Annotated in this window: 55 protein-coding genes (2 of these 55 cut by a window edge); 30 read left to right on the forward strand and 25 right to left on the reverse strand. The window is 38.6% G+C overall.

The window, feature by feature from the left end; genetic code table 11:
- The 3 genes from xni to B0169_RS05655 all read left to right on the forward strand — a co-directional run.
- A protein-coding gene (gene xni, locus B0169_RS05645; RefSeq protein ID WP_077284996.1) for a flap endonuclease Xni crosses the window boundary here: on the forward strand, window positions 1–2 show a 2-nt sliver of it. 820 nt of this gene lie to the left of the window's left edge; a 2-nt sliver of its 822-nt coding sequence is all that appears in the window; its start codon lies off the left edge, out of view; the stop codon is cut by the window's left edge — 2 of its three bases fall inside, at window positions 1–2.
- A 122-nt stretch (window positions 3–124) separates the two neighbouring features.
- The gene (locus B0169_RS05650) at window positions 125–502 is read left to right on the forward strand and encodes a DUF3192 domain-containing protein (protein ID WP_077284997.1); all 378 of its coding nucleotides are present in this window, start codon (window positions 125–127) and stop codon (window positions 500–502) included.
- A 283-nt stretch (window positions 503–785) separates the two neighbouring features.
- The gene (locus B0169_RS05655) at window positions 786–1,793 is read left to right on the forward strand and encodes an isocitrate dehydrogenase (RefSeq protein WP_077284998.1); all 1,008 of its coding nucleotides are present in this window, start codon (window positions 786–788) and stop codon (window positions 1,791–1,793) included.
- 118 nt (window positions 1,794–1,911) lie between these two features.
- On the opposite strand, the gene rlmM is transcribed toward B0169_RS05655, so the two are convergent.
- From rlmM to B0169_RS05675, 4 genes are read right to left on the reverse strand one after another with little or no spacing between them, the layout of a single operon-like run.
- A complete protein-coding gene (rlmM, locus tag B0169_RS05660) occupies window positions 1,912–3,024 on the reverse strand; it encodes a 23S rRNA (cytidine(2498)-2'-O)-methyltransferase RlmM (RefSeq protein WP_077284999.1) in 1,113 nt (370 codons plus the stop codon).
- 5 nt (window positions 3,025–3,029) lie between these two features.
- Entirely contained in the window at window positions 3,030–3,431 is a 402-nt protein-coding gene (locus B0169_RS05665) for a DUF423 domain-containing protein (protein WP_077285000.1), read from the reverse strand.
- The gene (locus B0169_RS05670) at window positions 3,409–4,074 is read right to left on the reverse strand and encodes an alpha/beta family hydrolase (RefSeq protein WP_077285001.1); all 666 of its coding nucleotides are present in this window, start codon (window positions 4,072–4,074) and stop codon (window positions 3,409–3,411) included. The genes B0169_RS05665 and B0169_RS05670 overlap by 23 nt, the downstream gene beginning before the upstream one ends.
- A complete protein-coding gene (locus tag B0169_RS05675) occupies window positions 4,071–4,988 on the reverse strand; it encodes a transcriptional regulator GcvA (RefSeq protein WP_077285002.1) in 918 nt (305 codons plus the stop codon). Before B0169_RS05675 ends, B0169_RS05670 begins: the two co-directional genes overlap by 4 nt.
- 282 nt (window positions 4,989–5,270) lie before the next feature.
- On the opposite strand from B0169_RS05675, the gene B0169_RS05680 reads away from it, so the two are divergent.
- Window positions 5,271–5,537 carry a hypothetical protein gene (locus B0169_RS05680; RefSeq protein WP_077285003.1) on the forward strand — a complete coding sequence of 89 codons (267 nt, stop codon included), beginning with the start codon at window positions 5,271–5,273 and terminating at the stop codon, window positions 5,535–5,537.
- 111 nt (window positions 5,538–5,648) lie between these two features.
- On the opposite strand, the gene tmpT is transcribed toward B0169_RS05680, so the two are convergent.
- The 3 genes from tmpT to B0169_RS05695 form a co-directional block, all read right to left on the reverse strand.
- Window positions 5,649–6,302, reverse strand: coding sequence for a thiopurine S-methyltransferase (tmpT, locus tag B0169_RS05685; RefSeq protein WP_077285004.1), 654 nt, complete (start codon window positions 6,300–6,302; stop codon window positions 5,649–5,651).
- A gap of 31 nt (window positions 6,303–6,333) precedes the next feature.
- Window positions 6,334–7,383, reverse strand: a complete 1,050-nt coding sequence (sohB, locus tag B0169_RS05690; RefSeq protein ID WP_077285005.1) for a protease SohB — start codon at window positions 7,381–7,383, stop codon at window positions 6,334–6,336.
- Window positions 7,384–7,683: 300 nt separating this feature from the next.
- On the reverse strand, window positions 7,684–10,089 hold the full coding sequence (locus B0169_RS05695) for a VolA/Pla-1 family phospholipase (protein WP_077285006.1): 2,406 nt from the start codon (window positions 10,087–10,089) through the stop codon (window positions 7,684–7,686).
- Window positions 10,090–10,368: 279 nt separating this feature from the next.
- On the opposite strand from B0169_RS05695, the gene B0169_RS05700 reads away from it, so the two are divergent.
- Window positions 10,369–11,109: a YciK family oxidoreductase gene (locus B0169_RS05700; RefSeq protein WP_077285007.1), complete on the forward strand. Its 741-nt coding sequence runs from the start codon at window positions 10,369–10,371 to the stop codon at window positions 11,107–11,109.
- A gap of 94 nt (window positions 11,110–11,203) precedes the next feature.
- Here B0169_RS05700 and fadD read toward each other — a convergent pair whose 3' ends face one another.
- The 7 genes from fadD to B0169_RS05735 form a co-directional block, all read right to left on the reverse strand.
- Window positions 11,204–12,859, reverse strand: a complete 1,656-nt coding sequence (gene fadD / locus B0169_RS05705; protein ID WP_077285008.1) for a long-chain-fatty-acid--CoA ligase FadD — start codon at window positions 12,857–12,859, stop codon at window positions 11,204–11,206.
- Window positions 12,860–13,016: 157 nt separating this feature from the next.
- Window positions 13,017–13,880: an alpha/beta fold hydrolase gene (locus tag B0169_RS05710; protein WP_077285009.1), complete on the reverse strand. Its 864-nt coding sequence runs from the start codon at window positions 13,878–13,880 to the stop codon at window positions 13,017–13,019.
- Window positions 13,881–13,914: 34 nt separating this feature from the next.
- Window positions 13,915–14,562 (reverse strand): M50 family metallopeptidase, encoded by a 648-nt coding sequence (locus tag B0169_RS05715; protein ID WP_077285236.1) that lies wholly within the window; start codon window positions 14,560–14,562, stop codon window positions 13,915–13,917.
- 49 nt (window positions 14,563–14,611) lie between these two features.
- Window positions 14,612–15,010 (reverse strand): hypothetical protein, encoded by a 399-nt coding sequence (locus B0169_RS05720; RefSeq protein ID WP_077285010.1) that lies wholly within the window; start codon window positions 15,008–15,010, stop codon window positions 14,612–14,614.
- A gap of 83 nt (window positions 15,011–15,093) precedes the next feature.
- Entirely contained in the window at window positions 15,094–15,783 is a 690-nt protein-coding gene (gene tsaB, locus B0169_RS05725) for a tRNA (adenosine(37)-N6)-threonylcarbamoyltransferase complex dimerization subunit type 1 TsaB (protein ID WP_077285011.1), read from the reverse strand.
- 128 nt (window positions 15,784–15,911) lie between these two features.
- Entirely contained in the window at window positions 15,912–17,855 is a 1,944-nt protein-coding gene (locus B0169_RS05730) for an ATP-dependent DNA helicase (RefSeq protein ID WP_077285012.1), read from the reverse strand.
- 198 nt (window positions 17,856–18,053) lie between these two features.
- Entirely contained in the window at window positions 18,054–18,395 is a 342-nt protein-coding gene (locus B0169_RS05735; RefSeq protein ID WP_077285013.1) for a hypothetical protein, read from the reverse strand.
- 634 nt (window positions 18,396–19,029) lie between these two features.
- Here B0169_RS05735 and hisG point away from each other — a divergent pair.
- The 11 genes from hisG to B0169_RS05790 all read left to right on the forward strand — a co-directional run bounded on the left by hisG (window position 19,030) and on the right by B0169_RS05790 (window position 30,112).
- Window positions 19,030–19,929: an ATP phosphoribosyltransferase gene (gene hisG, locus B0169_RS05740; protein ID WP_077285014.1), complete on the forward strand. Its 900-nt coding sequence runs from the start codon at window positions 19,030–19,032 to the stop codon at window positions 19,927–19,929.
- Between the two features lie 88 nt (window positions 19,930–20,017).
- On the forward strand, window positions 20,018–21,361 hold the full coding sequence (hisD, locus tag B0169_RS05745; protein WP_077285015.1) for a histidinol dehydrogenase: 1,344 nt from the start codon (window positions 20,018–20,020) through the stop codon (window positions 21,359–21,361).
- Complete coding sequence (gene hisC, locus B0169_RS05750; protein ID WP_235838485.1) at window positions 21,362–22,492, forward strand: histidinol-phosphate transaminase; 1,131 nt, start codon at window positions 21,362–21,364, stop codon at window positions 22,490–22,492.
- Between the two features lie 22 nt (window positions 22,493–22,514).
- Window positions 22,515–23,585, forward strand: a complete 1,071-nt coding sequence (gene hisB, locus B0169_RS05755; protein WP_077285016.1) for a bifunctional histidinol-phosphatase/imidazoleglycerol-phosphate dehydratase HisB — start codon at window positions 22,515–22,517, stop codon at window positions 23,583–23,585.
- 1 nt (window position 23,586) lies between these two features.
- Complete coding sequence (gene hisH / locus B0169_RS05760) at window positions 23,587–24,207, forward strand: imidazole glycerol phosphate synthase subunit HisH (RefSeq protein ID WP_077285017.1); 621 nt, start codon at window positions 23,587–23,589, stop codon at window positions 24,205–24,207.
- Window positions 24,208–24,210: 3 nt separating this feature from the next.
- The gene (gene hisA / locus B0169_RS05765; protein WP_077285018.1) at window positions 24,211–24,948 is read left to right on the forward strand and encodes a 1-(5-phosphoribosyl)-5-[(5-phosphoribosylamino)methylideneamino]imidazole-4-carboxamide isomerase; all 738 of its coding nucleotides are present in this window, start codon (window positions 24,211–24,213) and stop codon (window positions 24,946–24,948) included.
- Between the two features lie 100 nt (window positions 24,949–25,048).
- Window positions 25,049–25,837, forward strand: coding sequence for an imidazole glycerol phosphate synthase subunit HisF (hisF, locus tag B0169_RS05770; RefSeq protein ID WP_077285019.1), 789 nt, complete (start codon window positions 25,049–25,051; stop codon window positions 25,835–25,837).
- A complete protein-coding gene (gene hisIE, locus B0169_RS05775; protein WP_077285020.1) occupies window positions 25,831–26,454 on the forward strand; it encodes a bifunctional phosphoribosyl-AMP cyclohydrolase/phosphoribosyl-ATP diphosphatase HisIE in 624 nt (207 codons plus the stop codon). Before hisF ends, hisIE begins: the two co-directional genes overlap by 7 nt.
- 272 nt (window positions 26,455–26,726) lie before the next feature.
- Complete coding sequence (locus B0169_RS05780) at window positions 26,727–27,038, forward strand: DUF6559 family protein (RefSeq protein WP_077285021.1); 312 nt, start codon at window positions 26,727–26,729, stop codon at window positions 27,036–27,038.
- A gap of 153 nt (window positions 27,039–27,191) precedes the next feature.
- Window positions 27,192–29,498, forward strand: a complete 2,307-nt coding sequence (locus tag B0169_RS05785; RefSeq protein ID WP_202971808.1) for a bifunctional diguanylate cyclase/phosphodiesterase — start codon at window positions 27,192–27,194, stop codon at window positions 29,496–29,498.
- A 164-nt stretch (window positions 29,499–29,662) separates the two neighbouring features.
- Complete coding sequence (locus tag B0169_RS05790; protein ID WP_077285239.1) at window positions 29,663–30,112, forward strand: GNAT family N-acetyltransferase; 450 nt, start codon at window positions 29,663–29,665, stop codon at window positions 30,110–30,112.
- A 90-nt stretch (window positions 30,113–30,202) separates the two neighbouring features.
- On the opposite strand, the gene B0169_RS05795 is transcribed toward B0169_RS05790, so the two are convergent.
- Window positions 30,203–30,598, reverse strand: coding sequence for an MAPEG family protein (locus tag B0169_RS05795; protein ID WP_077285022.1), 396 nt, complete (start codon window positions 30,596–30,598; stop codon window positions 30,203–30,205).
- A gap of 388 nt (window positions 30,599–30,986) precedes the next feature.
- Here B0169_RS05795 and nrdG point away from each other — a divergent pair, with 388 nt between their 5' ends.
- Together nrdG and nrdD are read left to right on the forward strand one after the other, a co-directional pair.
- Window positions 30,987–31,484: an anaerobic ribonucleoside-triphosphate reductase activating protein gene (gene nrdG / locus B0169_RS05800; protein ID WP_077285240.1), complete on the forward strand. Its 498-nt coding sequence runs from the start codon at window positions 30,987–30,989 to the stop codon at window positions 31,482–31,484.
- Window positions 31,471–33,252 carry an anaerobic ribonucleoside-triphosphate reductase gene (nrdD, locus tag B0169_RS05805; protein ID WP_235838486.1) on the forward strand — a complete coding sequence of 594 codons (1,782 nt, stop codon included), beginning with the start codon at window positions 31,471–31,473 and terminating at the stop codon, window positions 33,250–33,252. The genes nrdG and nrdD overlap by 14 nt, the downstream gene beginning before the upstream one ends.
- Before the next feature lie 80 nt (window positions 33,253–33,332).
- On the opposite strand, the gene adk is transcribed toward nrdD, so the two are convergent.
- Together adk and htpG are read right to left on the reverse strand one after the other, a co-directional pair.
- On the reverse strand, window positions 33,333–33,977 hold the full coding sequence (gene adk / locus B0169_RS05810) for an adenylate kinase (protein ID WP_077285024.1): 645 nt from the start codon (window positions 33,975–33,977) through the stop codon (window positions 33,333–33,335).
- Between the two features lie 162 nt (window positions 33,978–34,139).
- Window positions 34,140–36,101 carry a molecular chaperone HtpG gene (gene htpG / locus B0169_RS05815; protein ID WP_077285025.1) on the reverse strand — a complete coding sequence of 654 codons (1,962 nt, stop codon included), beginning with the start codon at window positions 36,099–36,101 and terminating at the stop codon, window positions 34,140–34,142.
- Window positions 36,102–36,531: 430 nt separating this feature from the next.
- Here htpG and B0169_RS05820 point away from each other — a divergent pair, with 430 nt between their 5' ends.
- Window positions 36,532–37,722 (forward strand): YbfB/YjiJ family MFS transporter, encoded by a 1,191-nt coding sequence (locus B0169_RS05820; RefSeq protein ID WP_077285026.1) that lies wholly within the window; start codon window positions 36,532–36,534, stop codon window positions 37,720–37,722.
- A 177-nt stretch (window positions 37,723–37,899) separates the two neighbouring features.
- Here B0169_RS05820 and B0169_RS05825 read toward each other — a convergent pair whose 3' ends face one another.
- From B0169_RS05825 to recR, 4 genes are all read right to left on the reverse strand, one after another.
- Complete coding sequence (locus tag B0169_RS05825) at window positions 37,900–38,199, reverse strand: DUF1330 domain-containing protein (protein WP_077285027.1); 300 nt, start codon at window positions 38,197–38,199, stop codon at window positions 37,900–37,902.
- A gap of 131 nt (window positions 38,200–38,330) precedes the next feature.
- Window positions 38,331–39,059: an SIMPL domain-containing protein gene (locus B0169_RS05830; protein ID WP_077285028.1), complete on the reverse strand. Its 729-nt coding sequence runs from the start codon at window positions 39,057–39,059 to the stop codon at window positions 38,331–38,333.
- Window positions 39,060–39,130: 71 nt separating this feature from the next.
- A complete protein-coding gene (locus B0169_RS05835) occupies window positions 39,131–40,237 on the reverse strand; it encodes an MBL fold metallo-hydrolase (protein ID WP_077285029.1) in 1,107 nt (368 codons plus the stop codon).
- 42 nt (window positions 40,238–40,279) lie between these two features.
- Window positions 40,280–40,885 carry a recombination mediator RecR gene (recR, locus tag B0169_RS05840; RefSeq protein WP_077285030.1) on the reverse strand — a complete coding sequence of 202 codons (606 nt, stop codon included), beginning with the start codon at window positions 40,883–40,885 and terminating at the stop codon, window positions 40,280–40,282.
- A gap of 271 nt (window positions 40,886–41,156) precedes the next feature.
- Between recR and B0169_RS05845 the strand changes: the two genes are divergently transcribed.
- From B0169_RS05845 to B0169_RS05860, 4 genes are read left to right on the forward strand one after another with little or no spacing between them, the layout of a single operon-like run.
- Window positions 41,157–42,458 carry an MFS transporter gene (locus B0169_RS05845; RefSeq protein ID WP_077285031.1) on the forward strand — a complete coding sequence of 434 codons (1,302 nt, stop codon included), beginning with the start codon at window positions 41,157–41,159 and terminating at the stop codon, window positions 42,456–42,458.
- 2 nt (window positions 42,459–42,460) lie between these two features.
- Complete coding sequence (def, locus tag B0169_RS05850; RefSeq protein ID WP_077285032.1) at window positions 42,461–43,012, forward strand: peptide deformylase; 552 nt, start codon at window positions 42,461–42,463, stop codon at window positions 43,010–43,012.
- The gene (locus B0169_RS05855; protein ID WP_412842114.1) at window positions 42,994–43,245 is read left to right on the forward strand and encodes a DUF3565 domain-containing protein; all 252 of its coding nucleotides are present in this window, start codon (window positions 42,994–42,996) and stop codon (window positions 43,243–43,245) included. Before def ends, B0169_RS05855 begins: the two co-directional genes overlap by 19 nt.
- Window positions 43,246–43,263: 18 nt before the next feature.
- Window positions 43,264–43,632 (forward strand): PH domain-containing protein, encoded by a 369-nt coding sequence (locus B0169_RS05860; protein WP_077285034.1) that lies wholly within the window; start codon window positions 43,264–43,266, stop codon window positions 43,630–43,632.
- Between the two features lie 61 nt (window positions 43,633–43,693).
- On the opposite strand, the gene B0169_RS05865 is transcribed toward B0169_RS05860, so the two are convergent.
- A complete protein-coding gene (locus B0169_RS05865) occupies window positions 43,694–44,398 on the reverse strand; it encodes a glutathione S-transferase (protein WP_077285035.1) in 705 nt (234 codons plus the stop codon).
- 119 nt (window positions 44,399–44,517) lie between these two features.
- Here B0169_RS05865 and B0169_RS05870 point away from each other — a divergent pair, with 119 nt between their 5' ends.
- Window positions 44,518–46,803 carry a peptidase U32 family protein gene (locus B0169_RS05870; RefSeq protein WP_077285036.1) on the forward strand — a complete coding sequence of 762 codons (2,286 nt, stop codon included), beginning with the start codon at window positions 44,518–44,520 and terminating at the stop codon, window positions 46,801–46,803.
- A 225-nt stretch (window positions 46,804–47,028) separates the two neighbouring features.
- Here the strand turns inward: B0169_RS05870 and B0169_RS05875 are convergent, their stop codons facing one another.
- The gene (locus tag B0169_RS05875; protein ID WP_077285037.1) at window positions 47,029–47,493 is read right to left on the reverse strand and encodes a hypothetical protein; all 465 of its coding nucleotides are present in this window, start codon (window positions 47,491–47,493) and stop codon (window positions 47,029–47,031) included.
- 562 nt (window positions 47,494–48,055) lie between these two features.
- On the opposite strand from B0169_RS05875, the gene B0169_RS05880 reads away from it, so the two are divergent.
- The 5 genes from B0169_RS05880 (at window position 48,056) to B0169_RS05900 (ending at window position 54,701) form a co-directional block, all read left to right on the forward strand.
- Window positions 48,056–48,955 (forward strand): ABC transporter substrate-binding protein, encoded by a 900-nt coding sequence (locus B0169_RS05880; RefSeq protein ID WP_077285038.1) that lies wholly within the window; start codon window positions 48,056–48,058, stop codon window positions 48,953–48,955.
- A 435-nt stretch (window positions 48,956–49,390) separates the two neighbouring features.
- Window positions 49,391–50,482, forward strand: coding sequence for a hypothetical protein (locus B0169_RS05885; protein ID WP_077285039.1), 1,092 nt, complete (start codon window positions 49,391–49,393; stop codon window positions 50,480–50,482).
- Between the two features lie 72 nt (window positions 50,483–50,554).
- The gene (gene lgt / locus B0169_RS05890) at window positions 50,555–51,346 is read left to right on the forward strand and encodes a prolipoprotein diacylglyceryl transferase (protein ID WP_077285040.1); all 792 of its coding nucleotides are present in this window, start codon (window positions 50,555–50,557) and stop codon (window positions 51,344–51,346) included.
- Window positions 51,347–51,432: 86 nt separating this feature from the next.
- Complete coding sequence (locus tag B0169_RS05895) at window positions 51,433–52,218, forward strand: ribonuclease H family protein (protein ID WP_077285041.1); 786 nt, start codon at window positions 51,433–51,435, stop codon at window positions 52,216–52,218.
- A 95-nt stretch (window positions 52,219–52,313) separates the two neighbouring features.
- Window positions 52,314–54,701 (forward strand): Ig-like domain-containing protein, encoded by a 2,388-nt coding sequence (locus B0169_RS05900; RefSeq protein ID WP_077285042.1) that lies wholly within the window; start codon window positions 52,314–52,316, stop codon window positions 54,699–54,701.
- Between the two features lie 142 nt (window positions 54,702–54,843).
- On the opposite strand, the gene B0169_RS05905 is transcribed toward B0169_RS05900, so the two are convergent.
- Both B0169_RS05905 and B0169_RS05910 read right to left on the reverse strand, forming a co-directional pair.
- Window positions 54,844–55,173 (reverse strand): hypothetical protein, encoded by a 330-nt coding sequence (locus B0169_RS05905; RefSeq protein ID WP_077285043.1) that lies wholly within the window; start codon window positions 55,171–55,173, stop codon window positions 54,844–54,846.
- Window positions 55,174–55,508: 335 nt separating this feature from the next.
- On the reverse strand, window positions 55,509–56,507 hold the full coding sequence (locus B0169_RS05910; protein ID WP_158077056.1) for a DUF2971 domain-containing protein: 999 nt from the start codon (window positions 56,505–56,507) through the stop codon (window positions 55,509–55,511).
- A gap of 758 nt (window positions 56,508–57,265) precedes the next feature.
- Here B0169_RS05910 and yegD point away from each other — a divergent pair.
- On the forward strand, window positions 57,266–57,671 hold the 5' portion of the coding sequence (yegD, locus tag B0169_RS05920; protein ID WP_235838488.1) for a molecular chaperone. Its footprint extends 1,001 nt past the window's final position; 406 of the gene's 1,407 nt are visible here — the first part of the coding sequence; its start codon is at window positions 57,266–57,268; its stop codon lies beyond the right edge, outside the window.

Here is a 57,671-nt window from a genome sequence, read left to right on the forward strand (position 1 = left end):
AACAATCTGGTAACATCACAACCTTATGACATATTTGCGCCATATCAACCAATACAGTTTGATATGTTCGCTTTGTATAATATCAATTAAAATCACCGGTTAAAGAAAGGCTCAAGGAATAAACGTGAATAAAAAAGTCATCATCAGAATACTAATCGCCTTGGCCGCATACGGTGTATTTGTCGCTTTAGTTGTCAATTTTTACGATGACAGTCCAGCCAAAATGCAATGGGAAGATCGTGAAGCTTACAACCGTCAATTCATTGCTAAGCTACAGCTAAAGAACTTTAATTTTAACAGTGCGATTGAACAACTCGGCAGTCCTGATATTACTGAAGCCAAAATAGTTAATGAAACCAGCTATCAAGTCAGCTTTTACCGCACTCAGCATGTAAAGTCTGACGGTATAACAACGCAAGATGAATGTACCGCGCTACTCTTTACCAATGGCATACTTACTGCTATTGGTCAAACAGCCTATCAACAATTCACTGCATTATAAAACAGCTGACAAATCAAGACGATTATCGCTAATACTGTGCCTTATTTAACCCTTTATAGTACCGTAGAAACGTTATTGCGCTCAAAGATTAACCATAAGACTAAAGTTTAACGTTAAAATTTACTAACAGCTCCGATTAGTTGCTATAATTGCGACCATTAACTGAGTTGAATCAATAATATCAGTGTTAGATCAAGTGTAACTATCGCTCATTGCTGTATATTCAACCAATAATCTCGATCCCGCTATTTAAGAAAAGCAATACTCAAAAGGTAATTAAACAATGGCTAAACAAACCATAACAGTGATCCCCGGTGACGGCATAGGGCCAGACATTATAGACGCAACAATCAAAGTGCTAGATAAAGCCGGATGTGATTTTGATTATGAATACGCTGATGCAGGCTTAACCGCATTAGAAAACCATGGTGACTTAGTACCAGAGTCAACATTAGCATTAATTCAAAAGAATAAAATCACCTTGAAAGGGCCATTAACTACACCTGTAGGCGAAGGTTTTACCTCAATTAATGTGACTTTGCGTAAACAATTTCAATTATATGCCAATGTTCGTCCTGTATTGTCATTTAAAGGGACTAAAGCGCGTTATGAGAATATAGATATCATCACCATTCGTGAGAACACTGAAGGTATGTATTCTGGCCTAGGTCAAACTCTGTCAGCAGATGGTACACATGCTGAAGCCATGAGCTTAGTAACTCGTGAAGGCGCTGAGCGCATTGTAACCTTTGCATACGAAACAGCGATTAAAGAAGGCCGTAAAAAAGTAACAGCCGTTCATAAAGCTAATATTCTTAAGTCAACATCAGGACTATTTCTAAAGGTAGCACGTGAAGTAGCTGCCCGTTATCCACAAATTGAATCAACGGAAATGATCGTAGACAACTGTTGCATGCAATTAGTAATGAACCCTGAGCAATTCGATGTCATTGTTACCACAAACCTTTTTGGTGATATATTGTCAGATTTATGTGCTGGTTTAGTTGGCGGCTTAGGTATGGCTCCTGGCGCAAACATCGGTAATGGTTGCGCAATATTTGAAGCTGTTCATGGCAGTGCGCCTGATATTGCCGGTAAGAATTTAGCGAATCCAACGTCAGTTATTTTAGCAGCTATTCAAATGCTAGAATATTTAGGCATGGCTGATAAAGCTGATAACATTCGTCGTGCGATTACTGATGTTATCGAATCTGGCGATCGTACTACCCGTGATCTCGGTGGTACGCACGGTACAACAGACTTCACACAAGCGGTGTTAGAGCGTTTATAATAGCCTTTAAATGAAAAAACCAAGCGATTACGCTTGGTTTTTTTATATCTGAATTCTCAATGCAGTGAAACTGCAAGCATAAATAATGCACTAACCTATGTGCTACACTTAACGCGTTTTAGTAGGTTATTGAGTTTGAGCCCGCATAGATATCTAACGGAGCAGGCGAAAGTAATCTAGCATGCACAGTGATTTCTTCACGGTCATAGTATAAGTGCTTAGCATATAGCTCATACTTAACATTATGCTTGGAAAAAGCATCTTTAATACTTTGTAAATCATCACTGACTTGTTGATAGCGACCTTTCATGGGGAGCTTTAAATTAAACATTGCTTCTTTACACTGGCCTTTTAATAGCCAGTCACTCATTAATTTTGCTACTCGCTGCGGTTTTTCAATCATGTCACACACTAACCAATAAACATTCTGTTTTTGTGGCACATATTTAAAGCCATCCATCGTGCGATGCTTAACTTGGCCTGTATCCATCAAAGACTCAGCCATGGGGCCATTATCGATTGAAGTTACCATCATGCCACGACGCACTAATTGATATGTCCACCCACCTGGAGCTGCACCTAAATCAACGGCATTCATGCCCGATGTTAAACGTGAATCCCATTCATCTTTTGGAATGAAATACAAAAAAGCCTCATCTAATTTCAATGTTGAACGACTAGGTGCAGCATTAGGGAATTTTAAACGCGGAATACCCATCACATGAGGTGAGGTATTACGCGCTAATGAAAAGCCAAAAATCACTTCTTTCCCTGATAAGAACAAAGCATGTAAAACAGCACCGTCTTTATTGCCCTTTTCAGTTAATACTTTTTCTTTGCGTAATGCTTGGCGTAAAGGGACAGCAAGCTTTCGACAAAACTTCGATAACTCTTTACCATCATTTGTATCAGGCGTTTCCATGCGTAAGTCAGCATATTGCCACTCAGTACCTAGAGCTTCACAAATTGTTTCAACACGGTTGTAATCGGGTAGATCTATTTTATCAGTAACCGTAACAAACCATTGACGAGCAAAAATAAGGCGATTTAATGGCACTTTTTCCATTAGCATCTCGCCTTCTTCTGGCTTGTTTAAATGAAAATAAACCACGCCTTGGTTCTTACTCAGCTGAAGATAGCCATACACTTCATTCCATGAAGCTTTTTCTTGAATTTCTGCGCCACATTCTTTTTCAAATCCGGGGCGACAATATAAAACTATTGCAGTCATTTCGATTATTTACCTAACTTATGATCAAACATTTTAGTACCTGAAAATCCGACCAATAGCCATGCAAGTGCAAATGACAGGCCGCCAAATGGCGCCAGCTTTCCAATACTCAACACGTCGAATAGCGTTTTAATATATAAACTGCCACTAAAGCATAGGATGCCAAGCATAAATAAAACACCGCCGGCTAAAATCATTGGTTTCGCGTGAAGTTTATATAAGATAACGGTTAGCATTAACATCAAAGTGTGAAAAAATTGATAGGTTAATGCTGTCATTAGTCGTTCTTGTGACGCTAATGGTAGTGATTGACCACCATGAGCTAACCAAGCGCCGAATAATACAGAAAAACAACCACTGATACCAACAAATATCACCAGTAGTTTAGCAACAGTTGTGTATTTCATCGACAAAGTTCCTTATTTTATCAATCGCCAAACTTTGATGCTGGCGTAAGTTATAACCAGATTTAACTCTTGGCTTTAAATCATGATCACCGTCAGCAAAATAATGCAGCTGACAATGTGCTGATATTTGATAGTTGTTAATTTCTAACTCACTCCCCAGAGCATCCCTTTGTCCTTGTAAAATAAGTACAGGCAACTTTGCTTCTTGCAGAGGCTCTAAGCGTAGTTTTTCTGGTTTTTTAATTGGATGAAATGGATACCCTAAACAAATAACGCCAGATACATTCAGCATTTTCATTAAGCATTCATCGGTTGCTAGCGTTGCCGCCACTCGTCCGCCCATAGACTTACCAGCAATAAATATAGGTAATTGGGTATCAAGAGCGGCTAAAACTGAGCGATAACATGCAACTAAAACAGGCATTCTATCTGGCGGGCGCCTTTTCCCATCAAGTTTCCGTTTATCCATATAAGGAAAATTAAAGCGTAAAACGCTTAATTGCTTGCTATTCATCATGTCAACGAGCGTCTCAAGGTAAGCGCTTGACATGTCAGCCCCCGCACCATGCGCAAAAACAATCAGTGCCTTCGCATTCTCAGCCTCATTTAGCACACTACTAAGCGGAATTTCTTTTAGGGTCATACTATTTTCTCTTCGTCGATAATAACTTGTTCATCAGCAACCGTTTGTAATACCCACTCCCTAAATGCCGTTATTTTACCAATTTCAAGCTGCTGCTCACGACAAACAATATAATAAGAGTTTTTACTGACCAGTACCTCTTTAAAAGGACAAACTAATCGGCCACTATCAATATCTGGTTTAGCGAGTACGCTATGCGCAAGCGCTACCCCTTGTCCATGAATAGCCGCTTGCAAGACCATAGCAGAATGACTAAATATAGGCCCATGATTGACATTCCCTCCTCTGACATCAACATGCTTAAACCAACGTTTCCAGTCCCTGCGCGAGGTATCATGCAACAAAGTATGTTGTGCTAAATCAGCAATTTCATTAAGTGGTTTTTTGCCAGACAATAACAGTGGCGAACAAACTGGAATTAAATACTCGGTATGCAATTGTTCAGCATGAATGCCGCGCCAACGACCTCGACCATAATATATGGCTAGATCAACATCTTCAGTAAGTGAGTTTTCTGGCTGATCAACCGCTTTAATTCGTACATCAATATCAGGATGCAGTAAGTTAAAGGTATTCAACCTAGGTACTAGCCATTGTATGGCAAAACTGGGCTGCATACTGACAGTAATTGCCCCTTTCTCACCGCGGGCGAGTAACCTCTCTGTGGCATCATGCAAGGCATTAAAAATATCTTTAATGTCGAGATAGTAAGACTGCCCTTCTTCTGTTAATAATAACGCACGGTTTTTACGCATAAATAATTTTATGCCTAAATTATCTTCCAACGCTTTTATTTGATGACTGATTGCCGCTTGAGTGACGAATAATTCTTCTGCTGCTCGGGTAAAACTTAGTTGCCTTGCCGAAGCTTCAAATGCCCTGAGTGCGTTTAGTGGTGGGAGTCTATTGGCCAATTTACACCTGTACCTTTAGTTATGTAAATATATATTAATGCATAAATCATCACATTTTCTACATAACCATGTCGGATTAGTTATTCTAATGAATAACATTATAATTTGTCATTTTAAAAGTTACCAGCATTACCGTAATATGCTCGCCATAGATGAAGGACTTCATCTTTATCCCGAGATATTCGGGCAGAATCAAACAGGCTCCCAACCCTTGTTTGTATGTAAAAAGAAAGAGTCCCAAAACATCTATAAGGACTATTGACGTTTTATTACAGGTGACTTATGAACAACATTTTAAAAATATCAGCTATTGCTATTCTCGCTTTTGTTACACACAACAGCCATGCAACAGAACTAGTAAAAGCACATGCAATCAATACAGATGAACTCGTTGAAGTGGCTAAGTTAAACATAGCTCAATCAATTAAGTTTAACACGATAGCGTTTAACCCTATCGAAAAAACAGCGCAAGCTCAAGTAGCAATGAATCGTGGCCAAAATAAAAAAGGTCGTGAAAACAGCAATAAAGCGCTATCGCTTGCTGAATAGGTAATACTCAAGTTTTAATTTCTCTAGAATTAATACTGACAAAAAAGGTGCTATTTAGCACCTTTTTTGTTGTCTGATAAGCCAATAACGCTACCAATAAAGCTTCTGACACTAATCGTGCTTTTTGATAATATAGAGCTTCTCACGTAAGTAGTCGACCTCAAACCTACGCTGAGCAAAACGTTTATCATCAAGTTCGTGGCTAGCAAGGCAATCAACACTAAAACCAGGGAACAAACGTTTAACATCAACGCTATTAAGTGAGAATGGTGGCCCCGGTAATTGCTCGCTAGGAAACTCTACGGTAACTAAAAATAATCGGGTGTTTGAGGAGAAAAAACTTTGTAAATGATTGGCATATTGCGCTTGCATTGCCGAAGGCAGCGCTATTAATGCAGCACGATCATAAATCCAATCAACTTTACCTATGGTATCTGCACAAAGCTTAAAGAAATCCCCTTGCCATAGTGTCAACTGTTCAGCGGTGTATTGTACAAACTCACCTAAGCTTTGCAGTTGACATTCGATACCGTGCTCAATAAAAAAATTCCGACAAGCGATATCGCTTAATTCACTCCCAGTAACTCGCATATACTGCGCTAAATAAGCCATATCTTGCGTTTTACCGCATAATGGCACAAATACATGCTGATCAGAAGCTAAGATCAAGTTAGTGAAATATTGAGATAATAGCGGATGCACTTTATGTTGGTGGAAACCAAGCATATTGCGCTGCCAACAGTTATGCCAAAAGCTACTTTCCATTTAGTTCACTCAAACCTTGTCTTACTTCTCATTAACCTGGGAAGATACGATTATTTTGCCAAACCTTACTTATTATTGCGTCAAACGACAAGGACGCTGCTTTTGAAAACTTCTCAGCCAAACCTTTTTTAGTTGCATATTTAATTTGCACTAATTTATGAGATTTTGCACGAGCTTGCAGATAATCATCACTGGTTTGTAATTCATCTACAAGACCTAAATCTTTTGCTTGCGTCCCAAACCAATGCTCTCCCGTAGCCACCTTTGCAATATCAAGACTTGGTCGGTGCTCACTGACAAAGTTTTTGAATAAAATATGGGTCTCCTCCAGCTCTTCAACAAACTTTTCACGACCTTTATCGGTGTTTTCGCCAAACATAGTCACCGTTCGCTTGAATTCACCAGCAGTGAACTGCTCAAAATCAACATCATTTTTCTTTAATAGTTTATTAAAATTTGGTACTTGGGCAATAACACCAATCGAGCCAATAATGGCAAACGGTGCTGATACTATTTTATTCGCCACACAGGCCATCATGTAGCCACCACTCGCGGCAACTTTATCAACAGAAGCGGTTAATGGAATATTATGTTGGCGAATGCGATCAAGTTGCGACGAGGCTAAACCGTAACCATGTACCATACCGCCACCACTTTCTAAACGCACAAACACTTCATCAGTTGGTTTTGCTACCGTTAAGATAGCACTGATTTCTTCACGTAAAGAGCTAACTTCTTTGGCATCAATACTGCCATTAAAATCAACAACAAATAGACGTGGTAACGACTCTGGCTTTTCTTCACCCGTCTTATTCGCTTTTTTATCAAGTTTAGCTTGCTCTTTAGCTGCTTTTTTATCTTGTTTTTCTTTTTCTTTAAACTCTTCTTTTGAAAGTAAGTGATGAGTAATATCTTCTTCAACTTCATTATATTGCTCAGATAAATCAGTTATTTCTAACTCACCCTTTTTCCCGCCTTGTTTCATCGCTGATGACGCGATAGCAATAATAATGGCAATTACTGCAATGACAAAGGTAATGGTTTTAGCTAAAAACAAGCCATATTCGTACAAAAATTCCAATGTGTCTCTCCTAACTGACAAACTAACTCACGTTAGCTTTACTGTTGCGCTTTAATTTCTAAAATTATGATATCTAACAATATGGGGGATATAGTTTATAAAAAAAGGGCCAATAGCCAATTATGTAAAAAAGTTACTCAGTAGTATTAATAATTGGGGATATTGCTGCAATATATAGAGGTTTAATACCAATAATGTCTTTTATCCATAGCTAGCGTCAAATAATACAAAGCTAAATCCTGTTGATTAGATATAAAAAAGCCCTCATATGAGGGCTTTATAAAACAAAAATTAATTTAACTATTGTTTAACAACTTCAGGGTCAGTAATTTTAATTAATTGTCCCATCGAAGCAAAGAATGTTGCCACCTGTGTTTGCATTTCTTGTGTCGCACGGGCACTCAAGACAGCGTCCGGAGATGCAGCATTAGGTCGTGGGTCAAGAATAGAACTGTGATGACCATTAACAAACCTAACCACACCAGAACCATTTGTATCTTCACTTACGCCTTGTAATCCAAGGAAAGCAATAGCAGGCTCTGTTCCACCCATAGGTGTAAATGGCGCGGTGTTAGTAACGGTTTGATCTGAAAGATTATCAACACCATTACCAACAACTTCAATAAGATGTGTCGGTGTTTGTGTCGCTGCCAGTGCTTGTACATAAGCAATAGGGTCACCAGAATCAGTTACCGTTTGAGCTGCAAATGTAAATTGTGCAAAGCCAGCATCTAAAGTTGCTTTATCTGTTGCATCTAACGCATCATAAAATGCAAAATAAAAGGCACTCAACTCGTCTTGGCTATAGTCATCAGGGAGCGCTTCTTCAGCAGCCGCTTTAAACGCAGGTGATAGTTGTAAGGTTAAGTTTGACTTAGCTAAACCTTCAAACGCAGGTGAATCTAACCCAAAGTTAGCGAGCATTAAACCAGGCATAGCAAGTGACGTACTGCTAATTTTAAACAGAGGATCAACTTGAGGATCTAATGGCGTGTTAGCTAAACCAACAGTATTCATGCCATAAATGCCGCCCAGTGAATGCCCAAGTAAGTGGACTTTACTGGTATCAATGTTAACACTGTTATCCGCACTGCCTAAAAAGTTCATGCCAAGGCGTAAACCCAATAAATCAGCAGTACTTTGGCGTGTATTATCGCGCATGGTCAGCATACTGCCTAGATTAACATAATGTAATGTTGAAACTGTGCTGGTGTTTATCTCGTCACCAGGGTTAGTTGGGTCAAGATCAAAGCCGCGGCTACCATGCAATGGTTGATCAATAGCGATGGTAGCAATACCATACAATGACAATAAACCCGTAATTGGTAACATTTGCTCTTTTGTTGAAGTAATGCCGTGCACTAATATCGCAACAGGCCAACCATTTGCTGGTTCTTCAAGGGCAGGTAAACTCATGCTTGCACGCACCTGGTTAGCTACAGCTATATCAGGTGTGGTCATTTGTACATCAATCGGTAACATTGCGCTAGTAGCGGGAATAGGATTAAATTTAGTTAAATTACGCTCAGTATCAATTGCCATTACTGAACTTAAATCACGTAAACCAAACTCCATACAAAAGCCATCATTTGCATCTAATGGTCCGGCAGGTATCGCTGAGGGATTAGCCGCCGCTAAACCAGCAAGCGTAGCACCTGAATCACAACGAGCACGCCACCAATCGTTCACTGGTGCTAAGGCGTTTTCAGCTGACGGTACACCAGAATAATAAGGTAAAGTAATTGAACCTCGGATATAGTTTGCTGCTGAGTATAGTGGTACTAAGGATGCTGGAATTGCATCACCCAAAACAGTCGCTACAGAAAGGCCTGTATCAGCCACACCAACGGCAGGAATACCTTGTTGAGCATTAGCCACCATTTGCGGCAACGTAACTTTAGCCATTACCGCTTTAACGGTGCTTAATACCCGTGTTGTCGATTGTGTCGTCATTGCAGCACTATATATAATGCTATCCTTTTCAACACCAGCAGCAACCACAGCAGACTCATAACTATTAATTGCGCCTTGTAAAACTAACTGAGACTCACTACCCAAAGGTAAGGTATTGATATCTTGTCGAGCCAACTCATAAGTTGTAGAACCCGCAACAGCTTTACCATTATTATCACGAAGATTGTTTGTCATCACCATGACATAAGTAGTTTCAGCTTTTAGGGGCTGAATTGGCACGAACATAACATTATCACCCGACTTTTGGGTTACAAAGTGTTCACCAAACACTAGTTCACCGACAACTTTACAAGCTAAACCACGAGTAACAGTTGCACAATCAGCATCGGCGGCATTGCCACCCATAATAGTTTCAAACACACGAACCGAGCCTGGCTCTGATGCACTACTCGCATCTAATGATGTACCAGCAGGAAACTCTATGGCAAGCGGGAAAGGTTGAGATATAGACCATCCATCAAGTGCGCTAATCGCAACAAAAGGGTCTGAGCCGTCGGTTGCGTCCTCAACAGGGATTTCTAATGTACCATCTACGGTACCAGAGAAAATCAAATCGTTCGGAATAGAAAGTCCGGCAGCGCCAGCAGCTGGATCAAATTTAACACGAGCTGATGCTGTTACGGCAGTGCCATTTTCAACAACTTCATTTTCAACATCTTTGATTGTTTCATCGCCACAAGCACTTAAACCTAAAGAGCTGGCTATTGCGAGACTGAGTACTAGCTTATTCATTTTATCTCCCCACGGACTAATCTTTATGTATATACCTAATTACGTTTTTAAGAATATATTTATTATTTTCGTTCTTATTGTTGATTTTCATACCTATCCTAGTAATACCATCAACTTGTTAGACCAGTCAAACTTAACTCAAGAATAGATCAAGTGCTAGTGATTTTTTGATTTATTCGTAGTTTTTCCTCCGCAAATAGCGTTTACTGACGAAAACACTCGTCAATATAGTGAACAAAGTAGTAGAATTATTAACAAATTTTTTTAGTAACTAATCCTATGTTTGACTACTCAATTACTCCACAAACTCTAGCCAATAAAACCATTTTAATCACCGGGGCAGGTGCTGGCATTGGTCGCCAAGCAGCACTAACCTATGCTGAATTAGGCGCTACGGTTATTTTATTAGGGAAAACTGTCGCGAAACTTGAAGCCGTTTATGATGAAATATTGGCAAAAGGCTACCCAGAGCCCGCAATTGTACCCCTTGATCTAAAAGGCTCAACAAAACAAAACTATATAGACTTAGCCGCAACAATAGCGAATCAGTTTGGACAATTAGATGGTGCATTACTTAATGCATCAATGTTAGGTGAACTAACCCCTTTTAATCAAATTCATGAGCAAATTTGGCAAGATGTTATGCAAGTCAATGTTAATGCGCAGTTTTTACTAGCACAAGCATTAATACCTGTTCTTTTAAAAGCTGACAATGCATCACTGGTATTTACTTCATCAGGTGTTGGTAATAAAGGTAAAGCTTATTGGGGAGCTTACAGTGTCTCTAAATTTGCAACTGAAGGCATGATGCAGGTTATTGCCGATGAGTATGAAAACAGTACGTTAAGAACTAACGCTATTAACCCCGGCGCTACCAACACGAATATGCGCTCAAGTGCGTACCCTGCAGAGAATAAAGAAACTATCGCTTCGCCTATTGATATTATGCCACTTTATGTATATCTCATGGCGGATGATAGTAAAGCCGTTAATGGTCAAAGACTAAACGCACAAGGTTAATAGCATAAAACTGAGTTTCACATGCTTTAAACAGATAAAAAAGGCCAACATGATGTTGGCCTTTTTATTAATCTTTTATTTGCTAAACAATGCGCTAGCGTAATTCACGTCGTAGTATTTTACCAACATTTGTTTTTGGCAAATCGTCACGGAATTCAACAATTTTTGGCACTTTATAATTGGTTAAGTTTTCACGACAATATTTTATTAACGCTTCTTCCGTCAAATTAGGGTCAGTGCGAACAACAAATATTTTTACGACTTCACCAGAAACTTCATGTGGTATGCCTATGGCTGCAGCTTCAAGCACACCATCATGACTAACAACAACCTCTTCTATTTCATTGGGAAAAACATTGAAGCCTGAAACAATGATCATGTCTTTTTTACGATCAACAATTTTAAAGAAGCCATTTTCATCCATACAAGCAACATCACCTGTCGCTAACCAGCCATCTTTTAATACTTCATCTGTTGCTTCTTGACGTTTATAATAACCTTTCATGACCTGCGGACCTTTAACCCACATCTCACCTGCCTCGCCCATTACAGCGTCGCTACCATCTTCTTTAACGATACGAATATCTGTAGATGAGGCTGGTAAACCAATACTGCCACTATAATGCTGTTGATTATAGGGACACAAAGTTACTAACGGCGCACATTCAGTTAAGCCATACCCTTCAAGTAAACGTGATTTCGTAACACTCTCCCATTTTTCAGCGACCGGGCGTTGAACCGCCATACCGCCGCCAAGCGATAGTTTTAAATTAGAGAAATCAAGGTCACTAAAACCTGGTGTATTTAATAAACCATTAAAAAGCGTATTCACCCCAGTAATAGCGGTAAAGTCATATTTATTTAACTCTTTAACAAAACCAGGCATATCACGCGGATTAGTGATTAATAAGTTGGTGCCACCTAGCGTAATAAACGTCAAGCAATTAGCGGTTAAAGCAAAGATATGATAAAGCGGTAAAGCAGTAACAACTAACTCTTTGCCTTCTTCAAGCTGAGGTTTAATTGCTGCTTTAGCTTGCTCTAAATTTGCCACCATATTTCTGTGCGTTAACATCGCACCTTTTGAAACACCTGTTGTACCACCAGTATATTGTAAAAAGGCTAAATCTTCGCCACACAGTTCAACAGGGCTAAAGCTTAACTTATGACCTTTAGATAACGCTTTATTAAAGTGTTCAACATTACTTAAATTAAACGCTGGTACCATTTTCTTAACGTATTTAACCACACTGTTAACCACTGCACCTTTAATGGTACCTAAACGGTCACCAAGTGAGGTAAGAATAACTTTTTCAACAGGTGTTTTATCAATAACTTTCTCTAAAATACTGGCAAAATTTTGAATAATCAAAATCGCTTTAGTATTTGAGTCTCTTAATTGATGTTCTAATTCGCGTGGTGTATATAACGGATTCACATTAACAACAGTTAAACCTGCTAACAAAGCGCCAAAGAGTGCAATAGGATACTGCAAACAATTAGGCACCATGATGGCAAATTTATCACCTTTAACTAAACCGAGATCTTGTTGTAAATATGCAGCAAAGTCAGTGGCTTGTTGAGCAAGTTCACGATAGCTTAATTCCGCGCCCATATTGATAAATGCTGAACGATCAGCATACATCTTGGTATATTTATGAAACATATCAACAATTGAAGCGTACTTATCAGGATCAATTTCATATGGAACGCCGGGAGGATAACTCTTCTCAAGCCAAATTTTTTCCACTGTGCCTTTCCTCTTTTAATTCTTATGCTTAATTTTAATGATACGTTTTAACAAATTTTCACTGGTCGATCCAGTAAATTTAAACACTTGTTTAAATTTAACAGATAATTGCTCTGCTTATTATAGATGAAGTGACTAACGTTTTATCTATCTCTGCTTATTTTTTATGCTTAATAAGCTCAGTAATCAATTTCGCTGCCTGCTCGGGCTGCTCCATGTGAACATGGTGGCCCCCCAGTAATTTATGTTGCTGAAAGTTTTGATACAATGGTCCAAAGCATGCTAAACCGGTTGTAACCATTTCCATGCCTTTATCGCCATAAATAAGCTGTACTGGTGCTGTAACATCAGCAACAAGCTGCTTAGCTTGTGCCAAGGTAAATCGGTAAGGGGATGTTGCACGTAAGCGACTATCTGAACGCCAAATAAAGCCTTTTTCTGTCTGCTCAATCCCACGTTTTACAATCAGAGCAGCATGTTCTGTTTTTAAATCTGACACCGATACCCTTGCGGCAACAGCTGACTCGATAGTCATATGTGTACTTTTAGGTTTTACATGGCGAGTTAAGCGACTCAAAAGCCCTTTGCGCAATTGCACCGTGGTTTCCGCTGTATCTGAGGTTAAAATACCAATAGCATCAATCAAGGTTAATGATCTAACATGTTCAGGGAATGCCGCAGCAAAAGCTGACGCCACCATAGCCCCCATAGAGTGAGCAATAATATCAATCGCCTGCCATTGCTGAGCACGAAACAAAGCAATAAGATCATAAACCCAATCTAAGAAATGATAATGAGCATCAGGGCCACGATGGCTTGATAGCCCGTGACCGGGCCAATCGATAGCAACAACATGGTAGTCATTTAAATAAGGCATCAAAGGCTGAAAGCTAGCCGCATTATCTAGCCAGCCATGTAAGCATAAAAGCAGCGGTTGCTGTTCATTACCATTACTGATCCCACAAATCTGTTGACCATTAACAGTATATGTAACGGGTTTCATTACGTTAGCTCTAAACATATAAATCCTTTATTAAGTCAGGAGTTGTTACTCCTTAATGTCTGCTAGTAAACGATATCCTACTGAGCCGATAAGTTGCAAATAGCCCTGCAGTAAACCACAGTAACACCCATATTACTTCTGGAATATAGGTAATATCAGCCAAAGCTGCACCATCGCCCCGTGCTTGGCCATCAAGTAAATATAAAGGACTCATTAAGCTATTCGCTAATACTAATAACCCGGTCATTTTCAATAACGTTTGAAGATGTTTTTGAGAAGAGTATTTCAACTGCGCCAAGACTAAAGCAAGTAAAACCAGTACAATGAATAAGGTTAATAAGTCCCGTACCCACAAAACAATGCTACCCGCGAGTAAAATAACTAATAGCAGAGAAAAAAACTGTGCTACCTTGCGGTGAATGGATGCTAAAGAAAAGAATAAACAGCCCCATAGGATAGCTCCTCCATAGCCCATTAAACTGATAAGGAAGGATGATCCACCACGCGTAGTGCACAAACCAGCACCATTTGGAAATAATTGGATTCGTACAATATTACCACCGGTTACTAATGCTGTTAAACCATGGCTAATTTCGTGAAAATAACTCTCTAACCATTTGAAAGGGATAGATATAAAAGGTAGTTGCAAAATAATAAATGCTGCAAGAAACATCAACCAAAATTGATACTTTTGAGCCATACTCAAAGATTTTTTTGTAGAAACTGTACTGGATTTTTGCTCGAAGGAATTAGGCAAATAAATCAACACCAAAAACTTGTTCAATGTTATCGCGCGCTGCAAGAGTATCAACCGATTGATAAGCGGCTACAGCGAGTTTATTTTGATTTGATGGTGCATCATATCCACTGCTGTAGCTGTTTTGCTGATTACTTTGTTGTGCGTTGTTATTACTATCACCATAAGCCGATGGTTGTTCACGTTCGATTAAAGCAATAGCTTGCTCATCAATATCAAAACGTTGACGTGTGTCGGCATCAAGCTGTGACTTTTGACTTTTACTTTCTTCAGCGCTCTGCGTTTCACGCGCAGCTACTCTTGCACGCTGCTCTTGGGCTTGTACAGAAGAGTTATTCCCTAAAGCAATAGGTGCCTGGGAAACAAAATTGGCTGAGTTATTAACTTGCATAAATACTAATTTAACAAATTTCTAGTCAAGGTGAAAACTATTTTTTATTTTGATGGCGGTAAATTGATAACAATCAATAAATCTTACTCGCGACCCGGCAGCTTTTTCCATGACACAGTATCGCGCACATATTTCGGTTGAGCATGCTCTGCTGCAACGCTGTGTTCACTAAAATCAACTTGCCCTATCGTCAACATCGCGACGGCTGAAGGGAATAAGATATCAGGAGCTGCTTCATTTGACTTTAACTCACTCAATACCGAATATGCTTCCCAGCCAGTTCCTACACCATAAGCTGGCAGCGATAAATGACTATAATATTGCGCAACTAACTCAGGGTTTAACACCGCCTCTTCAGTCATGGCTTGCATGATACCCTGCTGATTAACTTCGAAATAACAGGTATAAACTTCTGACATACGAGCATCAATAGCGGCAATAACTTTATCTTGGCCTTTTTCATCATAAGCTTGTTGAGCCATAGCTTGCAACGTTGACACACCACGCGCATTTAACTGCGCTGAAAATGCTAAACCTTGTGTTACACCTATACCAATGCGCACTCCAGTAAAACTACCTGGCCCTTGACCAAAGATAATGCCATCTAACTCAGTTAATGTGCAGTTAGCTTGCTTTAATACGCTATCAACCATAGGTAACAAACGTAAACTATGGGACTGTGGACACAGTTCGTATTCACTAAACTGTTGATCTAAATATTTAATTGCTACTGAACAAGCTTCAGTTGAGGCATCAATGGCCAAAAAATTCACGTCAAAAACCTTTTTAAAATTAGAGTGCTGTTAATCGCACAAGTTTATCATTATTTTATCAATGGCATGAGTAATCTTTAGCCCTAAGCTGAGTTTACTGCTGAACTAACTTGCCATTGGCTGATATTTTATGACAGTTGTGATAAAAAATCAGCGGCTTGATTAATATTCCGGCTTCGCTTCATATCAGGCAAACTTTTCAAGAAAACTTGCCCGTACGGGCGGTTGACCAATCTATCATCACATATCACTAATATGCCATTATCATTTACATCTCGAATTAAGCGCCCTACCCCTTGCTTGAGCGAGATAACGGCTTGCGGTAATTGGATCTGCATAAATGGGTCTTTGCCTTGGCGTTTTACGTCTTCACTACGCGCTTGCAGCAAAGGATCATCGGGTGAAGCAAACGGTAGTTTATCAATGATAACGCAGGTTAATTTATCACCGCGCACATCAACACCTTCCCAAAAGCTTGCTGTTGCTAGTAATACGGCTCGGCTTTGCTCTACAAACTCTTCTAATAATTTTCGTTTGCCCATTTGGCCTTGCACTAATAAAGGGTTATCAATACTATCAGCTAATAATTCTGCCACTTGATGCATCACCCGATAACTCGTAAAAAGCATAAAGCAAGCACCTTTACTAGCCTCTATCAATGGTATAGCAAGTTCGCTCAATGCTTTAGCGCGGTTTTTGTCATTTGCTGCGGGCAGATAACGCGGAATAATTAACTGTGATTGTTTAGCATAGTCAAATGGGCTATCAAGCAATAAACTGGCTGAGTGTTCAATACCTAAATGACGAGAGAAGTGCTTAAATTCACCGTCCACAGCCAATGTTGCTGAAGTAAAAACCCAACCTGCACCTGAGTCTTTAACATAATTGCCAAACTTTTCTGCAACCGACAAAGGCGTTTTATGCAACACTACATGTCGCGATGTGGTTTCATACCAAAAACTCATGCCCATAGCATCAACATCGGCCATAACATCGTATTGTGCTAGTAAATTTACAGCCCTATCAAAACAATTATCAATGGCTTCATTGCGCGAAACACACAGTTTTATCACTTGATAAAGAAAGTCTAAATCCGTTTTTAACAACTTAAAAGCATGAGAAAATCGTTGTTGCTTGTGCTTTTCACGCCAATTTCCTCGTTCAGGGTCGTAGTTAAATAATAAGCGAAACTCTTGGCTCGTTTTTAATAGTTTCTCTGCCGCTTTACCTAACTGCTTTACGTCCGTGAGTTCACTGCGATATACCTGCAAAACATCACTACAAAGATCCAACAACTGACGAGTAGAGAAAGCCTCTCCAAAATATTCACTAGCAATATCAGCAATTTGATGTGCTTCATCAAATATCATCACATCAGCTTTGGGAATTAACTCACCAAAGCCAGTATCTTTTAACGCCATATCTGCAAAAAACAAATGATGATTAACCACCACTAAATCTGCATCAATAGCTTTCTCTCGTGCTTTTATTAAATAACAGTCATCAATATTAGGGCAATCTTTAGCTAAGCAATTATCAACCGTACTGGTAACAAAAGGAAAAACCGCTGAACCTTCAGTTACATTAACTACTTCGCCAATATCACCCGTGTGAGTACCATTTGCCCAAGTACGCACTTTAACAAAGTCGGCTAATGTCTGTGCATCAAGTTGACCCCGTGATTGCTGATACTGCTCTAAGCGATATAAACACAGGTAATTTGCACGGCCTTTTAATAAGGCTATTTGTGCATTGCTCGCTAGCGCTTGACGAATTAAGGGTAAATCTTTGTGGAATAGTTGCTCTTGCAGATTCTTTGTTCCGGTTGAAACGATAATTTTTTTCTGACCTTGGTCATTTTCAGCATTGGCTTTATTCGCCAACAGAGCAGGAATTAAATAGGCAAAGGTTTTGCCGGTCCCGGTACCTGCCTCAACAACAAGCGAAGTTTTTTTCTTGATAGCATTAGCCACTGCAAGTGCCATATCAAGTTGAGCCTGGCGTGGAGAAAAGCCCTTAATCGCTTTCGCTAAAGCACCTTGATGTGAAAATGCATGTTCTACAGCACTCATTGAGATATAACATTGATAAATTTGCGCGTATTATATAACGATATGAGCGCAAGATGCGAGTTTCACAATACGACTCATTTCAGCAAAAGTTAACCGCATAAAAGCCTTATAAATACCAAAACAAAATTTTGCAGTATTCACCTGCCTGAAAATAAAAACACAATAAACATAGCCTCAAACACAAATAACTAAGAGCATTTAGACAAAAAGATCTAAGTGAGGTTTACCATCTTTTTCTTCTAGCGTTGAGCTTTCACTGTCTTCAAAGACATCAATATGTTGACCTGTGTTATCTTCAGGTACCTTAGTGGCTTCAGGTAAATTATGGTCCTTATTTGTCTCTTTGTCGCTCTCTTCTTCTTTGTTGAGCCCTTTTTTACTGATAGGTTTATTAAAATATAGTGCAGGATCTTCAAGTCCTTCGATGTCATCAGATACATCATTTGTTGGCGAAGTTTTTTCTGGTGCTTTAACTTTTAAATCCGCAGGCTTGATCGGCACAGGTGCAACGCGTGTCAATGCGGTAGTAAAAATATCCATTGTAGCCTCCCTCTTAATCAGGTTATCAATAATACGGTGAGCCAAAATCCAATAACTTATAAATACAGTTACAACATAGTTATCGACATTAGCCGCACAAACTTTAAATAGTTAACCTGAACTCTGGATAAGCAGCACTCATTATCCAGAGTTCAGGTTAGTTAATATTACCTCTGCTTAGATCAAAACAATACTAGCTTAGTTCAAAATATAATATCGAGTTAAAATTAAACACTTGCTCTAGCTGAAAAATACACGTAATGTAAAAGCCAAATTAAAGTAACTACTTTAAAAAATCGCTAGCTTGGCTCAGCAACTAAAGTAGTCGTATAATAACTTACACCAAATACTAAGAGTAAATAACACATGACTTTAAACCTGATTGCTATTCATCTTCATCACCATCATACGAATTAGCTGCTCAGGTTTATTCGCTGAGGGGCTATGAACCTTTCAGCGGTGTAAGATAAATAAAAACTAATGTCTAAACCCCCGAAAGAGTTCATCTCTCTCGGGGGTTTTCGCATTTTTATGACCTTGAAATTGTATATACATGATATTTTTTCAGCAATTTTAGCCACATAAAAGCGCGATTTTACAGTACAAAATATTTAAAATTTAATAGGAAAAGACCATGACAACAGAACCACGCTTAAGAATTGCAATGCAAAAATCAGGTCGTTTAAGCGACGACACACAAGCACTATTGAAACGCTGTGGACTTAAACTCAACGTTTCAGATCGCCGCCTATTGGCACATGTAACAAATATGCCGATTGATATTATGCGCGTACGAAGTAGCGATATCCCAGGGCTTGTGATGGATGGTGTTTGTGACTTAGGTATTGTTGGCGACAATACCTTAGAAGAAACAGCATTAGAGCGTGCTTTAATGGGGCAGAAATCACAATACATTCGTACTTCAGGCTTAAATTTCGGTGGCTGTCGATTATCAATTGCCATGCCAGAAGGTTTTGATTATCAGGGTATTGAAAGCCTAAATGGACTAAGATTTGCCACAACCTACCCGCAATTATTAAATCGTTATGCCAAAGAAAACGGAATTAACGTTGAATTTTGCTTATTAAAAGGCTCTGTAGAAGTAGCCCCTCGCGTTGGATTATCTGATGGTATTTGTGACTTAGTTTCAACCGGTGCAACACTTGAAGCAAACGGCTTAGTTGAAGTAGAAGAAATTTTCCGTTCAAAAGCATCATTAATTCAAACAGCTAGTACCTTAGCTCCTGAAAAACAAAGCATTCTTGATACACTATTACCTCGTATTCAAGGTGTGATGAAAGCAAAAGAAAGCAAATATATCATGCTGCACGCACCAAAAGATAAAATAGCGCAAGTAAGCGCTCTAATGCCAGGTAAAGAAACGCCAACTATCTTACCTTTAGCAGGACGTGATGATCTGGTTGCAGTGCATGTTGTTGCCACTGAGACTTTCTTCTGGGAAACCATGGAGCAACTTAACGCTTTAGGTTGTAACTCTATTTTAGTGATGCCAATAGAAAAAATGATGGGATAAATAATCGTTCCTAGCCAATAAGTGTTTTACATTTATTGGCTAAACAACGCACTTCCTTTCTAGCGTAAATTATGAAAAGTTGAATATGATGAAAAACGAAATAATCAATTGGCAAAACTTGTCAGATACCGAGCGTAAACTTGCCTTATCTCGCCCTGCTATCGCAGAAAGTGGCTTGTTGTCACAACAAGTAGAAAACATTTTAAGTAATGTCAGAAAAAATGGCGATAAAGCTTTATACGATTTAACTGAAAAGTTTGATGGCGTAAAGCTGACGACCTTACGTGTGAGTCCAGCACAAGTTAATGCTGCAAAAAATAGATTAACCGCTGCTCGATTAAACGCCATCGAAAGTGCTTATGCCAATATCAAGCGTTTTCACCAAGCACAAATCAGTGCAGATATTCGGGTAGAAACAACGCCTGGTGTTATTTGTACATTAAAAACAGAAGCTATCGCGAGTGTTGGTTTATATATTCCAGCAGGCAGTGCCCCGCTACCTTCAACCGTATTAATGTTAGGCGTGCCGGCACAATTGGCACAGTGCCCACGCAAAGTTTTAGTTTGTCCTCCAGATAAAAATGGCCAACTAGCAGACGAAATATTAGTTGCTGCATCGCTATGTCAAATAGATGAAATATACAGTGTTGGTGGCGCACAAGCCTGTGCCGCTTTAGCATTTGGCACTGAAACTATAGCTGCGGTTAATAAAATATTCGGTCCTGGCAACAAGTATGTTACCGAAGCTAAAAAACAGCTATCACAACAAGTAAATGGCTTTGCTATTGATATGCCAGCCGGGCCATCAGAAGTTTTGGTCATTGCCGATGCCCAAGCAAATGCCAGTTTTGTTGCCGCTGATTTATTATCACAAGCGGAGCACGGCCCTGATAGCCAAGTAATACTGTTATCTGACAGCACAAGCTTAATTGAACAAGTGCAAACAGCATTAGTGAGCCAATTAGCTGAACTTTCAAGAGCAAGTATAGCTGAACAAGCACTACAACAAAGCCGTTTGATATTAACTAAAGACTTAGCTCAAGCTGTTGAAGTGTCAAATGAATACGGCCCTGAACATTTAATTATTCAAACCGAAAACGCTCAACAATTATTAGCGGAATTACGAAATGCGGGTTCTATTTTTGTTGGCGCTTATACCCCCGAATCGGCCGGTGACTATGCCAGTGGCACTAACCATGTATTACCCACCTATGGGTACTCAAAGGTCATTAGCAGCTTGTCATTAGCAGATTTTTCTAGACGTTTCACCGTACAAGAAATTAGCCGTGAAGGTTTAAATAATTTAGCACAGTGCATTTGTGAACTTACCGATGCTGAAGGTTTAGACGGTCACAAACGTGCCGTGACTATTCGCTTAGAAGCTGAGTCACCTGAGCAAAATAGCACGCAAAAACAACGCTCGGAGGCATAAATGAGTATTGCAAATAAACTCGCTCGTAAAGAGCTAATCGCTATGGTGCCTTATCAATCAGCACGTCGACTATTTGCCAGTAGTGGTGATATGCAAGGTAAAATTTGGCTCAACGCTAACGAAGCATCAGGCCCTGGAAATTATCAAGTTAATAGTGATAGCATTAATCGCTATCCTGACTTTCAACCTGAAAATTTACTTAAGGCTTACAGTCAATATTGTCAGCTACCAACAGAGAACATCTTGGCTACTCGCGGCGCCGATGAAGGTATAGAGTTGATCATTAGAACTTTTTGCCAAGCCTATCAAGATAGCGTGTTAATTTGCCCTCCGACTTATGGCATGTATGCCATCAGCGCCGAAAATCACGGTGCTGATATTATCAAAGTGCCATTAACTAAAAATCTAACACTCGACCTAGCGGGGTTAAAAGCTCAAGTAGGTCAGGCAAAAGTGGTATTTTTATGTTCGCCAGGTAATCCAACCGGCAATTTATTATCACAAGATGAGATCCAAGCTGCCCTTGAGTTATTTGCTGAATCAGCCATGGTTGTAGTTGACGAAGCCTATATTGAATTTAGCCCTGAGCAATCTGTGGCAAGCTGGTTAAAAAAATATCCACATTTAGTGGTTTTAAGAACACTATCAAAAGCCTTTGCTTTAGCAGGTTTACGCTGTGGCTTTACACTTGCTAATACCGATGTTATCGCTATGCTCAGCAAAGTGATTGCACCTTACCCTGTGTCAGCACCAGTTGCTGATATTGCTAGCACAGCATTAGCATCATCAGGTCTAGAGCAAATGAATATCCGTGTGCAAGAAACCAACGAACTACGTGTACAACTTATTCACTGGTTAGCGCAACAAGAATGGTGTAGTCAAGTATTTAACAGCGACGCTAATTTCGTTTTATTTCGCTGTCAAAATGAGACCATCAAAAGCTTTATTTTCGATGGTCTCGCTAAGCAAGGGATCTTAATTCGCGATCAATCCAAGCAGCTGAATTTAAGTGATTGTTTGCGTATTAGTATTGGTAGCGAAGACGAACTCAACTTGCTAATGAAAAGTATAAAAAATAGCTTTGCTAGCGAAAAAATTAACACCAATAACGTTATCACCACAAAAGCCTAAACGGCGGCAGAAGAGAATTAGTATGAGCCAAGAAAACATTTTATTTATTGACCGTGACGGTACCTTAATTGAAGAACCTGTCAGCGACAAACAAGTTGACAGTTTAGCAAAGTTAGTTTTTGAGCCTAACGTGATACCTGTCCTGATCGCCTTACAAAAAAAGGGTTATCGTTTAGTTATGGTGTCAAACCAAGATGGTTTGGGTACACAAAGCTATCCACAAAGCGATTTTGACCTGCCGCATGATAAAATGATGGCAATGTTTACCTCGCAAGGTATTAACTTCGATGATGTACTACTTTGTCCTCACTTTGAGGCTGATAATTGTAGCTGCCGTAAACCAAAGTTAGGTTTAGTCAGTGACTACTTACAACAAGGTAAAGTCAATTTCGCCAATTCTTATGTCATAGGTGATCGTGAAACCGACATTCAATTAGCCGCTAATATGGGCATAAAAGGCCTTAAATACGATAGACAGTCACTTAATTGGAACGATATTGCCGAGCAATTACTGACTCAAGCACGTACTTCACAAGTAACGCGCACCACTAAAGAAACCGACATTAATGTCGCGATTAACTTAGATAAAGTGGGTGATATTAGCATCAAAACAGGCTTAGGTTTTTTTGATCACATGCTAGAGCAAATAGCTGCCCATGGCGGATTTAGTATGCAAGTTAAGGTTGATGGCGATTATCACATTGATGAACATCACAGTGTTGAAGATACCGCCTTAGCTTTAGGTCAAGCACTTAAGCAAGCCTTGGGAGATAAGCGCGGTATTGGCCGTTTTGGCTTTGTTTTACCAATGGACGAATGTCGCGCCGAATGTTCGATTGACCTTTCTGGGCGTCCTTGGCTAGAGTTTGATGCCAACTTTACCGATAACATGGTCGGACAAATGTCAACACAAATGGTTTCGCACTTTTTCCGCTCACTCGCTGATTCAATGGCCATCACTTTACACCTTTCAACCACTGAGGGTAATTGTCATCACCAAGTTGAAAGTTTATTCAAAGTCTTTGGCCGTGCTTTGCGACAAGCAATAACGGTATCAGGCGATGATTTACCGAGCACTAAGGGATGTTTGTAAGATGAACAAAAACAAGCCAGCTAACTTTGTTATTGTTGATACCGGTTGCGCAAACTTAGCGTCGGTAAAGTTTGCCGTCGAGCGTTTAGGCTTTGCAATTACTATTTCCGATGATATCAACACCATAAAAAACGCTGATAAAGTCATTCTTCCCGGTGTAGGTAGTGCTCGCCATGCAATGGAGAATATACAAGCTAAAGGCTTAGTAGCGACTTTACAACAGCTCAAACAGCCTGTTTTGGGCTTTTGTTTAGGTATGCAACTGATGGCGCGCTCTTCTGTTGAAGGTGCAAAAACAGACGAAGTAGTGCAATGCTTAGCGTTGATCCCAACCGACATATGCCCGCTTGACGCAAAAGATTTACGTATGCCACATATGGGTTGGAATACGTTAACGCAGGTCAGCGACCACCCAGTTTTTGCTGGTATTAACGCTGAAGACTATTTTTATTTTGTCCATAGTTTTGCGGCGCCAGTGTCCGAGTATACTGTCGCACGTTGTCAGTATGGCAGCGAATTTTCTGCTGCAATTGCTAAAGACAACTTTATTGGTTGTCAATTTCACCCTGAGCGCTCAAGTAGCCTTGGCAGTAAAATTATTAAGAATTTTTTGGAGATGTAAATAATGATGATCCCTGCAATAGACTTAATTGACGGCGAAGTCGTACGATTATTTCAAGGAGATTACCAGCAAAAGACCCAATATCAGTACACGGCCAAAGAGCGGCAAGATGCTTATGCTAAGGCAGGTGCAACCGTGATGCACTTTGTTGATTTAGATGGCGCAAAAGACAGCACTAAACGTCAATTAACCTTACTTAAAACCCTCGTTAAACACGACAGCATGACCATTCAAGTAGGTGGCGGAGTTCGATGTAAAGCTGACGTACAACAGTTACTGTCTTTAGGAGCTGACCGTATTGTTATAGGCTCATTGGCTATCAAAGAGCCGGCACTAGTGCAACAATGGTTAACTGAGTTTGGTGGTGAACATATTGTCTTAGCACTCGATGTAAAAATTGATGCTTCAGGTAACAAAACACTCCCAACCCATGGTTGGATAAAAGACAGTGGCGTTAATTTGGAAAGCTTGTTAGATGATTACATCGCCGCAGGCTTGATCCACGTATTATGTACCGACATCAGTAAAGATGGCACATTAAGTGGTAGTAATGTCGAAATGTATCAAGAGCTTTGCCAACAATACCCAGGCATTAAATGGCAAGCCTCAGGTGGTATTGGTTCACTAGATGATATTAAAGCATTAATTCCTACCGGTGTAGACGGTGTTATTCTTGGCCGCTCATTATTAGAAGGTAAATTTACCTTAGAGGAGGCGATCGCATGTTGGCCAGACGCATAGTTAAAGAGATGACAGCTTGCCTTGATGTTTGCAACACTAAGGTCATCACTATGGTCACAACAACTAAATTGGGTGACTATAAAATGAAGGAGTTTTTCCTATGTTAGCCAAACGTATAATTCCTTGCCTTGATGTTCGCGACGGTAAGGTTGTTAAAGGCGTACAATTTCGTAACCATGAAATTATTGGTGATATCGTCCCACTTGCGCAAAAATACGCAGAGGCTGGTGCCGACGAATTAGTTTTTTATGATATTACCGCTAGCTCTGACGACCGTGTAGTAGATAAAAGCTGGGTAAGTCGCATAGCACAAGTTATCGACATACCTTTTTGTGTTGCCGGGGGTATCAAAACCGAAGCGGATGCGAAACAAATTTTAATGATGGGCGCTGATAAAATATCTATCAACTCTCCAGCATTAAGAGATCCAAGTTTAATATCACGTTTAGCCGATATATTTGGTCAGCAATGTATCGTGGTTGGCGTTGATAGCTTTTTCAATCAAGACGCCAATAATGGTTTAGGTGAGTATCAAGTTTACCAGTTCACCGGCGATGAATCGCGCACACAGAAAACTAAATGGCGAACACTCGATTGGATCCAAGAAGTACAAAAACTTGGTGCAGGAGAAATTGTACTTAACTGCATGAATCAAGACGGTGTCCGGCAAGGTTATGATATTGCACAGCTAAGCCAAGTGCGAAAATTATGTAATGTGCCATTAATTGCCTCTGGCGGTGCCGGTGAAATATCGCACTTTGTTGATGTTTTTCAACAAGCAGATGTTGATGGTGCACTTGCGGCTAGCGTGTTTCATAAGGGCATTATCGCCATGGATGAATTAAAGCAACACTTACAAAATGAAAAAGTGGAGATCAGATTATGCTAATAACACAGCAAAATATCAGCCAATTGGCATGGGATAAAATGGCCGGCATGATCCCTGCCATAATACAGCACCAAGATACTGGTGCGGTGTTGATGCAAGGTTATATGAATGTTGAGGCATTAGAGCAAACATTAAATTCTGGCCTAGCGACCTTTTATAGCCGTGCCAAACAAGCACTTTGGTGCAAAGGTGAAACTAGTGGCAACTATTTAAAAGTCAGCCAAATAATCACTGACTGTGACCAAGACAGTTTGCTTATTGCTTGTCGTCCACAAGGTCCCACTTGCCACTTAGGCACAGAGTCTTGTTTTCCGGAGCAAACCATTAGTCAGCAAAACTTTCTAAGCCAGCTCGAACAAGTGATTGCAAGTCGCAAAAATGATGCTCCAGAAGACAGTTATACTGCTCATTTATTCTCACGTGGCACCACGAAAATGGCTCAAAAAGTGGGTGAAGAAGGTGTAGAAGTAGCATTAGCTGCAGTTGCAGAAACCAAAGAAGACTTATTAGGCGAATGTGCGGATTTGTTTTATCACACCTTAGTATTGCTACAAGATCAAAATATCGAACTTAATGAGGTAATGGCAGTATTACAAGCAAGGCACCAAAAAAAATAAGCCATTAAGTTTAAATCCCCCTGTTTAAAGTAAGTTTAATTCGATTAATAGTTTTTTTCTTCGAATTAAACTTACTGACTACCTGCTCTTTAAGAATCAATAACCTATCAAAATCCAGTACAACAAAAGCAGCTTACAAAAAGTAAAATGAAATCCACAAAAGCCAGTGTACAAAAGGCTTACAGGCTTTTTTACTTGACGAATGAATTTTGAACAAACTATAATATATGCCTAAATTCTAGGATGTAAAAGGTAACGCTAAGGATTAGCATATGTTTAAATATTACTCACTTAAAAAGTACAGTAAAAAGCTTCTGCCGGCGCTTGAAAAACGCTATGGTAAGGCAAAATATTATAGCGCCTCGCAAGTGCGAGCCACTATTTATCAACATGATTTTAACCCCAAATATTTACCGCTAGCCTACTTACTATTTCTTGAAAAAAACAGCTTAAAAAATGTCATATATCTCGAGTTTCCAGAACTTAATATGGCGCAATATAAACAGGAAATCTGTCAATATCTTGCTCGAAAGCAAAGTAACATGCACTTGAAAGAGCTACATGCCCTTGTTATTAATGACTAAATAGCAATTAACCTGACGTGTTTAATATTGTTTCGATAGTTTTTAAATGGGCTATAAAATACGAATCTTTTATTTCTTGTGCTAGGATAATAATAAGCACGCTAGCCCATGCTATATCGCCTCCATTATTCATTGATAAGAAGTTAATCAAGTATGACGGTTAAATTAAAGCACCGCCCAGTAGAAGACAAAATACTTTTAACAGTAACCGCTTTAGCCATATTAGTGATACTTCCATTTCTTATTGGTAGTATTCAAAGCCAAGAAACAACTGCAATTATCATTGACCTTTTGGCGGTATTAGGGTCAAGCATTATTTTTTCCGGTGTTTGGTTTAGCAACAATACAAAGTTTTACAGCAGTGTACTTGCTGTTTTTATGCAGGCTCTAGTTTTAGTCGCTTTAAAGGTAGAAGGAGCAAGTTTACTATATTGGGTATTCCCAATTGTTATTGCCACTTTTTATTTACTCTCGCCCGTTACCGCTATTTTATGTAACAGTTTATTCATTACCTTGGCATGCTTTATTAGCTACCAACAATTCGATAACTTTACCTTACATCGTATTATCGGCGCACTAGTGTTAACCAATATGTTTGCCTGTGCACTTTCTCTGTTTATGCAAACTAAAAATCGTCAGCTATCAGAACAAGACAAAATCAACAAAGTGCGTAATAACATTTTAGAGTTAATCGCCCGCTCAAGTAAATTATCAAAAGTATTACCTGCTGTTATTAAAGGTATTGAGCATGAATACCCTAACGCTATGTGTAGTATTTTATTACTCGATAAAGCAGGAAAGCACTTAACATTAGGTGCTGCTCCGAGTTTACCCGACTTTTACAACGAAGCCGTAGAAGGCATAGAAATTGGTAAAGGTATGGGGTCATGTGGTACTGCAGCATACACAAGAAAAAGAGTTATTGTCAGCGATATAGCAACCCACCCTTATTGGGCCGCGTGGACTGCATTAGCAAAAAAAGCGCAACTTGCTGCCTGTTGGTCAGAGCCGATTATCGATAACCAAGGGAATGTTCTGGGTACCTTTGCGATTTATCATAATAAAATATCGGCCCCCAAAGAACTTGATTTTAAACTCATCGAACAATTTGCTAATTTAGCACGTATTGCAATTGAGCGTGAAAAAGCCAACAAAATAATTTGGCAACAAGCTAATTTTGATAGTTTAACTAACTTACCCAATCGTAACTTATTACATGAACATCTAACCACAGCTGTCGACAATGCCAAACGTAATCAAGAGCAACTCGCTATTATTATGTTAGACCTTGATAACTTTAAAGATGTGAATGACTCTTTAGGTCATAATGCTGGCGACATTTTACTTATTGATACCGCAAAGCGTATCAAACAATGCCTAAGAAAAAATGACATTGTTGCACGATTAGGCGGCGATGAGTTTATTATCGTACTGGTCGGTACTAGTACAGACAGCGATATTGATAACATTGGCCAAAAGTTATTAAATACGCTTGCGCAGCCTTACACTATTGAACAAAAAAGCGTTTATTGCACTGCAAGTATAGGCATTGCGCTTTATCCAAACGATGCCCTGTCGATAGACGCGCTGCTAAGAAACGCAGACCAAGCTATGTATGGCGCAAAAGCCCGCGGACGTAACAGTATTCATTACTTTACCGAAAATATGCATATCAACTTTCTCAAGCGCATGGAGATCATTCAAGATCTACGAATTGCCCTCACCGAGCAACAATTTCATTTGGTTTATCAGCCCATTGTTGACCTAACAAATAACCGTATCGCTAAAGCAGAAGCACTTATTCGTTGGCAGCACCCTGAAAAAGGCTTAATTTCACCCTTAGACTTTATTTCTGTTGCAGAAGAAACTGGACTTATTGTAGAAATTAGTGAGTGGGTATTTAATGAAGTATCACAACAAGTACAAAAATGGCGAAACAGCCACTGTCACAACCTAATGATCAGCATTAACACATCACCAGTGCAATACCGAAATAAAGGCCAACAAATTATTGCTTGGGCGAAGTCATTATTGCAACAAAATATACCTCCTGAAGCGATATCAATTGAAATAACAGAAAACTTATTGATGGAAAATCAAGCAGAAGTAGTGCGAGCACTGGATAATATTCGTCGGCAAGGGTTAACTGTGTCTATTGACGACTTTGGCACGGGCTATTGCTCTTTTTCTTACCTGAAAAATTTCTCAATTGACTATTTAAAGATTGATAAAAGCTTTGTTCAAAACATGTCTGTAGACAATAAAGATGTCGCGCTTTGTGAAGCAATCATCGTTATGGCTAATAAACTCAATATCAAAGTTATCGCCGAAGGTATAGAAACTGAACAGCAAAGAGAAATTTTAATAGAGGCCGGCTGTCGCTTAGGGCAAGGTTATTTATTAGCAAGGCCGCTATCAACGGCGGATTTTGAGCAATTACTGATTAATCAAAATATTTAATATCGCTTACTCTCTTGCGACATTTTTCAGAATAAATAAATCATTGTAAGCGCTTATGGCAAATGCGAAGCTGTGATTGCTCTGAAATAAAGTGACGAGTACTGCACATCAACAATTATTAAAAATTAGAAATAGAATGGAATAAGCCCTTGATAAAAAATGATATAAACTGGGAAAACAAAAAGTTTTCCCAACTTTCAACCAATGAACTTTACGATTTACTAAAATTACGCATTGATATCTTTGTGGTTGAACAAACCTGCTATTACCCTGATCTAGATGAGCACGATCGCCATCCCGAAACTCAACATTTATTTTGCTACCAAAATAGCATTATGACCGCATATTTACGCATACTACCCAAGGGCTTAACTTACCCCGACAACATCAGTATTGGTCGCGTTGTGATTGCGCCAAGCGCCCGTGGTAAAGGACTCGGACACCAATTAATGCAAGTTGCTTTAACTCAATGCTTACAGCACTTTCCAGAAGATACTATAAAAATTTCCGCGCAAGAACATTTAGAGAAATACTATAACCAACATGGCTTTATTAGAGCAAGCGAACGCTACTTAGAAGATGGTATTCCTCACATCAGTATGTTGCAGCAGTAATACACCCGATAGGTTGTAAAACAGAGCATGCCTAGGTCAAAAAATTTTTAGAACCCAGGCAAAGACTCGTCACGGTAAAGCTTTTCGTCTTTAAGCTACAACAAAACCACGAATATTTTCGATAGCTAAAATCAAAATAACTAAAAATGTCGACACCATACCAACTTGTCGTTGAATTGAAATTCCAATACTTTTTGTTAAACCAATCGCATGTAAGGCACGGCCAACAACCAAAGTAGCACCCAAGGCATGTAACACTATCACCGAGGCGCCATTTAACTCATAAACCGCCAATAAAATTAACGCTAATGGAATATATTCAGCAAAGTTACCGTGAATACGAATCGCCTTAGCTAAAAATTTATTATCTCCCGAGCCTATACCCACTTTAAACTTCCTACGTAAGCGAATAATGTTAAAGGCTAAGCCAATATATAAAATACCGAGTAAACTCGCGTAGAAGCCTGTTAACGATAGTGCTGCCATTTTTTTTCCTTATACTTTTTATTATTAGTGAATCATTATCTGGAGAAATCATACCGAGTAAGGTAAACGATTCATAGCGCCATTTAAGTAAAGAATGAGGTTATAAAGGTCAGTATCATTTTAAATAGCTAGCTTTATTGTGCATGCCATCATAAAACTCACGGGTAAAACTCAAATAAGTCACAGCTAAGCGTAACAACCCCTTACCTCCATCACCAAATGAATGGCCCAATCGAGCAATAAACCCCCATATATAGACAAACTTTAAAATAAACCACTACATATAGCTTTACTTCAACAAATACTTGATCCCGATCAACAGCAAAAACCAATAAAGCACTATATATTGTGCTCAACAACAAAAACATATCCACATATGGGTTTAAATATGAAATTTAACTGTCTACCTCCTTCGATTGTATTTCAGGAAGTACCTAATGAAATTAGCCTTTGTTTTAGTATTACGGGTTGTAAAGTTGCTTGCACTGGCTGCCATAGTACCGAGTTATGGCATGCAAACCACGGCAATCACTTATCAAATACAAGCTTTCGCAATTGGCTAACTAAATATCAAAACTTAATCAGTTGTGTACTATTTTTTGGTGGCGAATGGCAGGCCAAAGCTTTAATTGAAAAGTTACGTATCGCGAAAAGTTGGGGTTTAAAAACCTGTCTTTACTCAGGAGAAAAGCACATTGATATCAGTATTTGTGAACATCTAAATTTTTTAAAAACAGGCCCGTGGCAATCAACGCTTGGTGGTTTAGACAGCATTGATAGCAATCAAGTTTTTCGAAATGTACAAACCGGCGAAAAACTCAATCACTTATTTATTAAAAATAATCATCATCACTTATCAAAAGGAGTTAACCATGTTGCAGCTTAGTGAAAGCCAAATTAACCATAAAAAGAAGTTTATCAACGACTATTTTCTCGCACAAAATGCCGCTGACGGTTCAAAAATTGACGCCAACGCCAATGTTGAGCAAAAAAATATTGCTACCCTAGAAGCTGAACTATTAAAAGACTGCTTTGTACAAATAAATCGCGCTCTGGTACAAGAAAAAATACGCGAAACTTTTGGCGACGAACTTGCCACTGAGTATATACGCCAAATTGCCGCACATGAAATTTATGTCCATGATGAGACTAGCTTAAAGCCTTATTGTACCTCGATCAGCATGTACCCATTTTTACTTGACGGCTTAACTCGGTTAGGTGGCGAATCAAAAGCACCAAAGCATCTAGAATCCTTCTGCGGTGCTTTTGTTAATTTAATCTTTGCTATATCTGCACAGTTTGCTGGTGCCGTTGCCACCGTCGAGTTTATTACCTACTTTGACTATTTTGCGCGACTTGAATACGGTGATAACTACTTAACTAGCCATAAAAAAGCGATTGAAAATCACCTACAGCATGTGGTTTACGCGATCAACCAACCCGCTGCAGCACGTGGATACCAAAGTGTCTTTTGGAATATTTCCTTGTTTGATCAACACTACTTTGCCGCTATGTTCGAAAATTTTGTTTTTCCTGACTTTTCCAAACCTAACTGGCAAACCGTTGAACAGTTACAGCAGTTTTTCCTGCAATGGTTAAATAAAGAACGTGAGAAAGCCGTATTAACTTTTCCTGTAGTTACTGCCGCTATGCTAACGGAGAATGGCCGCTGCAAAGATGACACTTTTGCTCGACAATTAGCTGAGCAAAAAGCACAAGGAAACTCATTTTTCATTTATTTATCTGACAGCGCCGACTCACTTGCTTCATGTTGTCGTTTGCGTAATGAAATCTCAGATAATACTTTTTCTTATACCTTGGGCGCGGGTGGCGTGGCAACAGGCTCAATTAATGTGATCACCTTAAACATGAACAGATTAGTACAAGATGGACGAGATTTATTATGCGAAATAGAAAAAATTCAAAAATACCAAGTTGCCTACCGCAAGTTAATGGAGGATTACCAAATTAAAGGGGCTTTGTCGGTTTACGATGCCGGCTTTATTTCTCTCGATAAACAGTTTCTTACCATTGGCATTAATGGCATGGCTGAAGCTGCGGAGTTTTGTAATATCTCACCCACTAATAATCAAGCCTATAAAGACTTCGTCAGTAATAAGCTACAAGTAATTTATCATGCTAATCAAGTAGCTAAAGAATGTTATGGCTATATGTTCAATACCGAGTTTGTGCCGGCAGAAAACTTAGGGGTAAAAAATGCTAAATGGGACAGCAAGGATGGCTATCAAGTTAATCGTGATTGCTATAATTCATATTTTTATTTAGTGGAAGATAATAACACCAACCACCTAGATAAGTTTGTTCTTCATGGTAAAGAAATCACCCAATACTTAGATGGTGGGTCAGCGTTGCATTTAAACCTTGATGAATCATTGTCAACTGAAGCCTATCTAAAGCTATTCAATGTTGCGGCGGCAACGGGCTGTAATTACTTTTGCGTTAACGTAAAAATTACCATTTGTAATGACTGTGAAAAAATAGATAAACGTACTTTAATGCGTTGTCACGTTTGCGGCAGTGAAAATATTGACTACGGTACACGCATTATCGGCTATTTAAAACGCATTACGGCATTTAGCCAAGGCCGACAAAAAGAACATGCTTTACGTCATTACCATAAAAAACGTGCGTAGATAATATACAATCAAATTTTTAGCATAAAAAAAGCTCGCTTATGCGAGCTGTTTTTAAATATTTTGTAAAAGCAGGCGACTTAAGATAACTTCTCATCTAATAGTGCGTTAACTTTTTCTACGGCTTGTGTGCCATCAATAGTGATATAAGCGCAATCATTCGCTTTTGCTTGAGCTTGGTAGTAATCAACTAATGGCTTTGTTTGCTCGTGATATATACCTAAACGTTTGCGAACTGTCGCTTCTTCATCATCTGGGCGAACCAATAATTCATCACCCGTTTCATCATCTTTACCTGCCACTTTTGGCGGATTATAAACAATATGATAAACGCGACCTGAACCAGCATGAACACGACGACCAGCCATACGTTCAACAATGACTTCATCAGGAACATCAAACTCGATGACATAATCAACAGCAACGCCGTTTTCTTTCATCGCATCAGCTTGTGGAATTGTACGTGGAAAACCGTCAAGTAAAAAGCCCGCTTTACAGTCATCTTGCGTGATACGTTCTTTAACCAAACCAATAATTAATTCATCAGAAACGAGTTGACCTGCGTCCATAACTTCTTTGGCTTTTTTGCCAAGTTCAGTACCTGCTTTAATTGCAGCACGAAGCATATCACCGGTAGATATTTGTGGAATGCCAAATTTAGCCATTAAGAATTGTGCTTGAGTACCCTTACCGGCACCTGGTGCACCTAATAAAATAATGCGCATTTAGTATAACCCTATTTAATTAATGAAATGGTTTTGCGAAAGTGCAAACACTATACATATTCAAAGGGTTTCAAACAAGTAGCAAGCTATGCAAAAAAACAAAAAAGGAGCTAAAAAGCTCCTTTTTTTGACTAAAGTCTAAGCTCAATATGACCTAAGTCATTATTTAGTTAAACTCAGCATCAATTTGTTTAAACGTCCAACAAAACTTGCTGGGTCTTTCAAGCTACCGCGCTCGGCTAACATTGCTTGCTCAAACAATACTTCAGTCCATTGTTTGAATTGCTCGTCGTCTTGCTCATCAGCAACATGCTTGATTAACTCATGTTCAGCGTTAATTTCAAAAATTGGTAAGGCATCTGGCACTTCTTGACCAACTGATTGCATTAACTTCATCATTTGGCTGCTCATATCATGTTCGTCGGCAACGATACATGCAGGTGAGTCAGTTAAACGTTGTGAAATTTTAACGTCTTTGGCTTTACCTTCAAGTGCAGCTTTAATGCGTGTTACTACTGAATCAAACTCTTGCTCAAGTTTCTCTTGTGCTTCTTTCGTTTCAGCGTCATCCATATCACCTAAGTCTAAGCCGCCGCGTGTTACTGATTGCAGTTGCTTACCGTCAAATTCAGTTAAATGGCTAACTAACCACTCGTCAATGCGATCCGACATAAGTAATACTTCAATGCCTTTTTTGCGGAACACTTCTAAGTGCGGGCTGTTTTTAGCCGCTTCAAAGCTATCTGCTACCACGTAATATATTTTGTCTTGACCTTCTTTCATGCGCTCAATGTATTGCGCTAACGACGCACTTTGTACGCTAGTATCAGCATGAGTTGAAGCAAAGCGTAATAAACCAGCAATTGCATCTTTATTAGCTGAGTCTTCAGCCGGGCCTTCTTTTAAAACTTGACCAAATTCATTCCAGAATAGTTGGTACTGCTCTGCATCTTTTTTGCCTAATTTTTCTAACATTTTTAATACACGTTTGCTACAACCTTTACGGATAGCTTGCGTGATTTTGCTGTCTTGTAAAATTTCACGCGATACGTTTAATGGTAAGTCATTTGAGTCTAACAAACCTTTAACGAAACGTAAGTAAGCAGGCATAAACTGCTCAGCGTCATCCATAATAAATACACGTTGTACGTAAAGTTTTAAGCCGTGTTGTTTTTCACGGTTGTACATATCAAACGGTGCTTTTGATGGGATGTACAATAATGACGTATATTCAGTTTTACCCTCTACTTTGTTATGTTCCCAAAGCATAGGATCGGCGAAATCATGAGACACATGCTTGTAAAACTCTTTATATTCCTCGTCTGTTACGTCTGCTTTTTCACGCGTCCAAAGTGCGGTAGCTTTGTTTACCGGTTCCCACTTTGCAGGTACCGCATCACGAGCTTCAACGGCTGGCGTTGTAACATTGCCTTCTTCGTCTTTAACTTCAGCAACCGCTTCAACCGCCGGTACTTCTGGTGTTAACATTTCAACAGAAACAGAAATATGGTCTGAGTACTTAGTCACGATTGACTTTAAGCGCCAATCATCAGCAAATTCAGCTTCATCTTCTTTTAGGTGTAAAATAATGTCAGTACCACGACCAGCTTTTTCAATTTTAGCTGTTGTAAATTCACCTTCACCTTCTGATGTCCATTCAACACCTTCCGATTTCTCAACACCGGCAGCACGTGAACGTACCGTCACTTTATCTGCAACAATAAATGCTGAGTAAAAGCCAACACCAAATTGACCGATTAATTGTGAGTCTGCCGCTTGATCGCCCGATAATTGTGAGAAAAATTCAGCTGTACCTGATTTTGCGATAGTACCTAAGTGCTCAACGATTTGGTCATGAGTCATACCAATACCGTTATCAGAAATGGTTACAGTGTTCGCTTCTTTGTCTGAGCTCACACGAACACGTAAATCGCCGTCACCTTCGTAAAGGTCAGCATTAGACAAGGCTTTAAATCTTAACTTGTCTGACGCATCAGCGGCGTTAGAAACTAACTCACGTAAAAATATTTCTTTATTTGAATAAAGTGAGTGGATCATCAACTGTAATAGCTGCTTTACTTCGGTTTGAAAACCATGAACTTCTTTTTGACTTGTCTCAGACATTTGACAATTTCCTACGCTAACTAATATTAAAACGATTGTTTATCGTAAATACTGAACATTATTATTCAATACTCACTCGATAGTTAACATGTGGGGGTAGCAAAAATGTTTTCAAGCAAAAATTTAAAAATATCGTCATCCGAACTTGTTTCACCAAGTTATTATTTAATTAACAAGCCTCTTTTATTCATTTTTCATGTTAAACAACCATAACTTAAATTCGCCGTGAAACATGGCATCATAATGTCTAAAACCTTACTGACTCAAAAAACATAAAAATAGCCCGTCTAATCAATTAGTCGTAATTGTTAATAATCGTTTGCTTTCATTGCATGCTCTCCTTACATTATTACTTTACCTTATCTTGTGCTTGTCAGGTAAATGACGTTTCTGCTGCACTATCGAGCATATTTTCATTCTAGGATTTATCATGTGGTTCGATCGAAATAACAACGCCGCTATTTTACTAGCCGGCATTTTAGCATTAGTGGTAGGTGTTGGGGTTGCGCGCTTTGCTTTTACTTCATTACTGCCCGCTATGCTGGAAAACCATCTCAGCATTGCTTTTGCCGGAATGTTGGCATCAGTCAATTATGTTGGTTATTTATCGGGTTCTATTTTTGCTATTTTTATTAAAGATATTCATAGCAAAGTTAAGTTTTTCAGATTTGGCCTCCTGCTTTGTATTATCACCTCATTAGTATTAGCCACTACACAAAGCCAAATAGTTTGGTTAATGGCCCGCTTATTAGCTGGCTTTGGCGCTGCAATGGCACTTGTAGTTGGCTCAGCCATTGTCATGTCAAAATTGCAAAACACCAATAAAACCAGAGCTATGGGTATCCATTTCAGCGGGCTTGGATTTTCAATTTTAGTTTCAGACTTAATTATGCGGGCGGTTTTTACTGTGAGTGATCACTGGCAACATGCTTGGCTAGCACTGGGGGTTGCCGGCGCTGTGTTTGCTTGTTACTCAGGCTACATTTTAGCCTTTGAAAAGCAAAGTGCTGATCAAGTAATTAAGCATAAGTTTGATAAGTCATTATTTAGTCCGCTGGTGATTATTCTTGCCCTTGCCTACTTTACTGAAGGTGTTGGTATGGTGGTACAGGCTACATTTTTACCCGATATTGTTAATTCATTACCCGGCTTAGCAGGTTATGGTGGCTATGCTTGGTTGGCCGTTGGCTTAGCAGGTATTCCTTCTTGTATTATTTGGATGCGTTTAGCGCATCGCTTCAATAGCATTGACATGATGATGTTAGCAATGGCGTTACAAGTGGTTGGCATTTTAATTCCTATTTTCTCTAATAGCATTATGCTTAATTTAATTAGCGGCATGCTATACGGCGCAACTTTCATTGGTTTGGTGGCATTATTTATGAATTTTGCCGGTCAGCTCGCAGGAAAAAACCCAGTATTTATTATGGGGGTGATCACCGCCGCATATGGTGTTGGACAAGTGGTAGCACCGTTATATTGTGTCGCACTTATCGAACAATTTGGCAATTATAATGCTGCGTTGTATCTCACCGCTTTTATTGTAATTACAGGGATCATATTACTTAAATATGCGCAAACACGGTTGATGCACAGTAACCCTATAGCTCATGACTTATAACGAGTAATTTATAACGAGTAATTTATAACGAGTAATATAATACCTTGCTGAAACTAACAAAGCGGCTAATAACTGTTACAAAGCTATCAAAAAAACGTGCTGTGTCAGCTAAAAGCCGTATTCAAAAAAGTAATAAAACACCGGTTTTATTTAGTGTTTTTTTTTCATCTGACAATATTATTTTTCATGCAGAGATATCGTCGTTACGGACGCCACTGAGCGGTTAAAATATTTATCTTTAACCGCAAGGTAAGCTGGATCGGTAAAAAATGCTTCCATAACGTCTTTGCTTGGAAAGTCGATAGTAAAAACCCGGTTTATTGCCGTATTAGTTTTCGACTTTAAAACCTCGCTGACTTTTAAATCAAAACCAAATTTGCCACCGAAGGAGTGTAAAATAGGGGTCATGTGTTCACGATACTGCTGATATATTGCATCATCACTGACTTCTAACGCCATTATTCTTTCAAAAGACATACCTGCCCCACATTTAATAAATAAAAAGAAGCGCTTAATGCCTCAGCGTAACCTTCGGAAAAGTCACCTTAGCGATAAAGCATCGAGCGCATTAATTCGTTAATTCGTTAATCCGTTAATCCGTTAATCCGTTAATCCGTTAATAAGAATGTTACGTTGGTAACAACACGGACATTTTTATCAATTTTTTGGGTATCACCGTAATTTTGTCCAACATCTCGTATCACAAAACCGCCTTGAATTGCACTTCGAATACCGCCAACCTTCACTCCTGCATTCGTTGCAAATTCATTTGCCGCCAAACGAGCATTGGTTGTAGCTTCTTTAAGCATTGCCGGTTTTATTTGGTTCAATTTTGTAAAATGGTAAGTTGGCGCATTATTTTGTAGGTCGAGCCCTTGAGCTATTAAGGTGTTTAATTTCGCTCGACCTTCAGATACCAATAATACTTTTGAGGTTTGAACTTCAATTTCCCCCACTAAAACATGCTGTTCATCAACCAGTTTCTGGTTTTCATCTCGAAACTCTCTTTTGAAATAATTAACCACACCAGGCTTTATTTCTTGTGCGGAAAAGCCGCTCTGGTTTAACAACGTTATAATTTTTCCCTGATCTGACTCCGAGTCTTTATAAAGCTTAGCAATATCACTTTGTTTATCACCCGTGACGGTATACTCAATAGACCAAAAAGCTTTATCTGCTTGCACTTTTCGCTCAGCTAGCCCTTTAACTACGGCGGTATTAATTGCCACCCTTGACTTATAAAGCGTCTCACTAATAAAGTATCCCGCACTGGCAATACCTATCGCTAATAGCGACGCAGCTATGACCGTATTAATATTTTTACTCGAATTACTCATAGAGTTCGACTTCCTTTAAAAGCTTTTCAGACCTAATTACCACATAGTTGAACATTTAAAAAACCCATAAACTACAAGGTGACTTCTTCGCCTTCATTTAAAATATATAGCACCATTGTTGAATTCATCTCTTTGTGCATTTTTAATAACCGTAATAAAGGCGAGTGCGAGCTATGATCGCCCATTTTCCAACTGTTATTACCATAGCCCCATGGGATCATTACCTTACAATTTAGCTCTTGAGCAGCAACTAACGCATCTTCAGGCGTGGTATGAACATAGCGATACCATGCACTGTTTTCTTTATGATAATAAGAAGCAATAGGCATTAAGCAAACATCCATTTCACCATAACGCTGTTGTATATCGCTAAAGTGCTTTGAGTAGCCTGTATCACCTGCAAAGAATATCCGTTTATCTTGCTGCTCAATAACCCAACCGCCCCAAAGCGTAGCATCGTTATCCTCATAAACAAACGGCACTAAAATCCGACTACTAAAATGATGAGCAGGAACAAAATTAAGACTTAACTCTGCTAACTTGGTTGTTGAAAACCATGCCATTTCATGAATGTTATAACCACCACTAGGAAAGTGCTCACCAAAGCCTAATGGCACAAAGTATTGTGCGTTAGTTCCAATATTTGCAATATCGCCTTTGTTAAAGTGATCATAATGAATATGTGAATACAGAGCAGCGTCTACATTATTAAGTTCATCGGCAGATAGCCACTGAGGTTCATCGCGAAAGAAACCATTAGCCAACCTAAAAGCCCAATCAACCGGCCAGTCAAATTGTTTGCTAACTGGGTCTAATAGTAAGGTACTACCTGCTGAGCTTTTGAGATAAAAACTTGCATGACCTAACCAGCGAAAGGTAAACCCCGTATTAACCTCAGGTTTTAATTGCTTGCCAATAAAGCGACAATTTTCAGCTGGGCTTTCGCACTCAACGGTTTCTATCGGCTGATAACAGTTTTCTTGGCAAGTGATTGCGTAACTTTTTTTGCCTGGATACAAGTTTGAAAAACGCGTTGAATATTCAGGATTATCTTTGTACTTTACAATAGAATTGCTTTGCTCTACATGCGTTAACTGGTTAGTTGAAGTACAGCCAATAACAAAAATCGCGCTGATAATAGCGCTATTACGTAATAATTTTTTGATGATTATATTGATATTAATGTTCTCGAAAATAAGTTAAAGACCAATAACAATGAATTAAAAGCTATAGTTTTTTCGTCCCGATAAGGCATGCGATAAGGTATTACCGTCAACATATTCTAATTCTCCGCCAACCGGTACACCATGAGCAATACGTGAAATATTAACCTCATGTTTTTGCGTAAGTTCAGCAATAAAATGCGCAGTTGCTTCACCTTCAACCGTTGGGTTAGTCGCCAAAATAACTTCGCTAAACTGCCCTGTCGCTAATTGCTCTTCTAGAACATCTAAACCTAAGTCGTCTGGACCAATACCATCAAGCGGTGATAAATGCCCCATTAAAACAAAATAACGACCTTGAAATTCGCCGGTTTGTTCAATGGCAATAACATCAGCAGGCGTTTCAACAATACATAATTGTGTTGCTATTTTACGCTTTGGACTTTGGCAAATATCGCATAAATTTTCTTCAGTAAAATTACGGCACTGCTGACAATGGCCAATATTTTCCATGGCTCGTGCCAACGTTTGAGAAAGCTTGCTACCGCCATGACGATTTCGTTCAAGTAAATGAAATGCCATGCGTTGTGCAGATTTTGCTCCAACACCAGGTAAGCACTTGAGGGAATCAATAAGTTCTTGAACTAACGGGCTAAATTTCATTTCGACTCTTTCTAGGCTGAGTTAAGTTTTATCACCTATTTGTCTCGTTATTTCGAAATACTAACTTGTGGTAGCAAGCACGAGAAAACAATAACGATAAAACAAACAAGGGATTATTTGTCTGCGAAGTTTATCATTCGATTTAACGATTGATAATATATAATTCAAAAGATTTTTGTTCGTTAACTACGCTAATTTTACCCATAGTGGTAAAATTTCAGTAATATGCTAGGCAAACACCTGCATTCACCTTGAGCCATAAAGGCAAGCCATGTTAACAAACATCATCATAACGCTAGCACTATTATTATTAAGCTTTTTGGCCTTACAAAAGCTCTTCACCCTACCGAAAAATGTTTGGTTGCTGTTTTTAGTGCAACCTTTGGTGATGGCGGCATCGCCAGTGATCGTCTTTATTGGTGGCATTTTAGCCACAAGCATGGGAGCAGACCCTGCATTGGTGACGTTACCGGTTACAGTGATGATTTTAGGTGTGGCTAGCAGCGCTATTCCTGCGGCGTTGTTAGCTAAAAAGAAAGGTCGACGTTTTGCAACCTTTACTGGCTTCACGCTGGGTTTTTCAGGCACCATGTTAGCCATGTTGGCTGCGCTAAATGGTAGTTTCGAGTTATTAGTTATGGCTAGTTTATTATTAGGCTCGTGTACTGCTTTTATTCAACAATTACGTTTTGCCGCCATTGAAAGTATTTCAGATAGTAAAGATGTACCAACAGTTTTATCAATATTAATGTTAAGCGGTATTTTTTCTGCCTTTTTAGGACCTGAAATAGCGGTTACAGCTAAAGACTGGTTAAGTTCGCCGCATGGTTACGCCGGCTCTTTTCTTATGCTCGCAGGGTTATTCTTAATCGCAATGTTATTGATGCTAAATTTTAGTAACCCTGAAATAAAACAAATTGACAGCCAAGGCGAAGCTCGCCCTTTGCGTGTAATAATCAAGCAACCTATTTTTATAATTGCCATATTATCTGCTGCCATAGGCTTTGCCTTAATGAGCTATTTAATGACTGCAACACCACTAAGTATGCACCACCTTCATGGTCATAGCTTACATGACACTAAATGGGTAATTCAGAGCCATATCGCAGCCATGTTTATTCCATCATTATTTACTGCTTTATTAGTAAAGCGCATCGGCTTGAAAAATTTAATGCTCGCAGGCACAGTCATTTATGCCTTAGTTGCAGTAATTGCCTTATCAGGCGAGCAAGTTATGCATTACTGGTGGGCATTAATTTTACTCGGCATAGGTTGGAATTTTCTTTTTCTTACTGGCACCTCACTATTACCACAAAGTTACCGAGCAAGTGAGCGCCATAAAGTACAAGCCATTAACGACTTTATTATCTTTGGTTTTCAAGCTACCGCGTCATTAATGGCCGGATGGATATTATTTAAAGCGGGTTGGCACGTGGTGGTATTAACGAGCTTACCTTTTATTGTTATTTTGTTTTTAGTCAGTTGGTTTTACTATAAAAAAGAGCAAAGTAATGTAAAACAGGTCGTTACACACAGCACTAACGATAAAAGCCACCCGCAAAAAGAAGCATAATCATGACGAATACCAGCAACAATAAAAGTAAAGCCCCAAACAACTTAACTATTTTACAGCGCGGCGAGCCGATTTTGGCACAAGTAGCGCAAACCATACATAATGTTAATAGCGCAGACATAAAACAACTTATTGATGATTTAACCGTAACGGTTGCAGAAGCTAAAGGCGTTGGCATTGCTGCACCACAAGTTGGCAAAAGCTTACGGTTATTTTTAATGTGTTCTGCGCCAAGTGAACGCTATCCTGACGCACCGTTATTGCCGATTACTGTCGTTATTAATCCAAAAATCATCAAAACCAGCGAACAGCAAGTATTAGGTTGGGAAGGTTGCTTAAGTGTTAAGGGCAAACGTGCTTTAGTACCGAGATATAGCGATATTGACGTCAGTTATATTGATGAGACCGGCGCTTTACATAACCAACACTTAACAGGTTTTCTTGCGCGTATTTTTCAACATGAATTAGACCACCTCGATGGCATTACGTTTATAGAACGACTTGACAATGACAGTGATGCCATTGATGAACTGCAATGGCAAAAGCAACAATAAACTTTAACTTACCCCAAAGGACAGTCACTATGCTACAAGCGATTACCGGCTACCACCTCGATGACGAAAACCATTGGGTAGCAAGGCTCAAGTGCTTGCACTTTCAGCATGTACGCCATCAACCGCCATTTATTAATCGGCCATGGGTATTACAACGAGAAACAAGAGAAGCTATGCTAGGCCAACAGCTTGATTGTAAAAAGTGTGATCACGGTGAATTAGCTGACTATTAAATTAACAAAGGATGAATCATGATTGATTTTAATAACAAAGGTTTTTTCAAACTTAAACAAGACGCTGATTATGCTGATAAAGTCAGTGAGTTACTTTTACAAAATGAACAAATAGTTGACGCTTATAAAACCATGCGTGATGGTGTAGTATTTACCGATAAAAGGATAATCGCTGTCAATGTTCAAGGTATTACCGGCAGTAAAAAAGACTTTACCTCATTACCTTACAAAAACATTGTTGCATACTCTATTGAAACGTCAGGTACTTTTGATCTGGATTCTGAATTAGAAATTTACTTTTCTGCTATAGGTAAGGTTAGGTTTGAATTTACCGGCCAATCTTCAATGCTAGAAATATCAAAAATAATTTCTAGCTATTTACTTTAAGCCTAAGGCCTAACTGGCTTAGCCTCTAAAAATAAAAATTGTTAAGAATAAATAAGAGCGTTTATTCATTCTTAACAGGGCCAGCAAACACCACCTCTTCACCACTGTCTAACCACAGTGGATGTTTTGCCATTACCTTAGTAAACATAGAACTTTGTAAATAGTTATTCAGCCATCTTTTCAGATTTGGATAAGGCGACTGTAAATACCATTGACGTTCTATACGAGCAAACTGACGAATAAAAGGGAGCAAAGCAATATCTGCTAAGCTTTCTTTTGCTGAAAATAAAAACTCATGCTGCGTTAAGCGAGCTTCTAATTGCTTAATATATGCTTCGCAAGCAATTCGGCAATCAACAAGATTATCTTCATGATAACGTTTGGCGCATTTGTATGCCTCAATGCGCTGTTTAAATTCAACATCAAAATCGCTAATTAATGCCAACATTGCGCTGAGTGTTTCAGGGCTGTCACTGTGTAGTAGATCATGGGGATCAGATTTTTTTAATGACCAAAGCATAATATCTAAACTCTCATCTATTACATTAACTGCCACTTCTGCCTCGCTTTCATCACTATTTTGCGCTATTCCATTTAGCACTAAAACAGGTACCGTGGCTTTAGCTGAGGCTAAGACCATCTCAGGGGGCTTATTGGTTAGCACCACATCTCGCAGTGCAACAGGCTGCGCTGACTTAAATATAGCTAAGCGAGCTCGCATGGCATAAGGACAATTTCTTAAGGAATAAAGGGTAGGTAATGCCATGATTTTCTTCTTTTTGATGTTACACCGTTAATATTCGCTCACTTTAACGGTATTCATTAATGAAATATACGGGTAAAATCCCTGCTCTGAAATTTAGCGAATAAAAATAAGTTGTACAAATGGATCATAAAATAGAATTATTAGCGCCTGGTGGCGATGTCGATGCAATAAAAGCGGCCATTATCGCTGGAGCCGACGCGGTTTATTGCGGCTTAGATACCTTAAATGCTCGTAATCGCGCTTCTAATATATCTTTTGAGCAACTTATCGGCATTATTCGCTTAGCACATCAATATGACTGCCAAATATTTTTAACCTTAAATGTTATTATATTAGAGCGTGAATTTAAGTCGATTGCGAAACTATTAAGCAAATTGGTAAACACCACACTAGATGGTGTTATCGTACAAGACATTGGCATGTTTAATATCATTAAAAAGCATTTTCCAACCTTAGACATTCATGCATCAACACAGTTAACCACACATAATATTGGCCAAATTCCATTTTTGAAAAAACTTGGTGCTTCTCGAGTTAACTTATCTCGCGAGTTGAACCTACGCGAAATTACCGCGATAAATAAAGTGTGTGTTGAACATAATGTACTAACGGAAGTATTTGTTCATGGTTCACTGTGTGTTGCTTTTTCTGGTTTATGTTATTCAACCTCAGCCAGTGTCGGTAATTCAGGTAATCGCGGCCGATGCAGTCAAGCCTGTCGTGAAGAATATGAAACTACACCGTCAGGTAATAACTTTCCTCTAAATATCAAAGACAACTCTGCTTTTTTCGACTTACCTGCGCTAATTGAAGCTGGCGTGCATTCATTTAAAATTGAAGGTCGTATTAAAGGTGCGAACTACGTGCATACCGTAGTTGATAGCTTTCGTAAACAAATTGATGGTTTCCTCAATACCGGTGAATTGACTGAAGATGGCGAACGTTTATATAAAGTATTTAACCGCGATTTTTCAAACGCTTTTTTACGCGGTGATTTAAACCAGTCAATGTTTATTGATAACCCACGTGACAACTCAAAAGTACATGCGGTTAGTAAGTTTACACCTGATAGCAGCCAAAGTATCTCGGTTGTTCAAATTCAAGATGTTGAACAAAACTTACAAGCGGATAAAAATACGATTGAGGCTGAGGTTGTTAAGAAAATTAAACACTTAAGCATTGAAAAAATACCGTTAACCTTGAGCTTTGCAGGCGAACTAGCTCAGCCGTTAACGGTCACCGTTACTAGAGATATCAATGTCACCAGTTTTTCAGTTGAGCAAGACACCTTCACAGTAAGCTCAACTAGCTTATTACGAGCAAGCGAAAACGCCAGTATTGATAAAGCAACCATAGAAAAACGTTTTAAAAGCTTTAACAATGCCGAGTTTTTACTTACCGAACTGAACTGCGATAAGCTAAACGCAGGCTTAAGCATTCCGTTTAAAGAATTAAGCGCACTTAAACACGAAATTGCTAACACACTCAATAACTCGGTTAAGGTCTTGCCAGAAGTTACCCTACCAGCGTTAGTTAATCACGCTAAAGCCGATATTGCCCCTAAATTGTCAATGTTAATTTGTGATGAAGCCGATGTTAAATTAGCTGATATCACAGCTGCAGATATTTATTTTAAACTGCCTGATGCTTATAAACGTGGTTGCACAAAATATGTTGACTTTTTACAGGCAAACCCTCGCTTAATACCCTGGTTTCCAGCGGTGCTTATCGGCAAGGATTACGACGTTGCGGTAAATATTTTAGAACAGGTAAAACCTAAGCTCATTGTGACTAACAATACCGGTATTGCTTATCGCGCGAATGAATTAGGTATTAAGTGGATTGCAGGACCATTTTTAAACACCACAAATTCATACGCATTATTGGCAATGAAAGAAGACTTTGACTGCAGTGGTGCGTTTATTTCTAATGAAATTAACGCTATGCAAATGAAAAATATTGCTCGTCCAGAAAACTTTAAATTGTTTTACAGTATTTACCATCCTATTTTGTTGATGACCAGTAGACAGTGTTTCTTCCAGCAAAGTGTAGGTTGTGAAAAACCACGTATCGATAACGGCTGTATGTTGTCATGCGATAAATCAACCAGCATTACCAACCTTAAAGGCGTGTCGTTCGCTATTGATAAACAAAAGGCGGGATATCCAAGTATTTATAACCAAGATCAGTTCTTGAATATGGAAATTATTGACGACTTATCACACTTATTTGATGGCTTTATGATTGACTTAACTAACATAGGCGCTGGCGATAAAGCCTCGCCCGATAAAGCTCTGTTGATCAGTCATTTTGAAGAGTTACTCAATAATAAGTCGGCAGATAAACAGCCATTAAATAATTTGGTTCCTGAGTCTACTAATATTCAATACCACAATGGCTTGTAAGGCTTGGTTTGTAAGGTCTAGCTTGTAAAGTATGGCTTGTGATATGTGGCTGGCAAGCATAGCAATAAACAGATTTTAGACATTTAACCGATAAGCACTGTTATAAACCGGCCATTGGTTTTCATTAACATCAAATCAAGTTAATAAAAAAAGCTTATTCACCTGAATAAGCTTTTTTTATTTATGACCACTTGGGCTGTGTTATAGCCAGTACTTTTTATACCACTAACAAACACTAAAGGTTAAACATTCAGTTTGACACTGACAAATGCTCATCGGCATATCATTTTCAATCACTTGTAAGGTTTTTTTATTTAACTGCAAGGTATAATTGCCCGGTATTAACGCATAGACCGAACTTAAATCGAGCATAGTCGCCACATTACCACGAGCCCTGATAAGTTGATAATCAACGGTTGACGGTTTATCACGCTTAGCTATGGGGCCTTGATAAGGCATTATTTGACCTTGCTGATCTTGAATAATAAACAGGTTGGAATAAAAACCTTCTAACGGTGTATGCCAAGTTAATACTGATAAATCTTTATTACTTTGGTTTAATAAAATGAAATTAATAAAAATGCCATCGCTGATCTGCTGCTCTGCATCTATTGTCATTTTACAGCTAATGGCGCGTTGCTCTATTTCAAAAACATCTGTTTGAGGCTCTTTTGACAATCTTTCCTCCATAAATCACTCCTTTTTACTATAACTCATACCAATCCGACTCTAAAAAATATGCCAACGCTAAAGAGTTGCATTTTCAGTTACCTATAATCCATCGCTGTTAACTGTTCACAACAGGCCAATGGGTAAATTCCATTTACCTTTTAAGTAAAGCATCAATTCCAAAAACAGCACAATTAATTAAGGTAATTTAATTAACCAACCACAAAATAAGTCATTAAAAAATGAATATGCACTGACTAGAGTTAACTGCGCAGAAAAAAATATGTAAAAGCTAGACACAATTTGAATAATGTTGGCAACAGGACAATCTTGTAGTTTCTTGCAAAAAGCAACCTAAAATAAACAGCTCACTTTTTGTTGTTTTACTAGTGAATTAACGTCAGTTTTTAATACATTCACGACAATATATTGATAAAAAATCGCTCGCGTCGTTCGACGGTTAAAATTAAAAAATAATTTATATTCTTTTGTTTTATATATGGATTTTTTAAAAAAATTATTGCTAAATAGCTAACGTTAATTTTGTTAAAACCTATTTATCGACATTTTTTCTGAGCTATTAATGAATAACTTTTGCTTTACCATTTCGGCGCTATGCTTTTTTCTACTCTTTGCTTTGCCGCTGCAAGCACAACCCCCTGTGCTAGCATTGTCAAAGAACGTTGCAACTAAGGTTATTTATGCGGGGACGGAGCGCAAAAGCTATGCTATCGACCTGCTGCGTCATGTTTTAAGTTATGATCAAAAAACCGACTATAACTTAGCCGCTTTCGGTAAAAACTTACCGACAATGCGAGGCTTTAATTTACTCGGTAAATCACATGGTATTGATGTGACTGTCGCGGGCGCTACCATGAGACGTGAGCAACTAGCATTGGCCATTCGTTTTCCAATTATGCAAGGTTTGTACGGTTGGCGTGTGCCACTTGTTCATCAAGACAATAAAGATATTTTACGTAACATCAGTAATTTAGAGCAATTCAAACAATTAAGAGCGTTGCAATTTCATACCTGGTCAGATAGTGAAACCTTACACTTAAATAACATAAAATTAGTTAAAGGTAGTGATGTCGAGGGCTTATACCTAATGTTAGATAGCAAACGAGCTGACTATTTCCCCCGTTCCGTACTAGAAGTAGACAATGACTTAAACCGACATCAACATTTACAGATAGCAAAAGAACAACACACGTTAATTTGGTACCCCAAAGCGGTGTATTTTTATGTTGGTAAAAATCAACTAGCCTTAGCGGAAAGTATTCGCCAAGGTCTTGAACTAGCGCTGATTGATGGCAGCTTAGAAAAACTATTTATGCGTTATTATGGCGAGACTATTACCAAGCTAAAAAACGAGCAAAGGCGAGTATTCAAATTGCTTAACCCACTACTCTCTCCTTTAACGCCACTGGATCGCTCTGAGCTATGGTTAGACTTATCGCCATCGTCGACAATTAATCCTTAAGCCCTACAAACCTTAGAAAAAGGCATAAACTACGGTAATATTTTCTGTTCATTCATCGCAGCGCTGGTCAGGTGTTCTATGTCAAAGTCATCTGATGGCTGAATACCTCGAGCCATATAAAAAAAGCGCCATTACATTCATTGCAACTCGCGACAACTTAAACAACGCTTTTGCTATGGACATAAGGCTATCGCATAGCCTTATGTCCATAGCCTATAATGAAAAATAAAGCATAAGCCAATCCGTTTTTATTATGACCAATTTATCAATAAATTCTTAATACACTACCTGTACACTCTTAATACATTCTCAATTCATTTTTATTTACATATTTCAACTTCAAGCCCTAACATAATTACTTTATACTCGGTGCCACACATCATGTAAACAAGATGTAAACCACTAAAAATACTAATAATTACAAAGGGAATTCTTGTGAGAAAGTCAGTTAAGTACCGCCTGCTATTTCTATTTATAGCCGTCTCAACTTATTATCTAGGGTTTTCGTTAATACCTGAAACTACAGATTCAGCGCTTGGACTCTATCCAGTAATTTTAGCGAGTGTTACTTACTTTATCGTGCTCCCAATACTTTATTGGTTCATGATCATCAAAGCTGGCAAACAAAAAGCTTGGAAACTATTCATAATTTTCAGCCTATCTAGCGCTATTGCTCGATACAGCTACCCGGCAGATATTGCGCAATACTTCGACTTTATACTTTGGTTACGCTACCCAATCATGGCTATATTGCTGATCATCGAACTTTATTTAATTGTTATAATTGTAAAGGGCTTATGGCAAGCTCGTAATTTATCTGGCGATCCGCGTATCGGGGCTATTGAAAAGTACGATGACGATAAAAAACAGGGCTTAGCCTTAACTTTTGCAACCGAGCCAGCTAGTTGGTATTACGCGATCCCTCGCTTATCTAAACGCCATACTGAGTCATTAGATAAGATTAGATTATGGTCTGGTAGATCATGGTACTACTTACTAGTGAGTCTTTTATTAATCACAATTGCATTAACAAGTTATCAGATGTTGATTGATTGGAGTGAAACTGCGGCAATAATGGCTGCAACTTTTATTCTGTATAGCTTTATTTTACTAACAGCAAACTACCGTTTATCACGCCATTATTCGATTTATATTCAAGATAAAAAACTCATCATCAACAACAGCATTTTTAACTTTATGGTGATACCACTTGATGCAATTGAATCTGTTTCGATGATAACAAATCAGCATAGCCAAATTGCAAAGTCAGTAAGCAATGTTGAAAATAATGATGTTATAACACAGAGCAATAAACCTGAAGGTGTGGCGAAAAACAATGAGCAACTAAAAGTTGGTAGAGGTAAACACCACAACATGAGTATCGTATTCAACCGACCAATTAAGTATTGGGGCATGATGGGCAGCTTTGTTGAGTCATTCGATGATATTTTAATCAATGTTGAGCAACCAAAAAATATCATTAACGCTTTGGAACAAATTAATTCACCACATCAACAGGTTGCTTGATAGAATGTTGACAGTTTAGTGGCAAGCTAAGGTGCGCCAAATTTCAACATTCGCAACATTAAGGGTTATGCTTTGCAACATTTAGTTTGGGATCTCGATCCCGTATTCTTCTCGGTTGGTCCATTAACTGTTCATTGGTATGGTGTATTATTTGCAGCGGCTATATTGTCAGGTTTGCAAGTAATGAAATGGATTTTTCAAACTGAAAAACAAGATATTACAGCACTCGATAACTTACTCGTATATATCGTTATTGGCGTTATCGTTGGTGCACGTTTAGGCCACTGTTTTTTTTATGATCCTGGCTATTACTTTGCTAATCCGATGAAGATACTTGCTATTTGGGAAGGTGGACTGGCTAGTCATGGTGGTGGTTTAGGCGCAATAATCGCTGCTGGTATTTATAGCAGAAAGCACCAAATGAACTTTATTTGGTTACTCGACAGGTTGGCAATATGCACCGCTTTATTTGGTTTTTTTGTTCGTAGCGCAAATTTTGTCAACTCAGAGATTTTAGGGACGGCAAGTAATGTTCCTTGGGCGGTGGTTTTTTCACGCATTGATAATGTGGCTCGCCACCCTTCCCAACTGTATGAAGCTTTCGCCTATTTAACGATATTTTTTATCTTAATTATTTTCTATAAAGGTAAAAAAGCACAAACACCACAAGGTTCTATTTTAGGCGTGTTCTTAATTTTAATATTTACCGCACGTTTCCTAATTGAATTGCTGAAAGAAAAACAGGCAGCTTATGCCGCTGACATTACGCTCACAGCAGGACAAATGTTAAGTATTCCGTTTTTCATCGCCGGTATTGCCTTAGTTATTTGGTCAGTTAAAAATAGTAAAAAAATACAAAAATAAATTAACCTTAACGGTTAACGCCGCTACTCATGTGTGTAAAGTACAGTGGCGGTAAAATATAATTAATAAAATGTGGTTATAAATTCATGGCTAAAAAGTATTACGTGGTATGGAAAGGCGCAAAAACCGGTGTTTTTGAACAGTGGAATGATGTGAAAAGTTATACACAAGGGCGAGCTGATGCTCAATATATGGGATTTGAATCTAAAGCAGAAGCTGAGCTTGCTTTTCAATCAACTTACACCAAAGCGCTAACGAAACGCTCTATGAGCAAAGGTACTACCACCAAACCCACAAGCTACGTTAAGGGCAGTAATAGCGCAGTAAAAAGCAGCGCAGCGCCAACAAAAAACGCTGATATTAACATTTATTGTGATGGTGCTTGTTCTCCTAATCCTGGTAAATCAGGGACCGGTATGGCGGTTTACCAGCAACAGCAGTTAATTGAGTTATGGTATGGTTTATATGAACCCATGGGTACCAATAATACCGCAGAGCTTAACGGTATGCTTGAAGCCTTTAAATACGCACAAGTTCATATTAAACAGGGTAAAACCGTACAAGTACTGTCTGACTCTAAATATTCAATCGATTGCATCACCAAGTGGGCAAAAGGTTGGCAAGCTAAAGGTTGGACCCGCGGCAAAGGCGAAGAAATTAAAAACCTTGAAGTGATCAAGCAATGCTTTTCATTGTACCAAACATTAAAAGCACAACTCATCATTAGCCATGTAAAAGGCCACGCTAACATAGAAGGTAATGAGCTATCCGATAGAATGGCAGTATTAGCTCGTACTAAGCGTACTGAAGGTTTTGTTCAGTATCAAGATACTCTCGATATTAAAGCTATTTTAGCTATGCCTTCAGGTTAATAGAAAATATTTATCAACACCCTGTAGCAATCAGCTGTAAAAATTATAGTCAATTGCATTAAAACAATAACAACATAAATTAAATGGACTTCTAAATGAAAAAAAAGCTAAATATACTAATCATTTCTACATTATTGCTTAGTGCCTGTGGTGGTGGCAGTAGTGAAGATCCCGTGGTGACGGTTCCTGTTAAGCCACCAGTGACTAACACTGCACCAATAGCTGTCACTGATTCTGCCTTAGCACAAAACAATGTCTCTGCAACAATAGATGTTTTAGCTAACGATACAGATGCAGAAAATAGTACCTTAGCTATTGATGCGATAACCGTAGCACCAAAACATGGCACTAGTGAAGTAGTAAATAATAAGATTGTTTATAAACCTTCAGCCGACTATATTGGCTCGGATACGCTAACCTATCAAATAACCGATGGCGAACTTACTGCTCAAGCCTCAGTTACTATCACTGTTAATCATACCGTAACATTAATTGGTTTAGTTACCGATGCTCCATTAGCTAACGCCACCGTTACTGTGGATTTAAATGAAACAACCTTTACTACCTCAACCAATGATTTAGGCCAGTATAGACTGCCAATAACAATCGATACTGTCGATACTCCTGTTATTGTTCATGCTAAAGGCAACGCAAGCCAAGCTAACGTTGAGTTAATAAAGCTAATTGGTAGTACACAAAGTTTATTAAGCTTAATGGATGAAGAGCGAAATTTATCAGCTGGTGCAAAAAATCTAACTAATATCACGCAGTTATCAACGGCAACATATTTACTCGCAAAAGATCGTAATAACAACCAGGCGTTTAGTTCAGACGACGATTATCAGCTTGAAAAGTATGAACTTTCAGGTGAAAATATTATTAACACTGCAGGCTTTATTAAATTATTAGTAGATAACCCTAATTTTTTAATTCCTCAACAACAATCTCTTTTAAGCTTGCTTGATCCTATTAATGAAGATATTTCGACAGTAGCAGCAATTACCCGTTATTTGAAAAACAATAATCATATCGATGAATATGGTCAAACGACACCAAGTTATAATGACGCCCTTGCCCTTGCCATTACGGAAACCTTGAGCGATACCAATGTTATTATCCCATTCACCACACAGATGTTGGCTAATAACGTATTTATTAATAAACTTTATGAAACACAAAAAGGCTGGTTAAGATCAAAAGCTCCAGGCTTTCAATTCAATGCTGACGGCACATTAATGACTTATGAGAATACTAGTTTCTTGGATTCAAGCGGTGTTTTAGTCAAAACAAATAGTTGGCAAGTCACTGAAGGACAATTAGTTATTACAGCTGAAGCAGAGCTTACTAATCTATCTGTCAGTTATCCATATTATGAACTTATCGATACTTATGGTTTTGATGCCTCAGTAGTAGAAACATTAATAAATGCTGCTAACGTTGGTGCTATAGGAGAGTCGCTATTGATCAGAGCAACTTATGGCTTTAAAAATCAAAAAGGTACGATACTGAGTGAAAACACAGCATCAATGCAAGTAAGCTACACGGGTGAGTTTGTTTGGGAGCTTGATCTCAAACATTTAGGTCAACAATATGGTGTCAACATTTGGCCTGAAGCGAATCCAAAAGCAACGTCAATAAAATCGTATCAAGAAACTTATACTAAGGCCAATACCGAATTATTCTCTGATAAGACATTGGCTGATATTGCCGGAAAATGGGTAATGCCCTTTGACCATGTACTAGGAAATCATTATTTTGTTGGCAGAGAAGTTAAAGGGCTATTTCTTGACACCATTCAAATCACTACAACGACAGCTGTATCGAGTAAGTCGGGGCATCAATTTACTCCGACGCTTGAAAATGGTGTACTTACGCTAGTACAAGACGATTTAACATATAAAATTACGCCATTTAAACAACTTGGAAAAGGCTATTTGGCACAAATTGAAAAGTGGCAGAATAATACATTAGTTTATGTACTTGCAGAAAACATTGCTCAGTTTGATGATAGCTATACATTGTTGACAGACAGCTTAGTTACTGAGTTACCAATGGCACAATTAGCGTACAATAATGCTTTAGGTACAGATGCATGGGTAAATAATAAACTCAGTTTAAACCATGTATTTGGTTATCATTTTAAAAGTGACGGCACACTTAATCGTGGTATTAATGCTAGAACCGATGAAAATGGTAATTCAAAGTTTGTCGGCGACGATAGCTGGACATGGAGTGTATCTGAAAATTTAATCCACTTAAATTTAAGTAACGATGACACACGCAGAACTTGGCAAGTCATATCAGTTGATGATGATAACAGAGCATTAGTGATAGAATCAGCAACACAAAGTCGAGATCTCAATTCTGACAATGAGTTAAGTGACGATGAAAAAGAATTACTTCGGAGCCCGCCACGTATAAATATCATTAAAAAAGCGGATTTAAGTCAATGGCCGGAAGCATGGGGAAATACACAACTTTAACTTACTCTACGGACTAAGTTAGCGCATAAAAAAATCCAAAGCGATAAAGCTTTGGATTTTTTTTAATGACTTAGTCGTTAATATCAGAGCTAGATAGGTGGCACATGTTGAAAATTTGGGATGGGTTGGGATGAGTGTCCTGTTAATTTTTGCCGTTATGCCCGAAATCACTTTGTAGTATTACAACTATTTCAATACCCTCTAACTCACGAGTTAACCGAATCAAGTTAACTAATTCATCAATCCCACTTTGATTTTCTGGAGAACCAGTTAATGATACTTGAACGTTCTTACCCTGAAATTTAATATCAATTAACTGCTGCAAGATTCCTGATGAAGTTACTTTTATTTTGTGTATGCGATATTCATTGTTATTTAGAACATTAACATTCAACGTAACATCTGCTAGCTTTTGTGAAGGTGAACATGCAAATAGCAGCAATAATATTAGTGCTAATAACATCTGCTTCATATGCATACTCTCTTAGGTACATAACGAGTTGATGATGATAACAGAGATAGGTGGCACATGCTCAAAATTGGGAATGAAAGCTTGTTTTCCCGTCATATTTAAGGCTTTCATTCAAAAATAGCCTCTAGTCCCCTGTTTTGAGACAAATTTGTATCAACGTAATGCGAAAAGTACACTGTTGGTAATGGAATACTGTGTTGAGCTCTAATTTGTTGCTTTCTGGGGTAGTCATCATGCACCTGACATAAATAAGAAAGGGTCATTTGAGCTTAGTACACTGACTAGGTTAGTTCAATTTGGGATGGGTGTCCTTTATATTTTTATATTTTTTCTTTTTACCAATTTATGTTTTTCTGGTTACGTAACGGTATTGCGGAATCTAAAACTGGTACTTTATTTTGATCCTTGAAACCATTGTCATGTAAAAACAACTCCAACCCTTTTCGCGTAGTGTTACCCGCAGCAGGTGGTAAACAAACACTTTTAATTGGAAGTATTTCACGTTGAAATAGATTTTCTTCATCATCTTGAAGAAATATGCTTTCAACATAAGGTACAAAAGTACCTCCTGCGGTTCTAAATTTTCTTAAGTTCTCATTTTGAACTGAGTTAGCCAAAAATATGGCTCTCCACTCTTTTTCCTCAGCAAACCCTTCGTCTTTAAATGTTAATAAAGGAATCTGAAAAACATTTTGAAGTAAGCCAGTTATCATGCCTTTACGCTCTAGGCTTAATTCTGAAAGGTTATCATTATCAATTTGGTGTTTTTTAATAGTTTTAGACAATTCGTCAATGATGAGATTAACTATTTTTAGCTTTAATTTACCGTCATAAATGACAGGTAAGAAGTTGCAGATAACAACGGTGTTATTTTGACAAGTAGATAATCGAGAATCCGACAAATCAAATTCAATACAATAGCCTTCCGATTGATTTGCATAGGCTCGCCATTGACTCAGAAGGTCATGTTTAGAGCAGAATGAAATGATATATGGTGTAATAATTTCAGCTAAGTTTTCACTATGTTCTTTAAGGTGCTTAGCTAGTTCTTGGAGAACGATTTCTTCTCGATCAATTAGAGCTTTATAAACAACATCTAATCCATCTTTCATTTCTCTGGAGTCATTTAAAAAGCGATAATCGGTTGCCCACAAGTTTGCATTTGAGACTATTCCCTCTAAACCTTGCACTGAAGTATAATGATAAAATTTTGTGGTTTTTTCTTCTGGAGATATTTCAATTATTTTGTTTTGAACAAAATTAGATAAGGTCTGTAACTCTTCCATCATAGGAGAAAATGAATCTAAGTTACTTAAAAATTTATCGTATGACACTAAACCTCCTTTTAAACATAACAACGTATAGACAGATAAAATCTGCCTTTCCACAAGCGAAAAGTCCATCTATTGAATATTTATTCAAATCAATATACATAGCTTAATTTTTATAATCAATAGCTTATTAGCAACGATTGAATAAACCGATGTGGAAAGGCAGATCAAAACCGCCTTTCTACAATAAAGCGGGATACTCGAGCATACTGTATAAAAAACAGTTAGCATTATCAGTTATCAAATCAAGTGGTTTATTAAAATAATGACTGAGTTTAAGCAAGTGTTCGCAGTAACTTTTACAGGTACGTTATGAATAACCTCGGTAGGCTACTTCTGTTTTGACTTGTTCAATGAATATATTCATGACTTGGGTGGAAACAAGGTACAACTTCATTTCAATACTCAGTTCTTAAACTAAATTAAAAGCAAAATAATACAGCCACTATATCTGAATATCACGATTAGCGGCCTTTAGTTTTTAAATCAACGAAATCGGCTTTGAACCTACAAAGGCTATTAAAGTTAACTAGCGAAGAGTTTTCGTTAGCACCTAAAATAAAGCTATCATTTACAGGTTGACTCTTGGGCGAGATAACTAAAAACCAGCTTTATGCGGTAAGTCACACAGTAAGATGGCATTGCTATTGTCCGTATTTATTCTGCTGTGCTCTATTTGGCTCTGCTTGACTCTGTTTTGAACAAATTACCACCAAGACGAACAGCAATCACTCAGATCAACTAAAAGGCCTTGCCTAGTAATGAATATCTCAGTATTCTACGCGGCCTTTTTCTCTTTGGATCTCAACATGATCGGATTTGACTATGGCACATCAAACTGTGCTGTCGGCGTTATGGAAAATAACAAGCCAAAACTATTATCTCTAGGTGATCATGGCCGATATATATCGTCAACCTTATATGCCCCTAGTCGTGATGTCATTGTCAACTGGCTGCACAAAAACTTGACCTTGGCAGAGCAAAAAACCTTTCAACAGCAACGTCAAAGGCAGTTACAAAAAGGTCAAAATACCTTACGAGAATTGACGCTTGATGGTTATCCCACAGAGCTATCTTTTGGGCAGCAAGCCCTGAATAATTACTTACAAGAGCCCGATGAAGGTTATTACATCAAGTCGCCTAAGTCATTTCTTGGTGCAAGTGGCT

Origin of the sequence: Cognaticolwellia aestuarii, from assembly GCF_002000025.1 — a bacterium.
Lineage (GTDB): Bacteria > Pseudomonadota > Gammaproteobacteria > Enterobacterales > Alteromonadaceae > Cognaticolwellia > Cognaticolwellia aestuarii.

Coding starts and splice junctions, on each gene's coding strand:
- B0169_RS05655 (WP_077284998.1), top strand. CDS start 786: ATGGCTAAACAAACCATAACAGTGATCCCCGGTGACGGCATAGGGCCA.
- rlmM (WP_077284999.1), bottom strand. CDS start 3,024: ATGACTGCAATAGTTTTATATTGTCGCCCCGGATTTGAAAAAGAATGT.
- B0169_RS05665 (WP_077285000.1), bottom strand. CDS start 3,431: ATGAAATACACAACTGTTGCTAAACTACTGGTGATATTTGTTGGTATC.
- B0169_RS05670 (WP_077285001.1), bottom strand. CDS start 4,074: ATGACCCTAAAAGAAATTCCGCTTAGTAGTGTGCTAAATGAGGCTGAG.
- B0169_RS05680 (WP_077285003.1), top strand. CDS start 5,271: ATGAACAACATTTTAAAAATATCAGCTATTGCTATTCTCGCTTTTGTT.
- tmpT (WP_077285004.1), bottom strand. CDS start 6,302: ATGGAAAGTAGCTTTTGGCATAACTGTTGGCAGCGCAATATGCTTGGT.
- B0169_RS05695 (WP_077285006.1), bottom strand. CDS start 10,089: ATGAATAAGCTAGTACTCAGTCTCGCAATAGCCAGCTCTTTAGGTTTA.
- B0169_RS05700 (WP_077285007.1), top strand. CDS start 10,369: ATGTTTGACTACTCAATTACTCCACAAACTCTAGCCAATAAAACCATT.
- B0169_RS05710 (WP_077285009.1), bottom strand. CDS start 13,880: ATGTTTAGAGCTAACGTAATGAAACCCGTTACATATACTGTTAATGGT.
- B0169_RS05715 (WP_077285236.1), bottom strand. CDS start 14,562: ATGGCTCAAAAGTATCAATTTTGGTTGATGTTTCTTGCAGCATTTATT.
- B0169_RS05720 (WP_077285010.1), bottom strand. CDS start 15,010: ATGCAAGTTAATAACTCAGCCAATTTTGTTTCCCAGGCACCTATTGCT.
- B0169_RS05730 (WP_077285012.1), bottom strand. CDS start 17,855: ATGAGTGCTGTAGAACATGCATTTTCACATCAAGGTGCTTTAGCGAAA.
- B0169_RS05735 (WP_077285013.1), bottom strand. CDS start 18,395: ATGGATATTTTTACTACCGCATTGACACGCGTTGCACCTGTGCCGATC.
- hisG (WP_077285014.1), top strand. CDS start 19,030: ATGACAACAGAACCACGCTTAAGAATTGCAATGCAAAAATCAGGTCGT.
- hisD (WP_077285015.1), top strand. CDS start 20,018: ATGAAAAACGAAATAATCAATTGGCAAAACTTGTCAGATACCGAGCGT.
- hisC (WP_235838485.1), top strand. CDS start 21,362: ATGAGTATTGCAAATAAACTCGCTCGTAAAGAGCTAATCGCTATGGTG.
- hisB (WP_077285016.1), top strand. CDS start 22,515: ATGAGCCAAGAAAACATTTTATTTATTGACCGTGACGGTACCTTAATT.
- hisH (WP_077285017.1), top strand. CDS start 23,587: ATGAACAAAAACAAGCCAGCTAACTTTGTTATTGTTGATACCGGTTGC.
- hisA (WP_077285018.1), top strand. CDS start 24,211: ATGATGATCCCTGCAATAGACTTAATTGACGGCGAAGTCGTACGATTA.
- hisF (WP_077285019.1), top strand. CDS start 25,049: ATGTTAGCCAAACGTATAATTCCTTGCCTTGATGTTCGCGACGGTAAG.
- hisIE (WP_077285020.1), top strand. CDS start 25,831: ATGCTAATAACACAGCAAAATATCAGCCAATTGGCATGGGATAAAATG.
- B0169_RS05780 (WP_077285021.1), top strand. CDS start 26,727: ATGTTTAAATATTACTCACTTAAAAAGTACAGTAAAAAGCTTCTGCCG.
- B0169_RS05785 (WP_202971808.1), top strand. CDS start 27,192: ATGACGGTTAAATTAAAGCACCGCCCAGTAGAAGACAAAATACTTTTA.
- B0169_RS05795 (WP_077285022.1), bottom strand. CDS start 30,598: ATGGCAGCACTATCGTTAACAGGCTTCTACGCGAGTTTACTCGGTATT.
- nrdG (WP_077285240.1), top strand. CDS start 30,987: ATGAAATTTAACTGTCTACCTCCTTCGATTGTATTTCAGGAAGTACCT.
- nrdD (WP_235838486.1), top strand. CDS start 31,471: ATGTTGCAGCTTAGTGAAAGCCAAATTAACCATAAAAAGAAGTTTATC.
- adk (WP_077285024.1), bottom strand. CDS start 33,977: ATGCGCATTATTTTATTAGGTGCACCAGGTGCCGGTAAGGGTACTCAA.
- htpG (WP_077285025.1), bottom strand. CDS start 36,101: ATGTCTGAGACAAGTCAAAAAGAAGTTCATGGTTTTCAAACCGAAGTA.
- B0169_RS05820 (WP_077285026.1), top strand. CDS start 36,532: ATGTGGTTCGATCGAAATAACAACGCCGCTATTTTACTAGCCGGCATT.
- B0169_RS05825 (WP_077285027.1), bottom strand. CDS start 38,199: ATGTCTTTTGAAAGAATAATGGCGTTAGAAGTCAGTGATGATGCAATA.
- B0169_RS05830 (WP_077285028.1), bottom strand. CDS start 39,059: ATGAGTAATTCGAGTAAAAATATTAATACGGTCATAGCTGCGTCGCTA.
- recR (WP_077285030.1), bottom strand. CDS start 40,885: ATGAAATTTAGCCCGTTAGTTCAAGAACTTATTGATTCCCTCAAGTGC.
- B0169_RS05845 (WP_077285031.1), top strand. CDS start 41,157: ATGTTAACAAACATCATCATAACGCTAGCACTATTATTATTAAGCTTT.
- def (WP_077285032.1), top strand. CDS start 42,461: ATGACGAATACCAGCAACAATAAAAGTAAAGCCCCAAACAACTTAACT.
- B0169_RS05855 (WP_412842114.1), top strand. CDS start 42,994: ATGGCAAAAGCAACAATAAACTTTAACTTACCCCAAAGGACAGTCACT.
- B0169_RS05860 (WP_077285034.1), top strand. CDS start 43,264: ATGATTGATTTTAATAACAAAGGTTTTTTCAAACTTAAACAAGACGCT.
- B0169_RS05865 (WP_077285035.1), bottom strand. CDS start 44,398: ATGGCATTACCTACCCTTTATTCCTTAAGAAATTGTCCTTATGCCATG.
- B0169_RS05870 (WP_077285036.1), top strand. CDS start 44,518: ATGGATCATAAAATAGAATTATTAGCGCCTGGTGGCGATGTCGATGCA.
- B0169_RS05875 (WP_077285037.1), bottom strand. CDS start 47,493: ATGGAGGAAAGATTGTCAAAAGAGCCTCAAACAGATGTTTTTGAAATA.
- B0169_RS05880 (WP_077285038.1), top strand. CDS start 48,056: ATGAATAACTTTTGCTTTACCATTTCGGCGCTATGCTTTTTTCTACTC.
- B0169_RS05895 (WP_077285041.1), top strand. CDS start 51,433: ATGGCTAAAAAGTATTACGTGGTATGGAAAGGCGCAAAAACCGGTGTT.
- B0169_RS05900 (WP_077285042.1), top strand. CDS start 52,314: ATGAAAAAAAAGCTAAATATACTAATCATTTCTACATTATTGCTTAGT.
- B0169_RS05905 (WP_077285043.1), bottom strand. CDS start 55,173: ATGAAGCAGATGTTATTAGCACTAATATTATTGCTGCTATTTGCATGT.